General features: G+C 65.3%; 55 protein-coding genes (2 of these 55 running past the window's edge). 21 read left to right on the forward strand and 34 right to left on the reverse strand.

The genetic code is table 11. The features are described from left to right. Both LGT36_RS08225 and LGT36_RS08230 read right to left on the reverse strand, forming a co-directional pair. Positions 1-84, reverse strand: partial view of a hypothetical protein gene (locus tag LGT36_RS08225; protein ID WP_226095913.1) — the beginning only. It extends 405 nt beyond the left edge of the window; only the first 84 of its 489 coding nucleotides appear in the window; it begins with the start codon at positions 82-84; its stop codon lies off the left edge, out of view. A gap of 156 nt (positions 85-240) precedes the next feature. Beyond that, the gene (locus LGT36_RS08230) at positions 241-723 is read right to left on the reverse strand and encodes an NUDIX domain-containing protein (protein WP_226095912.1); all 483 of its coding nucleotides are present in this window, start codon (positions 721-723) and stop codon (positions 241-243) included. Between the two features lie 40 nt (positions 724-763). Between LGT36_RS08230 and LGT36_RS08235 the strand changes: the two genes are divergently transcribed. From LGT36_RS08235 to sigJ, 4 genes are all read left to right on the forward strand, one after another. Next, the gene (locus LGT36_RS08235) at positions 764-1,105 is read left to right on the forward strand and encodes a DUF2200 domain-containing protein (RefSeq protein ID WP_226095911.1); all 342 of its coding nucleotides are present in this window, start codon (positions 764-766) and stop codon (positions 1,103-1,105) included. A gap of 93 nt (positions 1,106-1,198) precedes the next feature. Continuing rightward, positions 1,199-2,698 (forward strand): phosphatase PAP2 family protein, encoded by a 1,500-nt coding sequence (locus tag LGT36_RS08240; RefSeq protein ID WP_226095910.1) that lies wholly within the window; start codon positions 1,199-1,201, stop codon positions 2,696-2,698. Between the two features lie 74 nt (positions 2,699-2,772). Beyond that, a complete protein-coding gene (locus LGT36_RS08245; RefSeq protein WP_226095909.1) occupies positions 2,773-3,582 on the forward strand; it encodes an SDR family oxidoreductase in 810 nt (269 codons plus the stop codon). Beyond that, positions 3,579-4,499 carry an RNA polymerase sigma factor SigJ gene (sigJ, locus tag LGT36_RS08250; protein ID WP_226095908.1) on the forward strand — a complete coding sequence of 307 codons (921 nt, stop codon included), beginning with the start codon at positions 3,579-3,581 and terminating at the stop codon, positions 4,497-4,499. The genes LGT36_RS08245 and sigJ overlap by 4 nt, the downstream gene beginning before the upstream one ends. Positions 4,500-4,908: 409 nt before the next feature. Here sigJ and LGT36_RS08255 read toward each other — a convergent pair whose 3' ends face one another. The 11 genes from LGT36_RS08255 to LGT36_RS08305 form a co-directional block, all read right to left on the reverse strand. Further along, entirely contained in the window at positions 4,909-5,709 is an 801-nt protein-coding gene (locus LGT36_RS08255) for a hypothetical protein (RefSeq protein WP_226095907.1), read from the reverse strand. A gap of 938 nt (positions 5,710-6,647) precedes the next feature. Then, entirely contained in the window at positions 6,648-7,100 is a 453-nt protein-coding gene (locus LGT36_RS08260) for a hypothetical protein (RefSeq protein ID WP_226095905.1), read from the reverse strand. A gap of 101 nt (positions 7,101-7,201) precedes the next feature. Next, entirely contained in the window at positions 7,202-13,945 is a 6,744-nt protein-coding gene (locus tag LGT36_RS08265) for an RHS repeat-associated core domain-containing protein (RefSeq protein ID WP_248642046.1), read from the reverse strand. A gap of 118 nt (positions 13,946-14,063) precedes the next feature. Further along, on the reverse strand, positions 14,064-15,065 hold the full coding sequence (locus LGT36_RS08270; RefSeq protein ID WP_226095815.1) for a hypothetical protein: 1,002 nt from the start codon (positions 15,063-15,065) through the stop codon (positions 14,064-14,066). Beyond that, positions 15,066-16,376 (reverse strand): thymidine phosphorylase, encoded by a 1,311-nt coding sequence (locus LGT36_RS08275; protein ID WP_226095814.1) that lies wholly within the window; start codon positions 16,374-16,376, stop codon positions 15,066-15,068. It abuts the gene before it with no gap. After that, positions 16,373-16,774 (reverse strand): cytidine deaminase, encoded by a 402-nt coding sequence (locus LGT36_RS08280; RefSeq protein WP_226095812.1) that lies wholly within the window; start codon positions 16,772-16,774, stop codon positions 16,373-16,375. The genes LGT36_RS08275 and LGT36_RS08280 overlap by 4 nt, the downstream gene beginning before the upstream one ends. A 3-nt stretch (positions 16,775-16,777) precedes the next feature. After that, positions 16,778-18,094 carry an ABC transporter permease gene (locus LGT36_RS08285; RefSeq protein WP_226095811.1) on the reverse strand — a complete coding sequence of 439 codons (1,317 nt, stop codon included), beginning with the start codon at positions 18,092-18,094 and terminating at the stop codon, positions 16,778-16,780. Then, on the reverse strand, positions 18,091-19,311 hold the full coding sequence (locus tag LGT36_RS08290; RefSeq protein ID WP_226095810.1) for an ABC transporter permease: 1,221 nt from the start codon (positions 19,309-19,311) through the stop codon (positions 18,091-18,093). Before LGT36_RS08290 ends, LGT36_RS08285 begins: the two co-directional genes overlap by 4 nt. After that, a complete protein-coding gene (locus LGT36_RS08295; protein WP_226095819.1) occupies positions 19,308-20,819 on the reverse strand; it encodes an ABC transporter ATP-binding protein in 1,512 nt (503 codons plus the stop codon). The genes LGT36_RS08290 and LGT36_RS08295 overlap by 4 nt, the downstream gene beginning before the upstream one ends. A gap of 132 nt (positions 20,820-20,951) precedes the next feature. Continuing rightward, entirely contained in the window at positions 20,952-22,043 is a 1,092-nt protein-coding gene (locus LGT36_RS08300) for a BMP family protein (RefSeq protein ID WP_226095809.1), read from the reverse strand. 115 nt (positions 22,044-22,158) lie between these two features. Continuing rightward, positions 22,159-23,256, reverse strand: a complete 1,098-nt coding sequence (locus LGT36_RS08305) for a mannose-1-phosphate guanylyltransferase (protein WP_226095808.1) — start codon at positions 23,254-23,256, stop codon at positions 22,159-22,161. A 14-nt stretch (positions 23,257-23,270) separates the two neighbouring features. Here LGT36_RS08305 and sdhC point away from each other — a divergent pair, with 14 nt between their 5' ends. Genes sdhC through LGT36_RS08325 form a run of 4 tightly spaced genes read left to right on the forward strand, consistent with a single transcriptional unit; the run spans position 23,271 to position 26,671 of the window. Next, on the forward strand, positions 23,271-23,687 hold the full coding sequence (gene sdhC / locus LGT36_RS08310) for a succinate dehydrogenase, cytochrome b556 subunit (RefSeq protein ID WP_226095807.1): 417 nt from the start codon (positions 23,271-23,273) through the stop codon (positions 23,685-23,687). Continuing rightward, the gene (locus LGT36_RS08315; RefSeq protein ID WP_226095806.1) at positions 23,687-24,136 is read left to right on the forward strand and encodes a succinate dehydrogenase hydrophobic membrane anchor subunit; all 450 of its coding nucleotides are present in this window, start codon (positions 23,687-23,689) and stop codon (positions 24,134-24,136) included. Before sdhC ends, LGT36_RS08315 begins: the two co-directional genes overlap by 1 nt. Beyond that, the gene (gene sdhA, locus LGT36_RS08320) at positions 24,133-25,902 is read left to right on the forward strand and encodes a succinate dehydrogenase flavoprotein subunit (protein WP_226095805.1); all 1,770 of its coding nucleotides are present in this window, start codon (positions 24,133-24,135) and stop codon (positions 25,900-25,902) included. Before LGT36_RS08315 ends, sdhA begins: the two co-directional genes overlap by 4 nt. 1 nt (position 25,903) lies before the next feature. Next, positions 25,904-26,671: a succinate dehydrogenase iron-sulfur subunit gene (locus tag LGT36_RS08325; protein ID WP_226264394.1), complete on the forward strand. Its 768-nt coding sequence runs from the start codon at positions 25,904-25,906 to the stop codon at positions 26,669-26,671. Positions 26,672-26,704: 33 nt separating this feature from the next. On the opposite strand, the gene LGT36_RS08330 is transcribed toward LGT36_RS08325, so the two are convergent. The 6 genes from LGT36_RS08330 to sigE are packed head-to-tail and all read right to left on the reverse strand — an operon-like array spanning position 26,705 to position 32,001. Beyond that, positions 26,705-27,703 carry a YihY/virulence factor BrkB family protein gene (locus LGT36_RS08330; RefSeq protein ID WP_226264395.1) on the reverse strand — a complete coding sequence of 333 codons (999 nt, stop codon included), beginning with the start codon at positions 27,701-27,703 and terminating at the stop codon, positions 26,705-26,707. A gap of 18 nt (positions 27,704-27,721) precedes the next feature. Further along, a complete protein-coding gene (trpS, locus tag LGT36_RS08335; RefSeq protein WP_226095582.1) occupies positions 27,722-28,732 on the reverse strand; it encodes a tryptophan--tRNA ligase in 1,011 nt (336 codons plus the stop codon). A 49-nt stretch (positions 28,733-28,781) separates the two neighbouring features. Then, entirely contained in the window at positions 28,782-29,189 is a 408-nt protein-coding gene (locus LGT36_RS08340) for a twin-arginine translocase TatA/TatE family subunit (RefSeq protein ID WP_226095581.1), read from the reverse strand. A gap of 5 nt (positions 29,190-29,194) precedes the next feature. Further along, positions 29,195-30,577, reverse strand: coding sequence for a S1C family serine protease (locus LGT36_RS08345; RefSeq protein ID WP_226095580.1), 1,383 nt, complete (start codon positions 30,575-30,577; stop codon positions 29,195-29,197). 9 nt (positions 30,578-30,586) lie between these two features. After that, positions 30,587-31,429 carry an anti-sigma factor gene (locus LGT36_RS08350; protein WP_226095579.1) on the reverse strand — a complete coding sequence of 281 codons (843 nt, stop codon included), beginning with the start codon at positions 31,427-31,429 and terminating at the stop codon, positions 30,587-30,589. After that, positions 31,426-32,001 (reverse strand): RNA polymerase sigma factor SigE, encoded by a 576-nt coding sequence (sigE, locus tag LGT36_RS08355; protein ID WP_226095578.1) that lies wholly within the window; start codon positions 31,999-32,001, stop codon positions 31,426-31,428. Before sigE ends, LGT36_RS08350 begins: the two co-directional genes overlap by 4 nt. 111 nt (positions 32,002-32,112) lie before the next feature. Between sigE and LGT36_RS08360 the strand changes: the two genes are divergently transcribed. Continuing rightward, on the forward strand, positions 32,113-32,745 hold the full coding sequence (locus tag LGT36_RS08360; RefSeq protein WP_226095577.1) for an O-methyltransferase: 633 nt from the start codon (positions 32,113-32,115) through the stop codon (positions 32,743-32,745). Between the two features lie 13 nt (positions 32,746-32,758). Here LGT36_RS08360 and LGT36_RS08365 read toward each other — a convergent pair whose 3' ends face one another. The 4 genes from LGT36_RS08365 to LGT36_RS08380 form a co-directional block, all read right to left on the reverse strand. Further along, on the reverse strand, positions 32,759-32,926 hold the full coding sequence (locus LGT36_RS08365) for a DUF3117 domain-containing protein (RefSeq protein ID WP_226095576.1): 168 nt from the start codon (positions 32,924-32,926) through the stop codon (positions 32,759-32,761). Between the two features lie 119 nt (positions 32,927-33,045). Further along, entirely contained in the window at positions 33,046-33,771 is a 726-nt protein-coding gene (locus LGT36_RS08370) for a TIGR00730 family Rossman fold protein (RefSeq protein WP_226095575.1), read from the reverse strand. Further along, on the reverse strand, positions 33,768-34,937 hold the full coding sequence (dapE, locus tag LGT36_RS08375) for a succinyl-diaminopimelate desuccinylase (protein WP_226095574.1): 1,170 nt from the start codon (positions 34,935-34,937) through the stop codon (positions 33,768-33,770). The genes LGT36_RS08370 and dapE overlap by 4 nt, the downstream gene beginning before the upstream one ends. A gap of 9 nt (positions 34,938-34,946) precedes the next feature. Continuing rightward, on the reverse strand, positions 34,947-35,276 hold the full coding sequence (locus LGT36_RS08380; RefSeq protein WP_226095573.1) for a hypothetical protein: 330 nt from the start codon (positions 35,274-35,276) through the stop codon (positions 34,947-34,949). A 40-nt stretch (positions 35,277-35,316) separates the two neighbouring features. On the opposite strand from LGT36_RS08380, the gene dapD reads away from it, so the two are divergent. The 3 genes from dapD to LGT36_RS08395 all read left to right on the forward strand — a co-directional run bounded on the left by dapD (position 35,317) and on the right by LGT36_RS08395 (position 39,147). Next, on the forward strand, positions 35,317-36,258 hold the full coding sequence (gene dapD, locus LGT36_RS08385) for a 2,3,4,5-tetrahydropyridine-2,6-dicarboxylate N-succinyltransferase (protein WP_226095572.1): 942 nt from the start codon (positions 35,317-35,319) through the stop codon (positions 36,256-36,258). Between the two features lie 2 nt (positions 36,259-36,260). Then, positions 36,261-37,136, forward strand: coding sequence for a hypothetical protein (locus tag LGT36_RS08390; RefSeq protein ID WP_226095571.1), 876 nt, complete (start codon positions 36,261-36,263; stop codon positions 37,134-37,136). 400 nt (positions 37,137-37,536) lie between these two features. After that, the gene (locus LGT36_RS08395; protein WP_248642048.1) at positions 37,537-39,147 is read left to right on the forward strand and encodes an HNH endonuclease signature motif containing protein; all 1,611 of its coding nucleotides are present in this window, start codon (positions 37,537-37,539) and stop codon (positions 39,145-39,147) included. 182 nt (positions 39,148-39,329) lie between these two features. Here the strand turns inward: LGT36_RS08395 and LGT36_RS08400 are convergent, their stop codons facing one another. The 7 genes from LGT36_RS08400 to LGT36_RS08430 all read right to left on the reverse strand — a co-directional run bounded on the left by LGT36_RS08400 (position 39,330) and on the right by LGT36_RS08430 (position 47,574). Continuing rightward, entirely contained in the window at positions 39,330-40,619 is a 1,290-nt protein-coding gene (locus LGT36_RS08400; RefSeq protein WP_226095077.1) for a citrate synthase, read from the reverse strand. A gap of 58 nt (positions 40,620-40,677) precedes the next feature. Then, positions 40,678-41,799 (reverse strand): succinyldiaminopimelate transaminase, encoded by a 1,122-nt coding sequence (dapC, locus tag LGT36_RS08405; protein WP_226095078.1) that lies wholly within the window; start codon positions 41,797-41,799, stop codon positions 40,678-40,680. A gap of 9 nt (positions 41,800-41,808) precedes the next feature. Beyond that, the gene (fdxA, locus tag LGT36_RS08410; RefSeq protein WP_226095079.1) at positions 41,809-42,129 is read right to left on the reverse strand and encodes a ferredoxin; all 321 of its coding nucleotides are present in this window, start codon (positions 42,127-42,129) and stop codon (positions 41,809-41,811) included. A 66-nt stretch (positions 42,130-42,195) separates the two neighbouring features. Beyond that, entirely contained in the window at positions 42,196-44,265 is a 2,070-nt protein-coding gene (locus tag LGT36_RS08415) for a VanW family protein (protein ID WP_248642050.1), read from the reverse strand. Between the two features lie 130 nt (positions 44,266-44,395). Beyond that, complete coding sequence (locus LGT36_RS08420; RefSeq protein WP_226264453.1) at positions 44,396-44,755, reverse strand: hypothetical protein; 360 nt, start codon at positions 44,753-44,755, stop codon at positions 44,396-44,398. A gap of 55 nt (positions 44,756-44,810) precedes the next feature. After that, a complete protein-coding gene (gene typA, locus LGT36_RS08425) occupies positions 44,811-46,712 on the reverse strand; it encodes a translational GTPase TypA (RefSeq protein ID WP_226095643.1) in 1,902 nt (633 codons plus the stop codon). Positions 46,713-46,818: 106 nt separating this feature from the next. Then, entirely contained in the window at positions 46,819-47,574 is a 756-nt protein-coding gene (locus LGT36_RS08430) for a class I SAM-dependent methyltransferase (RefSeq protein ID WP_226095642.1), read from the reverse strand. Between the two features lie 204 nt (positions 47,575-47,778). On the opposite strand from LGT36_RS08430, the gene LGT36_RS08435 reads away from it, so the two are divergent. Genes LGT36_RS08435 through LGT36_RS08445 form a run of 3 tightly spaced genes read left to right on the forward strand, consistent with a single transcriptional unit; the run spans position 47,779 to position 49,872 of the window. Beyond that, on the forward strand, positions 47,779-48,900 hold the full coding sequence (locus tag LGT36_RS08435; RefSeq protein ID WP_226095641.1) for a methyl-accepting chemotaxis protein: 1,122 nt from the start codon (positions 47,779-47,781) through the stop codon (positions 48,898-48,900). Positions 48,901-48,924: 24 nt separating this feature from the next. Beyond that, on the forward strand, positions 48,925-49,272 hold the full coding sequence (locus LGT36_RS08440) for a DUF952 domain-containing protein (RefSeq protein ID WP_226095640.1): 348 nt from the start codon (positions 48,925-48,927) through the stop codon (positions 49,270-49,272). Positions 49,273-49,305: 33 nt separating this feature from the next. After that, positions 49,306-49,872 carry a hypothetical protein gene (locus LGT36_RS08445; protein WP_226095639.1) on the forward strand — a complete coding sequence of 189 codons (567 nt, stop codon included), beginning with the start codon at positions 49,306-49,308 and terminating at the stop codon, positions 49,870-49,872. A gap of 13 nt (positions 49,873-49,885) precedes the next feature. On the opposite strand, the gene LGT36_RS08450 is transcribed toward LGT36_RS08445, so the two are convergent. Beyond that, positions 49,886-50,923 carry a DMT family transporter gene (locus LGT36_RS08450; RefSeq protein ID WP_226095638.1) on the reverse strand — a complete coding sequence of 346 codons (1,038 nt, stop codon included), beginning with the start codon at positions 50,921-50,923 and terminating at the stop codon, positions 49,886-49,888. Positions 50,924-50,961: 38 nt separating this feature from the next. Here LGT36_RS08450 and LGT36_RS08455 point away from each other — a divergent pair, with 38 nt between their 5' ends. From LGT36_RS08455 to LGT36_RS08475, 5 genes are all read left to right on the forward strand, one after another. After that, the gene (locus LGT36_RS08455) at positions 50,962-51,498 is read left to right on the forward strand and encodes a CGNR zinc finger domain-containing protein (protein ID WP_226095637.1); all 537 of its coding nucleotides are present in this window, start codon (positions 50,962-50,964) and stop codon (positions 51,496-51,498) included. A 158-nt stretch (positions 51,499-51,656) separates the two neighbouring features. Beyond that, the gene (locus LGT36_RS08460) at positions 51,657-52,103 is read left to right on the forward strand and encodes an SRPBCC family protein (RefSeq protein WP_226095636.1); all 447 of its coding nucleotides are present in this window, start codon (positions 51,657-51,659) and stop codon (positions 52,101-52,103) included. 12 nt (positions 52,104-52,115) lie between these two features. After that, entirely contained in the window at positions 52,116-53,468 is a 1,353-nt protein-coding gene (locus tag LGT36_RS08465; protein WP_226095635.1) for an FAD-dependent oxidoreductase, read from the forward strand. After that, entirely contained in the window at positions 53,465-54,628 is a 1,164-nt protein-coding gene (locus tag LGT36_RS08470; RefSeq protein ID WP_226095634.1) for a zinc-dependent alcohol dehydrogenase, read from the forward strand. The genes LGT36_RS08465 and LGT36_RS08470 overlap by 4 nt, the downstream gene beginning before the upstream one ends. Positions 54,629-54,761: 133 nt before the next feature. Then, on the forward strand, positions 54,762-55,145 hold the full coding sequence (locus tag LGT36_RS08475; protein WP_226095633.1) for an iron chaperone: 384 nt from the start codon (positions 54,762-54,764) through the stop codon (positions 55,143-55,145). Between the two features lie 18 nt (positions 55,146-55,163). On the opposite strand, the gene LGT36_RS08480 is transcribed toward LGT36_RS08475, so the two are convergent. Beyond that, the gene (locus tag LGT36_RS08480; protein WP_226095632.1) at positions 55,164-55,556 is read right to left on the reverse strand and encodes a RidA family protein; all 393 of its coding nucleotides are present in this window, start codon (positions 55,554-55,556) and stop codon (positions 55,164-55,166) included. Between the two features lie 129 nt (positions 55,557-55,685). Continuing rightward, a complete protein-coding gene (locus LGT36_RS08485) occupies positions 55,686-56,540 on the reverse strand; it encodes an alpha/beta fold hydrolase (protein ID WP_226096518.1) in 855 nt (284 codons plus the stop codon). Between the two features lie 237 nt (positions 56,541-56,777). Between LGT36_RS08485 and LGT36_RS08490 the strand changes: the two genes are divergently transcribed. Further along, positions 56,778-57,602: a pseudouridine synthase gene (locus LGT36_RS08490; RefSeq protein ID WP_226096517.1), complete on the forward strand. Its 825-nt coding sequence runs from the start codon at positions 56,778-56,780 to the stop codon at positions 57,600-57,602. Between the two features lie 54 nt (positions 57,603-57,656). Here LGT36_RS08490 and LGT36_RS08495 read toward each other — a convergent pair whose 3' ends face one another. Further along, positions 57,657-57,671: the end of a TetR/AcrR family transcriptional regulator gene (locus tag LGT36_RS08495; protein WP_226096516.1), read on the reverse strand. The gene runs 549 nt beyond the window's last position; the window shows 15 of its 564 coding nt (coding positions 550-564); the start codon falls outside the window, past its right edge; the stop codon is at positions 57,657-57,659.

The raw sequence follows: 57,671 nt of genomic DNA on the forward strand, positions 1-57,671 counted from the left end.
GGTGAGCACCACGGAGGCCGCGAGCCAGCCACGCGTGCTCTTGAGCCTTGCCTGGACCGTCTCCATCACGTCGGTGGCCGTCATCGCCCCTGCCCCGTCGCGGCGACGCCCGTGGCGGCGAGCCGGTGCGGGGGAATCCCCGTCCTTGGGGGTGTTGATTTGGTCACACCACGAGGTTACTGCTCTGCTGCGTCGTGCCCGTGCAGCGCCCGCCGTCATGCCTGAGGTAGCGCCAAGGTGTCAGGCCTGGAAGTGGCAGTCGTTCCCCGGCTCGAGCGCCGCTTGAACGCGCGCGGTCATGTCGGCCGACATGGGCGGCATCGCGGTCAGCGGGAACCACGCGGCCTCAGAATTCTCTCCGTCGGCCGGGCAAGGCTCACCGCTGACATAGCGAAAGCGAAAGGTGAGGTCCAGGTATTGCGAGCGGTCGCCGTTGGCGTATTGCATCGGCGGCAGGGAGCGCACCGCTTTGAGGGCCTCAGGCGCTGCGACGACGTCGGCCTCCTCCAGTGCCTCCCTTGCCGCGGCGGCGGCTGGCTGCTCGCCGGGATCGACGATGCCGGTGACGGGAGTCCAGGCTCCGTTGTCGGCGCGCTTGACCAGCAGCACCTCACGGTCTCCCGATGGCGTGTCCCGCAGCACCACGGCGGTCACCCCTGTGAGCCACAAGAGGTCGTGGCCGATCTTGGCGCGCAGGTCGAGGACAAAGTCCGGCGTGGGCATGACCCCACCCTAGAACCGCGCGCGGGCTACGCTCGCCGGTATGCACAAAGTCTTCGCCATGCCCGTTGCCAAGGTCTACCCGCTCTACGTCACCAAGGTGGAGCGCAAGGGACGCACTCAGGCGGAGTTGGACCAGGTCATCGAGTGGCTGACCGGCTTCGACGGCGCTGCCCTCGCCGGGCATCTGGAGGCGGGCACGACGTTCGAGGAGTTCTTCGCCGATGCCACGCTCAACCCGCGCGCCGCTGACATCACCGGCGTGATCTGCGGGGTGCGGGTCGAAGAGATTGACGATCCTCTCATGCAGAAGATCCGCTACCTCGACAAGCTGGTGGACGAGCTCGCGCGGGGCAAGGCCATGGAGAAGGTGCTGCGGGGGTAATCCGCCGCCACCTGCGTCGTCCGCCTGGGCCCTCGCCGGGGAAGGTTCCCGCGCCGTGACGCGTTGCCGACCCTTAAAGGGTAGGGAGGCATCGTGCAAAGTCCATCACGCACATCTGCCAAGAGACCGATCGAAGAGCGCGCGGCGGCCGAGGCGGGCGATTCCGTGGCCGAACACGTCGACCCCGCCGACGCCTCGCTCGCGCAGGGGCATCGGTTCACACAACTCGCCGCACTGGGGCTGGCCGGAGTGCTCGGCGGGGCGGTGCCGTTCCTGGTGTTGATGACCCTGGTGCAGGCGGAGTGGGAACCGCTGATCAGGCTCGACCTTGGCGTGGCGGCCAGGCTCAACGACTTCTTTAGCGACATCCCCTTTGCCGTGACGGTGCTCAAGTATGTGACGGAGGTGGGCGGCGGCGCGACCGCGGGCTTCATCCTGGGCATCGCCGTGGTGTTCATGCTGGTACGACGCCAGTTCCGGCTCGCCGCCTACCTTGCCTTCACGGCACTGGGGCTCGCGATCCTCACGCCGATCGCCAAGGAGTACGTGGGGCGCGTGCGTCCTGACGTTGCTCTCCCCCTCGCCGAACTTCCCAGCAATGCGTCCTTTCCTAGCGGCCACGCGATGTCGGCCACGGTGGTGTGGGGCGCTCTGACGCTGGTCGCACTGTCGGTGGTCAGGCCGTCCAGGCGCACCGCGCTCGCGCTCGCCGCCGTCTCGTTCATCATCCTCACCGGCTTCACTCGCCTTGCCCTCGGTGTGCATTTTGTGACCGACGTCATCGCGGGTTGGGCGCTTGGGGCCCTGTGGCTCGCCGCCATGACGGCGGCGTTCAGGCGGTGGTTGCGATACCGCCACGAACCCGTCGAGCCGGCGGGCCTGGGAGAACGGCCGACGCTAGGGCTACGGCTCGCTCCCACGCGGGAGGCAGTCCTGCCCCAAGGACGGCGCTCCGTGTGGCTTCTCGCGGGCACCTTCGTTGCGATTACGGCGGTCGTCACCGCAGCGGGACTCGCTGCCTTTGGTGGCTCCGGAGAGAACTCCGTCGAAGCATGGGACGTGAGCGTGACTCAGTGGGTCCTCGACCTCCAGACCCCTGCACTCGTCGATGCGGCTCACACGATCGGCAGCCTCTCCGGCACGTGGGGCATCGTGGCAGCGGTCATCGCCGGAGTGACGCTGAGCCTCGCCTACCGCGGGAGCTGGCGTCCGGCAGTGTTCGTGTTGGTCGTGGTCACCGGCGAGTTGGCGCTCTACGCGATCACGAGCCAAGTGGTCGGCCGTGCGCGCCCACTCGATACCGACTACACCTCAGGGCTGCCGCAAGGCGGAAGCTTCCCCTCGGGTCACGTCGCCGCTGCGGTCGCGGTGTACGGCGCGCTGTGCGCGCTCGCTATCAGGTACTTGCGGACCGCCTGGCGCTGGGCAACGCTCGTGCCGTTTGGCGCGATCGTGGGAGGGATCATGGTGGGGCGCATCATGCTGGGCGCCCACCACGTGCTCGACACGGTGGGCGGTCTCGTCCTGGGTGCGCTGTGGCTGCTCGCGGCGGCCCGGCTATTGCTTGTGGCTCCCCCGCAGCGCCCCACCTGATACCTGCGCATGTCACAGTGAGTGCCCTTGCTCCGTCTCCTTTGAAAGGCAAGTAAGAAGCACGGAGGAGCACCATGTCGCACATCAGCATTCTTGGAGGCACGGGGATGGCGGGCTCGGCTCTCGCCCGTGAAGCCGCGTTGCGCGGGCACACTGTCACGGTTGCGGCGCGCCATACGGGCGACATCGACGACGCTCGATTTGACGGAGCGACCCGAGTGCGCCTCGACATCACCACGGGACAGGGCGTCGCCGACGCCGTAGCTGGCGCCGACGTGGTGATCTACGCAGTCAATGCCACCAGCGCGCCGCGCCACGCGATGTGTGCAGGGCTCAGGACAACGCTCGATGCCGTCCGCAGTGCCCGGCCCCACACCTCCTCAGGCGGGCCGCTCGTCGTGCTGCCCTCCATCATCGGTTGCGAAGCCCTCCCAGGCGCCTACTACAAGGCGAAGGTGGAACAGGAGCGGATTCTCCGCGAGTGGGACGGCCGTAGCATGACGCTGCGCGTCGCACAGTTTCACCAGTTCGTCGACAAGTTGCTGACGGCTGCACGTCGCGTCGGCATCTCACCGCGCGCTCCGCTGCCACTTCAGCCGGTGGAGGCGGGCGCGGCGTCGCGGGCCATACTCGACGCGATCGAGTCTGGCTCGATGGACGAGATCATTCATATTGCTGGACCGGACTCGCTGATGCTCACCGCTGCGGCCAGGATGCACGCGAGTGCCCTCGGGTATAGCGCATTGCCGCTGCGGCTTCCGCTGCTGGGCATGGGCGCCGCCAAGGGCGGCGCGCTGACGCCCAGGCCTGGCGCCGCCACGCTGACAGGCACATCGTTCGTATCCTGGCTTGATGGGCGAGAGCGCAAGGAGGTTGAGCGGTGAACGAGCACTCCGTGAGCGTCAACCCCTCTGACATCTTCGAGACCGAGCGCCCACGGCTGGGCCGCCTCGCGTATTCAATCCTTGGCAGCGTGGCCGACGCCGACGATGCCGTGCAGGAGACGTGGTTGCGGTGGGCGCGCCAAGACCACGCGCGCATCGCCGACCCCCGTGCATGGCTCACCACCACCGCGTCGCGGGTCGCTCTCGACGAGTTGCGGACGGCACGTCGGCGGCGCGAAGACTACGTGGGTACCTGGCTACCGGAACCACGGGTCGAGCGGTGGGACGGCACCGCGGACGCCGCGATCGAGTCGGATGAGGTGACGACGGCGTTGCTGGTGGTGCTCGAGCAGTTGTCGCCGGTGGAGCGGGTCGCGTTCTTGTTGTGTGACGTGTTTGGGATGCCGTCTCAAGACGTCGCCGGGGTGGTGGGCAAGAACGCCGACGCTGTGCGTCAGGCGGCACGGCGCGGTCGCGGCCATGTGAGTGCGCGCGCACCGCGATACGAGTCCGACCCTGCCGCCCACATGGCTGTCGTATCGCGTTTCGCGGAGGCGTGCGAGGGCCGCAACCTCAAGGCGTTGGTGGAGACTCTTGCACCGGGCGTGACATTCCGTTCCGACGGGGGCGGCCTGGTGACGGCGACCCGCAAGCCGGTGACGGGCAAGGCGCGCGTGGGTGCCATGCTCGCTGGGTTCGGGGCCGCAGCATTGCGTAGGGGCCACGCGCTTGAGGTCACGCTCGCCCGCGTCGATGGGCGGGCGGGCGTCCTGTTCCGAGTAGGTCAAGAGATCAGCGTGTACTCCATCGAGACGCATGGCGGACGCATCACGGAGTTCAACGTGATGCGCAACCCCCAGAAGTTGCGCTCTGTCTATGCCGCGGGCGACGGGTGGTTTAGGGACATGGCCGGGTAAGACTCGTTCTTGCCGCGCCAACGGCGAGCGCCTCGTAGCGGTCATCGGCTTCGGCAAACGCGGCGTCGCGCGCGCTCCTGAGTACCCCGGTCCACTTGCCGTCGTCAAACCGGCGCAGCAAGCGCAACCCACGTTCCTTCTTCACCTGGCCGTGATAGCGCGGGTGGAAGCCCGACCCGCCACGTCATAGGTGTAGTCCGTGCCCACCCGCCCACCTGGACAAATCGCGCCCGTGGCAAACCCCTCGCGTCACGCGCGGTGATCGTGGTGCCGCCGTTCGGGCGAACCGTGTTCGGCATCTTGCCGCTCGCGCGCAGGACACCGAGATCACTGCCCAGTAGTTGGCCGCATTGGCGCGCCGTGGCTCGCAGCCTGGTTTCACGCGGACCATGTGGATTCCCGTGTCCGGTCACTGGACTCCCAAGCTTTCGTTGAACGTACGAATGTACTCCTCGTGAACCCCGCCAGGGGTGACTTCGAAGCACAGCGCCATTCCGCGCGAAGCCAGATTCTCAAGGAGGTCCACGTCAATGCGGAGATCTTGCGAGTTGCTCGGCACGTAGACCAGCAGGGACTTGGCGCCCCGAGAAGATGTCGCACGTTGCTCGCCTTCCAGCAGCGCGCCCACGGTGGCGCTCAACTCCTCGCCGGTTGGGACTTCAACGGGGTCGAAGTCAACATGGGTCGCCACGTAGCCCGGCGTCGATTCCTTTTCGATCAGACCGTGTTCCGTTCCGCTGTCGACCACCGTTACCGCCAACCCGTGCGGCCAACTAGCGGGTACCCCTTGCGGAGATCCCGTCTTCCCACCACCGAGGTGGACGAAGAATCCGATCTCGGCGGTGTAGTCAGGACCGACCCCGTCCGGATCGGGATGGATGCTGATGTTCAGAGCGACCTGAGCCTCTGCCAAGCAGGCAACCGTGCTTGGCCACATCGACAATGGCGGCAACCACGCATTTGCCCCCAACTCCACTTCCAACCAAACACCGCCGCGCCGCGCCCAATCAGGGCGACGCTCGGAACGCAAGGGCTCCACGCGGCTAGCAATCTCACCGTTCACTGCCTCGAATGCGCCGAGGTCTTCGCCAAAGTCCCACAGCCGACGCTCGGGTGTCGGCGCACCCGAAGACGCGCCGAGTCCGCGCAGATCACCGACGCCATCTGACGGCAACGCCAACGGAAACTCGACGAACATCGCATCAACCATTGAAGATCCCCAGCCCTAGTGGACGTAGTGCCCCACACCAACAAAGCGCCATCAACGCCACGGCGGACGCCACGGCGGACGCCACGGAACGTCCGCGCCCAATGAGGGCGTCCCTAGGTGTGAGATTGCGACGAAAGGAACTCCGCGAGGTCCTGGTGCTGGCGCCTCGGGACAAAGAAGGTCTCACCTGCGAGTCGCACGCGACCCGACAGAGTTCCTCGCCTGCCGATGACGAGCTCAGCTAGGTCTCCGTGCCTCCTCACTACACCGGGGTGGCCACTGCCGCGACGGGGCACCTCGGGCAGCCCGACCGAGACCCACTCCGTTTCCGTCATCCCGATCAATGACACCCGGCTGTGTCTCGACAGCCAGTGGTAGGAGCCGGGCAGTGCGAGCAACTCAAGTAGAAGGTGCGCCACCGAGAAGGCATGTGCTGTCACCGCCGCATTCGCGCGCGTGGCCGCGAATGCCGCGAGCACATTTGCGGTCGGCCAGTCACGGCCGCGGACGCGTCGTGCGAGCCTTTCGGAGACTCGGGTAGCCATATCCGTCCCTTCGGTCATGTCACCGATCAAGGCAACGATCCCCATTTGTCTAGCCAGCTAGTGCGGTCATCGATGAAGCCTCCGAAGGGAATGGTCCCGAAGACCAGATGCTTGGTGTTGCCCCGACTGCCGGTGTCCTCGGTGCACTCAGTGCCGATCCCCTCGACCAGTTGACTCGCACCTCGGGCGTCCTTGAGCACTCCAGTTACAGTCTCGTACGCACCTACCACGTCCGTAGGGACACCAATGATTGCACCCACACCCGTGAGCGACACCGACCATCATCGGCCCGTGTCACCTCACTAGACGGTGTGGACTGCACCGGCACACCCGACGACATGGACGAAATCGTCGACAACCGTGCCGCCGCATGTGCGGCTTGGCTCAACTCAGTCAGGAACCTTCGCAGAAGGCGTCGACGGCGGCTTTGGCTTCAGTAGCGGAGACAGCGACGGGTGCCGCATCGTGTTCGATTCGATCTCCGATCACCAACCAGTCACCGGGACCAGCAGGCAGCAGCATCTCAAGGTCCACTCCCGCTGACCGGGTCGTCGTACTTGCCCAGACCGAGTCGACGTCGTCGACGCCCGACGCCGTGCCGACAGGCCAGGTCTCACTCACCGGCCACGGCACATCGAGACGGTCCGAGGCGATGGTTTCGTCGTCCACCACGAAGCTTTCGACGGTCGCACTCGCATTCTGTTCGGGCGCGGGGCCGTAGCGCATCACCACATAGTCACCGCCAGCGTGAGCTCCCACTCCCACGGACTGCACACGTTCGCCGCGACACACCGGAAATGACACCGTGAGTTCGCCGGATGCGTCGCGATGAAGGGACATAGGCATCGGATCATCAATCGGCACCGAGGGCAAGCACGCTGATAGAAGCAGGAGCCCTACGCCCACTACAACGGCGTTTCGCCACGCTGATCGTCCTGGCAATGTTGCTATACGCACTCTTCGTAACCGCCGTCCTGATATCCAGCTGACCACTCGACACCATTGCATTTGAACAGCTTTCCAACGTTCCGCGCTGTACCCATGGGATCCTGTCGAATCACCAGGTCCAGCGCTGTGTTGTTGATACCGCTCGCCAGGACTAGTACTCCCACGCCTGGCGACCCAATGAATGCTTCAATGTCGCCGTGCTTCGCTTCGTGTCTTATCGTGGATCTGTTCTGCTCCCGGTCCTTCTTCTCAAGTTCCGCCTTACTCCAGGGCGTGACGAACACCGCGCCATACATGGTTCCTCCGGAGTCGGGTACGTATCCGGCATCGGCTCCGTAGCAGACCCAGAACTTTTCGGTCGACTCCCACTCGCACTCGGCACCTGATCGGACAGCCACATTCATCGCGGCCTCAGCGGGAATCGCGCTTACTGGATTCTTGATATTCATGAAGTAGCGGACTTCCCTCCATGTCTCGCGCAACTCGTCCTTGGCATGGTTCGCGAATCCAAGCATCAGATTGATGTTGCGCCCGGTGTCGGGCCAGAAGAACCCGCCTGATACCTCGCAGGCAACGGTCCCCAGGAGGTCGCTGACGGACCCCCAACTCGTCAGACTCTTGACGGTGTTCGAGATCGAGTTGATCGCGCTGTCAAATGGGTTGGGCATTGACCACAACCCCAACGGGTCCACCAGTTGCAACGGGTTGCCCGACGCATACGCATACGGGCTACCCGTGGCCGACAGGGCCGGGTCGACACTGAGGAACGATGCCGTCACCGGGTCATAGAACCGTGCCCGCAGATAGTAGAGACCGGTGTCGTCCAGGTACTCGCCCGCGAACAAGAACCGGGTGATCCCGGCACCATCACCGGCGGCTCCCCCGGTGGCCGTGAGCGTCTCACCAAACACCGAGTAGTCCCACGAACCCACCTGAGCGCCCGACACATCAGTCGCCGACCTCGTCGACCCAATCAGATCACCATGCAGGAACACCACCTCACCTGTGGTGGTGTCGACCTGTGCCACAGGGGCCGTGCCAAGCCCGTAGATGTACTCGTGCGTCGAGTCCGACAACAGCAACGGCACACCAGCCAACGTGTCCCACGTGAAAGCTTCGGTCGACGTGTCCCCACCCACCGTCGTCGCGGCACCCACACGCAGACCACCGGAATAGCTGTAGTCCGTGACGGAACCCGTGACCGTGTCCGCGAGACCCGTCATGCGACCCACCTGATCCCAACCAAACGACGTCGAATCCCCCGACGCCGTCGTTGTCGAGGTCCTGCGTCCCAAGCCGTCCGACGCATACGCCGTCACCTCAGCGCCGACCGTGCGTGACGTGAGCGACCCATCCGCACCCCACGCCAACAACGCACCATCATCAGCCCGCATCACCTCGCTAGACGGTGTGTACTGCACCGGCACACCCGAACTCATGGACGAAATCGTCGACAACCGTGCCGCCGCATCCCACGTCACATCCTCCGAGACCGCCACCCCACCGTCACGTGCCGTCGTGCGCGAAGACATCAAACTGCCAGGCGTATACGCATACCCCAACTCCAACACCGCACCCGCGGACCCCGTGACCGAGATATCCGTCGCACGCCCCGCCAAATCGTAGGTGTAGTCCGTGGCCACCCCATTGGGATACGTGACAGCGTCCACCAAACCATCGGCCGTCCACACCACCCCAAACGCACCCACACCATCAGACTCGAACCCGGTCACCCGGCCGGCAGCGTCATACGTGCGCTCCACCACCCGACCACCCGGATACGTCACCGACGCCACATTGCCCGCCGCGTTGTACGCATAGCCCACGTCGCCCGTCGGGCCTTCGATGGCGGTGACCCTGCCCAACACGTCATACGTGTAGTCCGTCTGACCGGCACCATCCGTCGCAGACGTGACCCTGCCCAGAGCGTCATAGACCATCGCACTGGGTGCCAAACCACTCGAATACGTGACACCCGTGGCAAGCCCCCGCACGTCATACGAGGTCGTGGTGGTCTCCCCCGCCGCGTCCGTCGTCACCACCGGGAAGCCATCCACATACGTCGCCGAGGTAGTCCGCCCCGCAAAATCTACCGACGAGACCACGTTGCCATCAGCGTCATACGCATACGTGGTGACCCGCCCGTTCACGTCCGTCGAACTCGTCACCTGACCCGCAGCGTCGTAAACGTAACCCTCCGTCGCCCCATCACTGCGCCGGGTCTGCACCACCCTGCCAGCAGCGTCATACGTGGTCATCGTGGTGCGACCATCGGGATCCGTCACCGACGTCACCCTGCCCAACAGGTCGTACGCCATCGTGGTGATCCCGCCAGCCGGGTCTGTCACCTTCTTGACGTTGCCTCCCGCGTCATACGCATACGTGGTCACCCTGCCCTCAGGCGAGGTTTCCGTGAGGAGCTGACCGGCCGCGTCGTACGTGTAGCTGGTCGCATTACCCAACGCATCGATCGACTGCGTGGGCCTTCCCGCCGCGTCGTAAACAGTGCTCACCGTCGACCCATCGGGCGCGGTGACCGCCGTGACCCTGCCCACGCCGTCGTACGCGAAGCTGGTCGTGGCGCCCGATGCATCCGTGGAGGTCAGGATCTGGCCCGCCGCGTCATACGTGAGGGTGGTCGCATGGCCGAGCGCGTCCGTGGTGGACGTGGTGCGGCCCGCGTTGTCGTACGAGTACGACATCGAGTTACCCAACGGATCAGTGGCCGACGTTCGCAGCCCCAACGCGTTGTAGGCGTACGTCGAGCGGTAGTCGTCACGACTGTCACCCGGTTGCGTGCCGCGCGGGTCCACCGTCGCGGTCACGAGCCCCAGAGCGTCGTACTCGATCTCGGTGCGCACGCCGCCTGGCGAGACTTGGGCGATCGGCCTGCCGTGAGCGTCGTGCTCGACGGTGCTGGTGCGGCCGAGCGCGTCGGTCACCGCGATGACCTGACCCTTCTCATTGAGCGTATTGACCGTGCGGTTGCCCAGGGCGTCGGTCACGGCGACAGGGTTGCCCTTGGCGTCGTTCTCGAACGTGGTGACCTGGTTGAGCGCGTTGGTCACGGTGACCAGGTGGCCGTTCTCGTCATACGCGAACTTGGTCATGGCGCCCAGGGTGTTGATGATCCACACCCTGTTGCCGCGCGCATCGTACGAGTAGTACGCGACCCTTCCGAGGGCGTCGGTCATGCTCGCCACCTGGTTGCTGCTCGTGTAGGTGTAGGACACCGTGGCCTCGGCAGGAGTTCCCGCGGCCGACGTCATGGACGTCAGTTGGCCGTTCGAGTAGCGCTCGATCGTGACGACGCCCAGGTTGTCGGTGACGCGGGTCTCGCCCGCGAGGTACTCGAAGTTGGTTGACCTCCCAATGGGGTCCACCTGCTCGATCACCCTGCCATCTGCGTCGTACGTGTTGGTGGTGACCGCGCCGCCTGGCTTGGTCATCGAGACCACCCGGTGGTTGGCGTCATACGCATAGGTGGACACCGTGCCGCCGAAGCCGTTCACGGAGGTCAGGTCACCCGCGGCGTCGTAGGTGTAGGTGGCCTCGCGGCCCGTGCTGTCCTCGACGCGCGTGACCCTGCCGTTCGCGTAGGTCACGGTGAGCGCGCGGCCGTCGTCTGCGGTAAGGCCCGTCACCTGCCCGCTGGCGTTGACCGTGACGTCCATCCCGTTGCCGTTGTTGTCCTCGATGCGCGTGAGCGCGCCCTGGGGCGTGAAGAGGAATACCTCGTTGCCGCCACGCACGTAGCGGTAGCCGTCGACGGGATCGTAGGTGAGCGTGGCGAAGACCCTGTCGGGGGCTTCGAAGGTGCCGTCTTCCGTGCGGATGAACCTGGTGAGCGACCCGTTCTCTTGCACCACGTTGACGGCTTGCGCCAAGGCGAGCGGATCGGTGTCCGCCGACTCCACTGCCATGCCCACGCTGGCGGTCCACCCGTATCCGAAGGCACCGGGCGTCCCCGCGCGCTGCGCGGAATACGTCCGCGTCCAACTCACGTTGGGGCCGACTCCTGGAAGGCCGATGTCGGTGGTGGTTTCAAAAAACTCACCCGATTGCGTGTTCACTGGATCAGCGCGGCACGTGCTTGCGCACGCCTCGGCAGGGTTGGCTCCGCCGAAGACCTCCCCCGCGATCACTGCGCCACCGCCCGCTTGAGCGGTGATGGCGTTGCTCTTGGCTTGCTGGTCGACCCAGGGATTGCCGATGCCCGCGACGTAGGCGATCACGCGGTGCGGGTTGCCTTCGGGGAAGTTCGTTGAGCCGGTGCACGTAGTCCCCGACGTGCAAATGGCGATGCTTCTACTGGCCGTGACGTCGTAGATGTACGTGCGGTAGTTGCTATTGGTGTAGCCGATGTTCTGGTTGGTCGTCGCCCTGAAGGTCGTCTTGACCATGCCGTTGGAGTCGGGGGTCGCCTCCGAGACAGTATCCAGCGAGACCTGCCACGCTTGGCGCGCGACGTTCACACTGTTGGTTGCGACTTGCCGGTCGACCTCATGGCCGTCGGGTCGGGAGGCGACAAACGCTCGGTACGAGCGCGGATCGCCTGTGTAGAACTTGGTGGTGAGGGAACAGGATGTGCCTGTGGTGCACTCCTTGACCACCTCGCCAGTGCCGATGTCGACGATGTACAGCGAGTAGAAGCCACCGGTATTGGCCACGTTCTGGTCGGCGGTGGCTTTCAGCGTGTATGACTGGCCCGCGGCGAAAACACTCCTGTCGACGGTCAGGGTGGCGCTCCACGGCTTGCGCGCTACGGTCACGGGGTTGGAAGTCGCCTGGACGTCGGTCTCGTAGTTGCCGACGGCCGACACGTAGGCCACGTATTGGTGCGGATCTCCGGTGTAGAAGCGGGTATCCAACGAGCACCGGTACTCGCCGTACGAAACCGACACGTCATCGCAAGTCTTCACCACTGCACCCGACGTCACATCAACGATGTGGACCGCGTACGCGCCACCCGTATTGCCCACATCCTGATTCACCACCGCCTTCAACAGATACGTCTGACCCGCAGAAAACACATCACGCGACGACGTCAGCGACACCGTCCATGGAAGCCTCGACACCGTTACAGGGGCAGACTGGGCCTGAACATCCACTGTCTGGTCAGCAACGTCAGACACATAGGCGACATACTGGTGCGGATCGCCCGTGTAGAAAACCGTGTCCACCGAACACCGGTACTCGCTGTACGAAACCGACACGTCATCGCAAGTCTTCACCACTGCACCCGACGTCACATCAACGATGTGGACCGCGTACGCGCCACCCGTATTGCCCACATCCTGATTCACCACCGCCTTCAACAGATACGTCTGACCCGCAGGAAACAAATCACGCGACGTCGATAACGACACCGTCCAAACCACCCGCGAGACCGATACCGGCGCAGATTCGGCCTGAACATCCGACTCGTAGTCGCCCCCTGCCGACACGTAGGCCACGTATTGGTGCGGATCTCCGGTGTAGAAGCGGGTATCCAACGAGCACCGGTACTCGCCGTACGAAACCGACACGTCATCGCAAGTCTTCACCACTGCACCCGACGTCACATCAACGATGTGGACCGCGTACGCGCCACCCGTGTTGCCCACATCCTGATTCACCACCGCTTCCAACTTGTACGTGCTTCCCGCACTGAAGACATCCTTCGACGATGTCAAAGACACCAACCACGGAAGCCTTGACACCGTTACAGGGGCAGACTGGGCCTGCACATCGACAGCCGGATCAGTCACATCGGACACATAGGCGACGTACTGGTGCGGGTCGCCCGTGTAGAAAACCGTGTCCACCGAACACCGGTACTCGCTGTACGAAACCGACACGTCATCGCAAGTCTTCACCACTGCACCCGACGTCACATCAACGATGTGGACCGCATACGCGCCACCCGTATTGCCCACATCCTGATTCACCACCGCCGACAACGTGAAAGCGGCGCCAGCCAAGAATGTCCCGCCCGACGACTGCACACTCGAAGTCAACTCGACCGACCACGGCTGACGCGCCTCCGTCACTGCAGCCGACTGCGCCTGCACATCGACAGCCGGATCAGTCACATCGGAAACATAGGCGACGTACTGGTGCGGGTCACCCGTGTAGAAAACCGTGTCCACCGAACACCGGTACTCCCCTTGGGTGACGCCCGTACTCGTGCAGGTCTTCACGACCGCGCCGGTGGCTACGTCCACAAGGTGGACCGCGTACGCACCACCAGTGTTTGCGATGTTCTGATTCACCACCGCTTTCAATGTGAACGCCTGCCCCGCAGCAAAAACATCCCTCGACGACGTCAACGACACCTCCCACGGTGCACGCGCAACAGTCACCGGGGCCGACTCAACGTCCTGAACAGCGGCCACGTACTCACGAGGCCCGCCGGTCAAGAAGGACACACTCGCTACACACGTCGTGCCAGCGACACAACTCTTCACAACCGACCCGTCGGCGTTGTCGAGGATGTCGATCGTGGCCCCGATCTGCTCCACCGGGACGGTCGACGTCGCGGTCAGTGTGGCTGAACCACCCGCCGGAAACTCTGGGCTGGAGGTCTCAAGCCCGACTACAAGCGGATCTTCCACCAACGGATTCGCAAGAGGAGGCGTCTCCTCCGCCCGCGCCACGAACGCCTCTTCCGGCGCCGGCGGCAGAATCGTCAGCACGATGGCAAGAATCAGCGCGAATGAAACAGAGACACGGAGTCTGACGGCTCCACCGATCGTGGTCACTTTCCCCCCTACAGACTCGCGAAGCTGACCGTCGCGATGTCAGCGTCAGGCTAGCGGAGGAGTCGCTGGCGCGCCACAGGAAACGCCGCAAGCTTTCGCCGCACCTCGCGCGGCGCCATCACCCCCGCCTCGTCCGCGGCAGCACGGCCCACGCCACGCGGTTCCAGTGGCCGAGCGCCGCGGACTTGCCGCCGCCGACCAAGAACTCATGCCGGTGCACCGCCCCGCTCGAAGGCTCGTAGACCAAGAACCCGTCACCGTCCACGCCCACTAGCAGCACCACGTGCCGCGGCACCACCGAGTCCAGCCCCCTCGCGGAGTCGCCCGAGACATACAACGGCACCGGGATCCCGTCCGCCAAGGCCGCCCGTGCATGCGCGGCCAGCGCGGCCACCTCGTCGGCGCGTGAATCGTCCACCAGGGCGCCGCGAAAGCGCAGCCCGGCGAACCGGGTCTCATTGTTGACGCGCCACGGCGGCGTCCCATAAGTCTGCGGCCACGGGGCAACACCAAGGCCCCGGCGAGTCACAGCATCGTGAATCGCGAGCTGCAAAGCATCCCACCTGTCGGCGACAGTATGAAGAACACGGGTGCGCACCTCGGCAGCCAACACCTCCGGAGGCATGTAGGCACCGCCTCTGCGACCCGTCGCGACCCACAACGCCACCAAGGGGTCGCCCATCACGAGCATCATGGCCATTGATGCCGCGCCGCAGGTGGTCGCGCTCACTTGCGTAGCGGTCACCCTGCTCCACGTCACGGGACCAGCATCGCGGCGCGTCAAAGGGTCACGTACCAGCGCCTTCGCGTCAGCGTCGAGTGTCGACCACGCCGCCGCCAAGATCGCCACGGCATCGAGAGGTGCACCGCTCGCGATGGCTCGCTCCACCACCGGTGCGTCGTTGCCGAGTTCCGACAGCGCAGCCTCGAGCGCCTTGCGGTCCGCAGGCGAAGCGACCTCAAGCCGCCTCGCGCACACCCTGGCAAAGACGTCGGGGTGATCGGGTGCCGCCGCCACTAGAGCGTCGGCGCGGCCCGTGGCCGCTGTGGAGACAAACGCTCGCCGCCCACCCAGCGCACGTCCAGCGCGCGCCGCGAGGGCCACCAGCGTCCACGCCACCTACGTGGCCGTCCCGATCCGATCCAGCACGATGGGCCCGCGACCCTCACCGGACTTCGAGATCGCCACGGCACCCTGTCCGTCGCAAGCCTCCGCAAGAGCCGCCTTGGCCCGGGCGAAGCGCCCCGCGGTCTCCGTGTTCAAGGTCATGATGACGTCGCCCTTGCGGACGCTCTCACCGAGGGTCTTGTGCAGGAACACACCGGCCGACGCTTGGACAGGGTCCTCCTTGCGGGCCCGGCCAGCGCCGAGTCGCCACGCGGCCACGCCAACACCCATGGCATCCATGCGCGTGATGACGCCGTCGGACTCTGCCCGCACCTCTTCGGTGTGAGGAGCCTCCGGCATCGCCGCATCGGGGTCTCCGCCTTGTGCGGAAATCATGCGACGCCACGCGTCCATCGCGCGGCCGTCCTTGAGCGCCTCGGCGGGGTCGACGTCGGTGATGCCAGCGCCTGCGAGCATCTCGCGGGCGAGCACCACAGTGAGCTCGACCACGTCCGCCGGCCCGCCGCCGGCGAGCACCTCCACCGACTCGGTCACCTCGAGGCCGTTGCCGATGCCCCTGCCAAGTGGCGTGGACATGTCGGTGAGCAGCGCCGACGTGGTGACTCCAGCGTCGGCGCCAAGGTCGACCATCGTGGTGGCGAGTTCGCGCGCCATGTCGAGGTCCTTCATGAACGCGCCGGTGCCCACCTTGACGTCGAGCACCAACACGCCGGTGCCCTCCGCGATCTTCTTGGACATGATGGAGCTGGCGATCAACGGGATCGCCTCGACCGTTCCCGTCACGTCGCGCAAGGCGTAGAGCTTCTTGTCGGCAGGAGCCAGACCGGAGCCCGCAGCACAGATCACGGCGCCTACCGATCGCAACTGCTCGTACATCTCCTCGTTGCTCAGAGACGCACGCCACCCGGGGATCGACTCCAACTTGTCCAGAGTGCCGCCCGTGTGGCCGAGGCCTCGCCCGGAGAGCTGTGGCACCGCGACTCCGCATGCCGCCACCAAGGGGGCCAACGGAAGGGTGATCTTGTCGCCCACACCGCCGGTCGAGTGCTTGTCCGCAGTGGGCATGGGCAACCCGGAGAAGTCGAGCCGCTCGCCGCTGGCAATCATCGCCTTGGTCCACCGCGCGATCTCCGCCCGGTTCATCCCGCGCTGCAGAATCGCCATGGCGAGCGAGCTCATCTGCTCATCCGCCACCACGCCGCGCGTGTACGCGTCCACCACCCAGTCGATCTGGTCGGCGCTCAGGCGCCCTCCGTCTCGCTTGGTGACAATCACGTCAACGGCGTCAAAGGGTTCTGTCACTGAGAGTCCTCCAGGTGCTGCGGACCGAAGGCCCACGGCAGGATGTCGTTCATGGTCAAGGTTCCGTCGGGGCCGTCAATCAACAGCGTCTCACCGCCGAATTCGTACAGCAACTGACGGCATCGTCCGCACGGCTGGAGCGGTGCACCCTCGCTGTCAACGCAAGCGAACGCCACGAGCCTGCTGCCGAGGGCGTCGGTGTGGAGCTTCGACACGAGCGCACACTCGGCACACAGGGTCAGGCCGTAGGACGCGTTCTCTACATTGGCACCGGTGACGATGTTGCCAGTGTCGGTCAGCGCCGCTGCGCCCACCGGGTACTTGGAGTACGGAACGTAGGCCCGCGCGTTCGCGGCTCGCGCCGCGGCGCGCAGGGCGTCCCAATCGATGTCAGTCATGAATCACTTCTTGTAGGGGATGTTCTCTGCTGCCGGCGGGCGGGACTTCCCCACCAGTCCAGCCACCGCAAAGATGGTGGCCAGGTACGGCAGCATCGCGAGGAACTCGCTGGGAATCGCGGAGCCGATGACACCCAACTGGATGCGCAGCGAGTCCGCAAAGCCGAACAGCAGGGCCGCCAGCAGCGCACCCTTCGGGTTCCAACGACCAAGGATCATCGCGGCTAGCGCAATATAGCCCTTTCCAGACGTCATCTCCTTGGAGAACGCGAGGCCAGAGGCGACCGTGAAGAACGCGCCGCCGAGACCAGCGATCGCTCCACCGAGGATGGTGTTGCGCACGCGGGTGCGGTTGACCTTGATGCCCACCGTGTCGGCGGCCTTCGGGTGCTCGCCGACGGCGCGGACGCGCAGGCCCCAACGCGACTTGAACAGCATGATCTGGAACACGACCACGATCGCGTACATGACGTACACGAGCGCGTTCTGATCGAAAAGCACCGGACCAAGGATCGGGATTTCCGAAAGCAACGGGATGGGCAGGCTCTGCATCATGACGCCGCCTTGGGCGCCGATCTGCGCACCTGCCTGGTTGAGGTCAGGGTTGTCGCTCAGCACCGTGGAGAACAGGAAGCTCGTGATGCCGATGACCAGCACGTTGAGCACCACGCCCACCACGATCTGGTCCACCCAGTACCGCACGGCGAAGAGCGCCAGCAGAGCTCCCACAAACGCGCCAGCGATGGGCGCGGCCGCCATGCCGATGTAGGCATTGTTGGTCGCAGACGCGACCACCGCGGCAAGGAAGGCCCCGCCGAGCAACTGCCCCTCGATCGCGATGTTCACCACGCCGGAGCGTTCGCACAGCGTGCCAGCCATCGCACCGAACACGAGCGGAACCGCCAGGAAGACTCCGGAGACGAGCATGCCGGTCAGGGCCACGTTGGTGTTGCCGCGCCCCGCCCCAGCCCACGTGAGCAGCGAACCCATAAAGGCCAGCCCGACGGCGATGGGCATCCACACGCCCACAGACTTCTCGCGCAGAAGCGCCCAGGCCTGGTAGCCAGCCAGGGCGAACAGGATCACCGCAAGAGTGAGGGTCACCGGCTGCGACGGCACCGAGAAGTTGGGCACCTGGAGCGCGTCGTCCGACTGGGAAACCGAGAAGCTCGTGTGATCGCCACGGTCAACGCCAAGCCCAAAAGCGAGAAGGCTGACCAGAGCGATGACGGCGTAGCCGATGACGGCCTTCCACTTGCTCAACTGCGACCGCAGTGACGTAGTGGTACCGGTGTGCACTGACGCGCTGACGGCGGTCATGCGGTCACCTCCTTCACGAGGCGGGGCTCAGGCAGGCGGAACAGGAACCTCACCAGCGGCGGTGCGGCGATGAACAGCACGATGACGGATTGGATCACCAACACGATGTCGATAGGCAGTCCCGCTTGCACCTGAAGCGTCGGGCCAGAGGCGCGCAAACCGCCAAACAGGATTCCGGCAGCGACGATGCCTGCCGGACGAGACCTGCCGAGAAGCGCCACAGTGATCGCATCAAAGCCGATCGAACCAGCGATGCCAGTGGTGAGGGCCTTCTCGGTGCCCAACACTTGAGTGCCACCTGCCAGTCCTGCCAGGGTTCCGGCAATGACCATCACGAGCACATACGTGACCTTGACGTTCATGCCCGCGATCGTGGCGGCCGACGGATTCGCGCCCACCGCGCGGAAGGTGAAGCCCCACGTGGAACGCTCCATGAGCCACCACACGCCCCACGCGGCCAACAGCGCCGCGATGAAGCCCCAGTGCAGGCCGAACGAGTCGCCCAGCAGGGATGGCCACTGCGCGTTTTCCTCGATCGGCGGCGACTTGGGGTTGCCGGAACCTGGCAACTGCCACGACTCGAGGCTGAGCAGCCAGGCCAGCAAATACAGGCCGACGTAGTTGAGCATGATCGTGACGATCACCTCGTGTGCGCCCGTCGTCGCCTTGAGCACACCGGGGATGAAGCCCCACAGAGCGCCGCCCAAGACCGCGCCGACGATGGCGAGGGCCAAGTGCAGACCCACCGGCAAGTCAAACGAGAAGCCGATGAAGCCAGCGATGATCGCGCCGAGGATGACCTGACCTTGAGCACCGATGTTGAACAGCCCGGCACGGAAGCCGACGCCCAGGCCAAGGCCTGCGAAAATCAACGGCGCAGAGAACGTGAGCGAGTTGGTCAGCGGCTTGATGGCCGCAGAGAACGACTCGGCCTGCAAGTTGTAGATGGAGCCCTGGAACATAGCCACGTAAGCATCGGCAATGGCCGTCCACGCTGCCGACAGCAAGTCGGATGGACGCGAGAAGAAGTAGCCCGCCGAGTCCTGGACAGCCTCGTCGGCGAACACCACGAGTACCGCGCCCACCACCAACGCCGCCACGAACGCGAAGAAGACGACGAGCCCGTTCGACTCCACGACGGACCGCAGTAGTGACCGCTGGTTGTCGCCGAAGCCCTTGTCCTGCGGTCCTTCCTTTGTCTCCCCTGCGGCGCTCATGCGACTTCCTCCTGGTGGGCTCCGGCCATCATGAGGCCGAGCGTCTTGCGGTCAGTGCTGGGCGGCACCACGCCCACGATCTTTCCGTGATACATCACGGCGACCCTGTCGGCGAGTGCGACGACCTCGTCCAGTTCGGACGACACGATGAGCACCGCGACTCCCTTGTCGCGTTCGGCAACAATCTGCTGGTGGACAAATTCGATCGAGCCAATGTCGAGGCCGCGTGTCGGCTGTGAAGCGATGAGGAGTTTGAGGTCCCGCGACAACTCTCGCGCGAGCACCACCTTCTGCTGGTTTCCGCCCGACAGCGACCCAGCGGTCGCCTTTGACGAGGTGGTACGGACGTCAAACTGCGTGATCTTGTCCTTGGCATTCGACTCAACGGCGTCCACATCGATGCTGCCGCGCGTCGAGAAGCGATCGTCGTTGATGAGGTCGAGTACCAGGTTGTTCTCAATGGTGAAGGTCGACACCACACCATCGGTGGTGCGGTCTTCGGGCACAAAGCCGATGCCTGCAGCGAGCGAGTCCCTAATCGAGCGCCCCAGTACCTGCTTGCCGTCAAGAGTGATGGAGCCAGCGGTGGCGTCGATCGCGCCAAGAATCGCCTCAGCCAGTTCGGTCTGCCCGTTGCCCTGGACACCGGCGACGGCCAGGATCTCTCCCGCGCGGACCTCAAGCGAAACGTCGTCAAGCGTCGTATAGCCGGCCTCGTTCACAGCACTCAGCCCGCGCACGTCGAGCACGACGTCGCCTGGCTTGGCCTCGGTCTTGTCCACGGCCATCGTCACATCGCGTCCGACCATCATGGTCGCGAGTTCCGCCTGACTTGCGGTGGGCTTCGCAGTGCCAACGACCTTGCCGAGCCGAATCACCGTGATGGTGTCGGCCACCGCCTGGACCTCGCGCAGCTTGTGGGTAATGAGGACAACGGCGGTGCCCGAGTCGCGCAGTTGGCTGATGATGTCGAGCAACTCGTCGGTCTCCTGCGGCGTGAGCACTGCGGTGGGTTCGTCGAGAATCAGCACGTCGGCATCGCGCGACAGCGCCTTGATGATCTCGACCCGCTGCTGCGCTCCCACCGACAGGTCCTCAATGAGGGCATCGGGATCCACGTTGAACCCGAAGCGCTCGGAAATCTCGAGCACTCGCTTGCGAGCTGCCTCGATGTCCAGCAGTCGGTTAGGGCCCAACTGCTCGTGGCCCAGCATGACGTTCTCCGCCACGGTGAACGGATGGATCAGCATGAAGTGCTGGTGCACCATGCCGATCCCCGCGCGCATGGCGTCGCCAGGTCCCGCGAAATGGACGACCTTGTCATCCACCAGGATCTCGCCGCCATCGGCGTCATACAAACCGAATAGAACGTTCATGAGCGTCGACTTGCCTGCGCCGTTTTCGCCCAGGAGGGCGTGCACGGTGCCAGGCTCGACCGTGAGGTCGATTCGGTCGTTCGCCACGAAGTCACCGAACTTCTTGGTGATGCCTCGCAACTCGAGTTTCACGTCGAGACCCTTCTGTCTTGGCGCGTCGGCGGCTTCGTTGCTGCCGACATGCACAGTGAAGCACGAGGGGCGTGCCACGGGGTAACCGCGGCACGCCCCTGGTGCGACTTATCGCTGCACTACCGTGCTGAATTAGCCACCAGTGTTGGGCGTGATGTCGCCCGCGATGATGCCGTCGGTGAGCTCCTGGAGCTTCGCCTCGACCTCAGCGGTAACCGCGCCGTCAGCGAACGGTGCAAGGCCAACGCCGCCGTTCTCGAGCGTGCCCGAGTAGGGCTCGAACGAGATGCCGGAGTCAGAGACGCCCTCGCTGATCGTGTCGTACACCGCATTGCTGATGTTCTTCAGGATCGACGTGTAGATGAGGTCCGAGTACTCGGGGAACGTGACGGTCCAGTCGGCGTCAACGCCGACGATCCAGGTGTTGCCAGCCGCCTGTGCTGCGGCTGCTGCGCCGCCGCCCACGGGGCCCGCCACTGGCAGGATGATGTCCGCGCCCTGGTCGATGAAGCCCTGTGCAGTGGTCTGGCCCTTTGCCAGGTCGCTGAAGTCACCGGTGAAGGCGCCGTCGCTACCGTCCCAACCCAGGACGGACACTGCAGTGCCGTTCTCTTCGTTGAACGCGTTGGCACCCGCGAGGAAGCCGTCCATGAAGATGGTCACTGACGGGAACGCCATGCCACCGAAGGTGGCGATGGTGCCGGACTCAGAAGACGACGCTGCGGCGTAGCCAGCGAGGTAAGCGGCCTGGTCCGTCTGGAACGTCAGCGGCTTGATGTTCGGGGCGTCGGTGGTGCCGTCGAAGTCGTTGTCTGCCCAGTCGTCAACAATCGCGAACGAGACGTCGGGGTTGGCAAGAGCGGCCTCAACGGTCGCGGCTGACAGCGCGAAACCGACCGTGATGATCAGGTCGCAATCGGCGGCAACCATGGCCTCGATGTTCGGTCCGTACTGGTCTTCGCCGTTCGACTCTGCCGTGGCGGTGTCGATGCCGAGGTCGGCAGCAGCCTGCTCAAGGCCCTCGAAGCCCGACTGGTTGAAGGAGCCGTCGTCGAAGCCGCCCTCGTCGGAGACCATGCAGGCCTTGTAGTCGACGGTCTCAACCGGTGCGGAATCCGTTGCCGAGGTCGTGGGGTCTGCCTCGTCCTCTGGGGCGCTGGAGCACGCGGCGAGCGCGAGCGCCGACACTGCGGCGATAGCGCCGATGCGCAAGGTGTTCTTCATGAGATGTTTCCTCAATTCTGCGGCCTGTTCCACGCCAGGCCTGTGCGTTCATCCCATGCTACGCGGGAAATGTTGCGCGCTTGCGTGGGAATGTTGCCATTCGGCAACGAATCGGTCACAACCGCTGGTTCGCGACCATATTTGACGCTTCCTTGACCTGCTGAGCAGCTGCTCTTGTGGTCACCAGCAGCGCATCGCCAGAGTCCACGACCACGGCGTCGGGGATGCCGATAATCACGACAGGCCTGCTACCGCCTACCACCACGGCGCGCGGCGCGTCTCGCACGGCCGTGACATCCCCCCTGTCCACCGCGACAACGCCGTCGGCGCGGGGCGTGAGCATGCTCGCGAGCGAGTCGAAGTCGCCGACGTCGTTCCAGTCAAGGTCGGCCGGAACCACCGCGACACCACCCTGCGCCGCAACGGGTTCGGCGATGGCGTGATCGATAGCGATCTTGGTGATGGTCGGCCACCACTGTGCCAAGGCGTCGTCGCGTCCTGGCCCGTCCCAGGCGTCGGCAAGGGCCGTGACTCCTGCCGCAATGGCTGGCTGAAGCCTCTCAAGGTGCCCCAGCAGCACGTCAGTGCGCATGACGAACATGCCCGCGTTCCAGAAGTAGCGCCCCGTCGCGATGAAGGCCGCCGCGGTATGGGCGTCTGGCTTCTCGGTGAAGGCGGCGACATCGCGAGCGGTCACCCCCAGACCCTCCCCCGCCTCGATATAGCCGAACGCTTCCGACGGGCCCGTCGGTTCGATGCCGATGGTCACGATCTTGCCCGTGCGAGCCACCTCGACGGCCTCGCGCACCGCCGCCTCAAATGCCAAGGGCTTGCGAATCACCTGATCGGCCGCAAACGAACCCATCACGATGGGGCCATGCCTGCGCTCAAGGATCGCGGCCGCGAGCGCAATGGCGGCCATGGAGTCGCGGGGGCTCGGCTCGGCCACCAGGTCGGACTCTGTCAGCGTCGGCAACTGCTCGCCGACGGCCGCGACATGGCGCACGCCCGTGACCACCATCGTGAACTCGGCCAGTGGCTCGACGCGATCGACCGTGGCCTGCAGCAATGTCCGTCCCTCACCCAAGAGGTCGAGCAGGAACTTGGGCCGGTCTGGGCTCGACAGGGGCCACAGGCGAGAACCCACGCCTCCTGCGGGGATCACCGCAGCGAAACCCTTGATCGCGGCGGCGTCTGGAGAAGGTGCACTCATGTGGGAAGTCTAGGATGGTAGGCATTCGCCTCGAAGTCCCACCCAAGGAGAACGCCGTGTCGTCGACGCCGACGCTCTACCGCGGCCACGAGGGCATGTGGATGTGGATCGTCCATCGTGCTACCGGCGTGGCCATCTTCTTCTTCCTGCTTGTGCACGTGCTGGACACCGCCTTGGTGCGGGTCTCTCCCGAGGCCTACAACGACGTGATCGGAAGCTACAAGACCCCGCTGTACGGACTGGTCGAGGCCGGACTCGTCGCCGCGATCATCCTGCACGCGTTCAATGGCCTGCGCATCGTCGCTGTCGACAAGTGGACGTGGGCGCTTCGCCACCAGAAGTTCCTGGTGTGGGTGGTGTGGGGCATCTTCGTGGTGCTCATGGCAGGGTTCTTGCCCCGCCACCTCGGCAACGTCTTTGGGGGCGAGTGATGGCCGCGCCACAACTTAGCCAGCCGTTGCCGTCGACGCGCAAGCGGCTCACGCCAGCTCACCGGTGGTGGTGGCTGTTCCAACGCATCTCCGGCGTGGTGCTGGTCGTGCTGATCTTCACGCACCTGTTTGTGAACCTGATCCTCGGCGACGGCGTGAACCAGATCGACTTCGCCTTTGTGGCCGGCAAGTGGGCCGCGTGGTACTGGCAGTGGATCGACTTCACCATGCTCGTGCTGGCCATGTTGCACGGCGCCAACGGAATGTCGTACCTCATCAGCGACTACGCGCGTACCAAGCGCAGTCGCGTCGTGTTGAACTCCCTGCTCGGCACCGCGACCGCCGTGATCATCGTGCTCGGCACCCTTGTGATCTTTACGTTTGACGCTTGTCCCCAAGATGCAGATCCCGATCTGCTCCCCAGCTTCTGTTCCGAGGTAGATAGATGACCGACCACGAATACGACGTCGTCATTGTTGGCGCCGGCGGCGCTGGAATGCGCGCCGCGCTCGAAAGCTCTCAGCGTGCCCGCACTGCTGTACTCACCAAGCTCTACCCCACGCGATCCCACACGGGTGCCGCCCAGGGCGGCATGGCTGCGGCCCTGTCCAACGTGGAGGACGACAACGCCGAGTGGCACGTCTTCGACACCATCAAGGGCGGCGACTACCTCGTCGACCAAGACGCCGCGGAGATCCTCTGCAACGAGGCCGTCGACGCGGTGCTCGACTTGGAGAAGATGGGCCTGCCCTTCAACCGGACGGAAGAGGGCACGATCGACCAGCGCCGCTTCGGTGGCCACACCCGCAACCACGGCGAGGCCGCCGTGCGCCGCGCCTGCTACTCCGCCGACCGCACGGGACACATGATTCTGCAGACGCTGTACCAACAGTGCGTCAAGCAGAAGGTCGAGTTCTTCAACGAGTACTACGTGCTCGACCTGCTGCTGACTGAGAACCCTCAAAGCGCGGCGCCAGGTACCGAAGTGGCCGCGGCAGGCGTGGTCGCCTACGAACTCGCCACCGGTGAGATCCACACCTTCCGTGCCAAGTCCGTCATCTTTGCCACCGGTGGTGCAGGAAAGGTCTTCAAGACCACCTCCAACGCCCACACCCTCACCGGCGACGGCATGGGGATCGCGCTGCGCGCCGGGCTGCCGCTTGAGGACATGGAGTTCTTCCAGTTCCACCCGACCGGCCTTGCCGGGCTTGGCATCCTGCTGTCGGAGGCCGCGCGCGGTGAGGGCGGCATCCTGCGCAACTCCACCGGTGAGCGCTTCATGGAGCGCTATGCCCCCACCATCAAGGACTTGGCGCCGCGCGACATGGTGGCGCGCGCCATGGCCAACGAGGTGCGCGAGGGCCGCGGTTGCGGGCCCCACAAGGACTACGTGCTGCTCGACTTGACCCACCTCGAGCCGGCACACATCGACGCCAAACTGCCCGACATCACCGAGTTCGCGCGCACCTACCTTGGTGTCGAGCCGTACACCGAGCCGGTGCCCGTCTTCCCCACCGCCCACTACGCGATGGGCGGCATCCCTACCAACGTCACCGGCCAGGTGCTGCGCAATAACACCGACGTCGTAGCCGGGCTCTACGCCGCAGGCGAGTGCGCATGCGTGTCGGTTCACGGGGCCAACCGTCTCGGCACCAACTCCCTGCTCGACATCAACGTGTTCGGTCGCCGCGCGGGAATTGCCGCCGCCGAGTACGCGGTGGCCACGGCGTCGGCGCCTGCCTTGCCGGACGACGCGATGGCTGGCGTTGCAGGAATGGTCGAGAAGCTCAGGTCTTCCGTCTCGAGCGGAGGCACCGAGACCGTCGCGGGACTGCGCAAGGAACTGCAAGAGACGATGGACCGCAACGTCCAGGTGTTCCGCACCTCCGAGTCGTTGGCAGAGGCCGCCGCCCTGATTGCGGACCTCAAGGCCCGCTACGAGAACATCGCGATTCATGATCGCGGACAGAAGTACAACACCGACCTTCTCGAGGCCGTCGAACTGAGCTTCCTGATCGAACTCGCCCAGGTGGTCGTCGCCGGAGCCCACGCGCGCGAGGAGAGCCGTGGCGGGCACTACCGCGAGGACTTCCCCACCCGTGATGACGAGAACTTCATGCGTCACACCATGGCCTACGCCTCGAGCGAGGGGGTGCGTTTGGATTACAAACCGGTGGTCATCACCAAGTACCAGCCGATGGAACGGAAGTACTGACATGACGACTGTGGAAGAGACCCCCACGGAGGTGGGAGGGGTGCCGGTCATGCAGGTCACGCTGCGCATCAAGCGCATGAACCCCGAAGGTGTTGGCGACCACGCGCCCGGTGAGGACTATTGGGAAGAGTTCCACATCGAGGCGCACGCCACCGACGGCGTGCTCGACGCTCTGCACAAGATCAAGTGGGAGCAGGACGGCTCGCTCGCCTTCAGGCGCTCCTGCGCCCACGGCGTGTGCGGCTCTGACGCCATGCGCATCAACGCCCGCAACCGCCTGGCCTGCAAGACGCTGCTCAAGGATCTGAACCCCTCCAAGCCCATCCTCGTGGAGCCCATCGCTGGTCTGCCCGTCGAGAAGGACCTGATCGTGGACATGGAGCCGTTCTTCGCCTCCTACCGCGAGATCATGCCGTTCCTCATGACCACTGGGCCAACGCCTGAACGCGAACGCCTGCAGTCCCCTGAGGAGCGCGCGCGCTTTGACGACACCACCAAGTGCATCATGTGCGCCGCGTGCACCACGGCCTGCCCAGTGTTCTGGACCGACGGCCAGTACTTTGGCCCGCAAGCCATCGTGGGCGCCCACCGGTTCATCTTCGACAGCCGTGACGAGGGCCAGTGGGACCGCCTCGAGATCCTCAACGACAAGGCGGGCGTGTGGAAGTGCCGCACCGCATTCAACTGCACCGAAGCATGCCCGCGAGGTATTGAGGTCACCAAGGCGATCTCCGAGGTCAAGCGGGCGCTCAACACCGGCGAGATCTAGGCGCTGCGCGCCCACGGGTGTGGGCAGCAGCCACTAGGCGGGCGTCCTCACGGTCGCTCGGCGTGTGGTCACGCGTGGCTTGCGGCCGCGCCTGCCGACTCGCGTCCTCACCTTCAACGGTGCGGACGCGGCGGGCTCCGTCACGTGGACGCGCTGTGCGCCCAACCATGCGGCGGCCATGAGGATCGCGCGCGTGGTGAAGTCAACGAAGATGAGCAGCGTGATGACCGCGGCAATCGGGCCAAGCACAGGGTTGTCGGCGGCAGAGCCCACCAGCGCGGAGCTCGCGAGCCTCAAGATGCCGATGACCACCGCAGTCGCGAACAGCACCGGCATGACCTTGCGCCTTGACCCTCGCGCGCGCCCCAGCACGACGAGCACCATCGCCACAAAGAGCATGTCAATCACAAGGCCCACCAAGAGCGCCGGTGCGCGGAGCAGCCACTCGCTCACCGTGCCGTCTCCTATCAGGCCAACGATCCATTCGGCCGCCCGCGACGCGATGACCTGTACCACGATGCCCGTCAATGCGATGAGCGCGATGCCCACCAGAGCGATGAAGTCCCGCAGTTTGCCCTGGAAAGGGTTACCGCCTTCGCGGCCCAGCATCGACACGGTTGCGGCGCGCAGGCCCCCGATGAACCGCGCGGCGCGATTGGCACCCAAGAACAGAGCGAGCAAGCCCACCAGCCCCGTCACAGGGGTCGCCAACTTGTCGGACTCCGACACGAGCGCGTCGTCGCCTTGACCCACCACGCCGGGAACGGTGTCCGACAACACGTCAAAGACCGCCTCGCGCACGCCGGGGATGTAGTCGGCAAGCATGGAGACGATGGTGGCGCCGATCACGAGTCCGGCGGCGATCGAAATCAGGGAGTAATAGGCGATGCCGCCCGCCAGCACGTTGCCGTTGCGGTCGCCGTAGCGCACCATCATGCGCCCTGGGTGACTCTCGTCAAAGCGCGACTTGAGTCGCTTTCCCTTTGCGGCCAGGCTCTTGACCCTCGCTTTCACGGACGAGTTGTCCGGCATGGGCCCTCCTCGGATCGGTTAGCGACGCTTGAGCGGCAGCAGGCCAACGCGATCGTAAATGCGTTCCAAGGTGGCCGCAGCAATCACTGAGGCCTTCTCGGCGCCCTTAGCCAATACTGAGTCCAACCGCTCGGGGGACTCGATCCATTCCAAGGCCGCCTCCCGCACAGGGGTGAGCGCCGCAACCACGACGTCGGCCAGGTCGACCTTGAGGTGCCCATACATCTTGCCCTCGTAGTCGGCGACGATGTCGGCGACGGGGCGCTCGGTCAGGGCCGAGTAGATGGTCAGAAGGTTCGAGATGCCCGCCTTGTTCTCCCTGTCAAAGCTGATCACCGTGTCGGTATCGGTCACGGCCGACTTGATGCGCTTCGCGATCACCTTGGGGTCATCGAGGATGTCGATGACGCCGTTGAGGCTCGAGGCCGACTTGGACATCTTCGACGTCGGCTCTTGGAGGTCATAGATCTTCGCGACCTCCTTGACGATGTGCGGCTCAGGGACGTTCACCGTGCCATCGCCTAGCCGCGTGTTGAGACGCTGGGCAAGGTCCCGCGACAACTCGAGGTGCTGGCGCTGATCTTCGCCCACTGGCACCACGTCCGTGTCGTACAACAGGATGTCGGCGGCCATCAGCACGGGGTACGTAAACAGGCCGACGTTGGTGCCAGACTCCCCGACCTTCGCGGACTTGTCCTTGAATTGGGTCATGCGGCCGGCCTCACCCATGCCTGTGAAGGTCGACAGAATCCAGGTCAGCTCCGCGTGCTGAGACACGTGGGACTGCACAAACAGAATGGATTGCTCGGGGTCGACGCCCGCGGCCAGGAACTGCGCGGCGGTGACTCGCGTGCGCTGCTTGAGCACCGCGGGGTCCGGCGCGACCGTGAGCGCGTGCAAGTCGACCACCGAGTAGATCGCCTCGCGGCCTTCCTGCAAAGCCACCCACTGCACCAACGCGCCAAGGTAGTTGCCGAGGTGCAAGGAGCCGGAGGTCGGCTGCATGGCCGAGAAGACGCGCTGAGTCATGGGGACATTGTTCCAAACTCTGGAAGCGCCGCCGACGCTCTGGCTGGGACTACGTCGCTTCGTCGTCAAAAGGCGCCGTCGCGGAGGCGGCGAGGACGTCCTGTTCACCCGACGCCGAGCGCCTATCCCTGCGCGAGCCCACTGCCGCCGTGCCAACCGCTCCGGTAGCGACGGCAGCGACGGACGCCGTTCCCGCCGCAGGGGTGGCGTCGTCGTCTTCGAAGAGCGCCTCACGCACAATGGTGCGCGGGTCGTACTGACGAGGATCGAGACTCTGCCAGTCGACGTCATCGCCGAACTCCGTGCGCAGCGCACTCTGTCCATCACGCAGTGCGCCGCGAGCGCGCTTGACCAGGGAGCGCAGGCCACGCACGTACTCGGGCAGACGATCGGGCCCCACCAGGATCACGGCAATGACCGCGATCACCAGGAACTCGGTCCCGTTGATGTCGAACATGCCTCCTATTGTGACCCGTCTTCGCCCGTCGTGCTGTCTCCGTAGTCGAGGTTGCCCAGAGTGCCGAGCGTCACGGTGACATCGACCTCCTCGCCATCGCGTTCAAGCGTGAAGGTGACTTCGTCCCCTGGGGCGTGGGTACGGATCTTGACGATCGCGGTGTCGGGGTCGGCAACCAACTCGCCTTCGATCGCGACGATGATGTCGCCTTCCTCAATGCCAGCCTCGTCGGCTGGCGATCCAGGGACGACGCCGTGGACGACGTTTGGCTGAGACGAGTCGGCCACGCGCACTCCCCGACCGGTGTAGCTGGTGTCGAGCTGAGCACCGATGGCTGGCACGTCAGCGGAGCCGTCGGCGATGAGTTCTTCAGCGACCCTGCGCGCTTGGTTCGAGGGAATCGCGAAACCAAGGCCGACAGAACCCGCGCCCGTCGCTTGAGTGGCCCCAGGCAACGCCGCAACGGCGGAGTTGATGCCGATCACCTCGCCGCTCATGTTGAGCAGGGGCCCGCCGGAGTTACCAGGATTGATCGCCGCGTCGGTCTGGATGGCCGCCATGAACGAAGACTCGCTTCCCTGGCCGGTTGTCACGGGCCGGTCTTGCGCGGAGACGATGCCGGTGGTGACGGTGGACTCGAGACCAAGCGGTGAGCCGACGGCAACCACCGGGTCGCCGACGACCATGGCGTCGGAGTCTCCAAGGACGAGCGGAGTCAGGTCATCGCGCTCGACCTTGACCACTGCGAGGTCGTACGCCGGCGACGAGCCCACGATCGTGGCTTCCTCGACCTTGCCGTCGCTGAAGAGCACCTGCACGGTGCCCTCGGCGCCGTCAATGACGTGATGGTTCGTGAGAATGTACCCGTCCCCGCGGATCACGAGCCCAGAGCCGGTACCGCCCCCAAGAGCCGTGGTGGTTTCTAGCTGCACGACAGAAGGCAGCACCGCCTCTGCGACGGCCGCGACCGACCCGACGACCGGCTCATCGGTACCGCTCGCCGATGCGGGCAGCGTGACGCCCTTCGTGGTGGAGGCCGAGTCTGCAGGGCCCCATTCCTGCCAGGCCGCTGCGCCGCCGACGCCTCCGACAAGACCCAAGAGGAGTGAGACCACCATCACGACGGCGCCGACGCCCCGACGTGGAGGCACGGGGCGCGTTGCCGTGGCGGGGACTTCGGGAACGACGTACTCGCTACTGGCTTCAGTGCGTGGTGCAGGGGCGTCAAACACCTGCTCCCCTGTCACAGGGGACGCTGCAGCCGCGGGCGCGCCATCCGCAGATCGGACGTCTTGACCGCTCTCAGCGTAAGCATCCGCGCGTTCAGGCTCGTGCCTGGCGCCCTGGTCTGGGCGCGGTTCATCTGGGGAAGCAAATAGTTGGGACACAAGAAACTCCTAGTGACTGACGGCGTCGGCAAAACTCTCAAAACCATCGGCAACGCGTTCCAAGAAGCCGGGATCGGTGCCCTGCGGAAACTCCGCCGCCGCTGACTCCAAGGTGTCGAGGGAACACTCGCAAGACAGTGCGACCACCACATCCCCCGTTTGCCACACGACGGTGGCTGCGTGACCTGTCTCGACCACATAGACCTCGGCGCTGTCGACGCTCGCTCTGGGCATTTGCGCCACCTGTGACGTCAGGTGTCCGTGTTGCTGAACGATCTGCACCACGTCGGTTCCTGATAGCACGGTGGCAAACAGAGCCATCTGGCCGTTGGCACGCTGGACGACGCGACCCTCGATGGGAATCAGGTGCGAACGCGAGAAGTCGGGGTGGATCCACGAGCGCAACAGCTCGCCGGAGCGCATGCCTTGCGGGTCCACGTACGCGACCGCTGCGGTACCGGTCGACTTGCGCGGCTCGGCGAACTCGAGAGACACGTCGTTGGGCGCGCCCTCTTGCCATGCCGCCCCCACGACCAAGACGGCGAGCACGACCATGGCGGCGACGCCCAACACGGGGCCGCGCCGGGGCGGCCGTGTAGCGCGAGCATTCTCGGGCCGCTCAGCGGCCGCGATCTCCGCAATCCGATCGCGATTGAGCAAGCGTTCCGCAAAGCGCATGTCGATACCAGCCTGCGAACTGTTCAGCGCGTCCCTGGCGGCACGCAACTCATGGAAGCGGCTCGCACAGTCTTCGCACTCGCCCAGGTGAGCCATGGCCGTATAGGCGCGGTCTCCCCTCAACCTGCCGTCAAGCAGGTCGTGGATGGCGTCCCCGAGGTGCTTGGACTTCACTGCCCGCCCCGCGATGGCGCGTGATGCGCGAGCGAATCGCGCAAACGGGCACGGGCGCGGGACAAGCGGGAGCGGACGGTGCCGAGTTTGATACCCAGCGTGGCCGCGATCTCTTCGTAGGACAGGCCTTCGATGTCGGAAAGCACCACAGCGGCGCGATACTCGGGGGGAAGGTCGCCGAGGGCTTCGATGATGTCTGCACCAAGGTGCGACATCTCGAATGCATCTTCTGGCTGCCCAGACCGCTCTTCCCTGTCAAAGCTGTCAGACGTCGCCACTGCGGCGTCGTCGTCGGCCATGAAATCGAAGCGGATGCGGCTCTTGCGACGCATCCTGTCGAGGAACAGGTTGGTGGTGATGCGGTGCAGCCAGCCCTCGAAAGTGCCTGGCTTGTACTGCGACAGTGAATTGAAGACTCTGACAAACACATCCTGAGTGAGGTCTTCAGCGTCGTGCTGATTACCCGTCAGGTGGTACGCCAAGCGGTACACGCGAGAGGCGTGCTGCTCAACGATGCCTTGCCAGGTCAGATCCTGAGCGTCGACGGCGATAGCCGCTTCGGCTGAACTCATGCGTCGACCTCCTTCACGCTTCCCCAACGATCCTTACGTGTCCTATGTTCCCACGCGCGAGCCGCGAGTGCCATCGGCCACCCGACGGATACGATCAGGTCAGGAGGTGCCATGACCGTCGACCCTGCTCTCGCGGCGTTTGCTGACGATTTCGTCAGCGAGGACGACGTCCTGCTCGCCGCACGTGACGCGGCCGACGAGTGGGGCGTCGATTCGCTCTCGCCGGGGACCGGCTCGACTCTCAGGGTCATCGCCAGCGCATCGCAGGCACGCGCCGTCGTCGAAATCGGGACAGGGGTGGGCGTGTCTGGCGTCTACCTCGTGCGCGGAATGGCGCCGGGCGGCATCCTGACGAGTATCGACGTTGAGCCGGATCACCACCGCAGCGCTCGTGCGACGTTCGCCGCTGCGGGTTTCGCTCCTGAACGGACGCGTCTCATCACGGGTCGCGCCCTTGACGTGCTTCCGCGACTGACCGACGGCGGCTACGACCTGGTGCTCATCGACGGCCGACGCACGGAGTTCCCCGAATACATGGAGCAAGCGGTCCGGCTGGCGCGCCCTGGCGGGGTCATCATCATGGCCCACGCACTGGGGCACGGGCGGGTGGCTGATCCCGCTCAGCGTGACCCAGAGACGACCGCCATTCGCGAAGCACTTCGCGCCGTCCGCGGTGCGGACGGGCTCACCGCTAGCTTGGTGCCCATCGGAGACGGACTACTCATCGCCACGGTGAATGCTTGAGAGGTAGAACTCTCTACTTCAAGGCGCCCAACAGGGCATCGCCAAGCGACTTGACCTCGTCGGCGTTGATTTCGACGACGAGTCGCCCACCGCCTTCGAGTGGCAGGCGCATGACATACCCACGACCTTCCTTCACGACCTCCATGGGGCCGTCACCGGTGCGGGGCTTCATAGCAGCCATGCTGGGTCACTCCTTGCGCTGATGGGACGACACTCACTTGTCGCCGCGACTATTCTACGCGGCGCTCAAGGGGTTCCCCTAATCCCCGGTACCCAGGCGAAGCGACAGGCCTTGCTGGCTTAAGGCGCCTCGACCGTCTGCAACACGATGGCCAGTGCCTCGTCGACGTCGTCCGTCACGGTGATCAGGTCGAGGTCGCTCTCGCTGGCCTTGCCGTCGGCGACCACCGCGTCCCTGAGCCAGTCCATCAGGCCGTCCCAGTAGGCGTGGCCGATCAGCACGATAGGGAAGCGGGTGATGGTGCGGGTCTGCACCAGAGTGAGCGACTCAAACAGTTCGTCGAAGGTACCGAAGCCGCCGGGAAGCACGATGAAGCCCTGGGCGTACTTCACGAACATCATCTTGCGCACAAAGAAGTACCTGAAGTTGAGGCCAAGGTTGACGTACTCGTTGACGCCCTGTTCGAAGGGCAGCTCGATGCCGAGCCCGACGGACACCCCACCTGCCTCCGCCGCACCCTTATTGGCGGCCTCCATGACGCCGGGCCCTCCCCCGGTGATGCATGCGAAGCCTGCCTCGACAAGTTTGGCTCCGATCTGCTCGGCGATGGCGTACTCGGAGTCGCCTGGCTTGGAGCGCGCCGAACCAAACACGGAGATCGCTGGACCGAGCTCGGCGAGAGCGCCGAAGCCCTCCACAAACTCGGACTGGATCCGCAGCACTCGCCACGGGTCGCCGTGGACCCAGTCAGGAGTGTCTTGGTTCTGGAGCAGGTGTCCTGAGGTGGTGGTGCTCGGCACGTTCTTGCCACGCAGCACTACTGGTCCGCGGTGGTAGTCCTTCACAGATCCTCCTGATCGCCGGTGTTGCTACTGGAAGGCGGGGCCGTCAACCACGCCTTAAGCGCTGCATGACACGCGCGCATGTGTTCAATGGGGCAACGCTCGGCGTCGCCTGAAGCGTGCGCGAGTTCAGGGTCTCCAGGGCCGTAGTTCACGGCCGGGATGCCCAACTCTCCGAAGCGAGCCACGTCCGTCCATCCGAGTTTCGCGCGCGGCGGTAGCGCGCCGGTCGCGGCGACCGCCGCGACAAAGTCTTGAGCGATAGCGGCGTCGAGCCCCGGTCTCGCTGCTGCCGACTCGTCCGTCCAAGTGACTGTGCGCACCGCACCTGCCCCAGCGTCGGCGTCTGCCTCCGCGTAGGCGGCGTCGATGAAGTCGATGACTCGCTGCTTGGCCGTCTGAACGTCCGCGCCAGGGGCGAAGCGATAGTTGATCGTCACGGTGCACTCATCCGGGATGACATTGCCGGCGATGCCCCCAGAGATCCGCACGGCGTTCAGGCCCTCGCGGTACGCCAGGCCGTCGACCTCGATGTTCGCGGCCTCGTGGTTGCTCAGTGCCGTCAGTAGCGGCGCCGCCAGGTGCACTGCGTTGACGCCCTTCCATGCCCTGGCCGAGTGAGCGGCCTTGCCTGCGAGCGAGACCTCGCATCGCAAAGTCCCGTTGCAGCCACCCTCGATCACGGCCGACGTTGGCTCACCCAAGATGGCGAAGTCGCCCTCAACCAGGTCGGGGCGTTCCCTCACGACACGGCCTAGGCCCGACCTGGACGCCTCGACCTCTTCGTTGTCGTAGAAGATCCAGGTGACGTCCCTGGTGGGGGCAGCGAGTTCTACGGCCAGCGCGAGTTGGACGGCGACGCCCGCCTTCATGTCGACGGCGCCGCGCCCGATCACCTCAGTGCCGTCGTCTGAAAGGCACGACGGCACGTTGTCCTTGATCGGAACGGTGTCCAGGTGACCCGCGATGATGATGCGCTCTGCCAACCCCAGCGTCGTGCGCGCGACGATGGAGTCGCCAAGCCTCGTGACCTCAAAGTGGCCGCAAGAACGTAGGGCCTCCTCGACGGCGTCGGCGATGGCTTGCTCGTCGCCCGAGACGGATGGGATATCGATCAAGGCCCTGGCGAGGTCCTCCACCGGAGTGCCGGGAGCGACGGGAAGGGACATGGCTCGATCCTATCGATGGCGGATGAGGTGGATCACTGTCCACCAACCAGCGATCTCGATCACCGCCAAGTAGAAGGCGCCGAGAGCGAGGGGCGCGAGAGCCTCGGGCGGCGAGTCCACGTACGCGCTGCTCAAGCCGACCGCTTGGACCACGAGAAAGACGCTGAGACCGCCAATAATCAGAGCCCGCGACCGAGACATTGTGCGGGCGTGCACGGGTCGACCGATCCACGGCGACGCGGGCTCGTAGTCGGGTCCGACCCATGGCGGCGGGATTGGCTGGTCGCGGCGCGGCACTTGCGGAACGTCCGCGTCGTCGTAGGGCTCCTTGCCACTCATGGCACCACCGTAGCGTCGGCGTGCCCGTAGGCTTACCGCCATGAAAGCGCACGGTTATGGACTCGCAACACTCGACGGCAGCGGCAACACTCTTGACGCCTGGTACCCGGCACCGGCACTGGGTCCCGCACCCGAGCGGCCCAATCCGCCCCAGCAGCTTGAGGCCGCCGTGCGTTCCGACCCGCTGCGCCAGATCTCGACGGAACTTCTCCTGATCGAAATCGACACCGACGATGCTCCCGAAACCGTGACTGACGCGTATTTGCGGCTGCACTTGCTCAGTCACAGACTCGTCAGGCCCCATGCCGTCAACCTCGAAGGCATCTTCGCGATCCTGCCTAACGTGGTGTGGACGTCCGCTGGGCCTTGCGCGGTGGAGGGCTTCGAGGCGACCCGCGGACGCTTCCGCGCATTTGGCCAGCACCTCACCGTGTACGGCGTCGACAAGTTCCCACGGATGGTCGACTACGTGATGCCGTCTGGCGTGCGCATCGCCGACGCCGATCGCGTTCGCCTTGGCGCTCACTTGGCAGAGGGCACCACCGTGATGCACGAGGGCTTCGTCAACTACAACGCTGGCACTCTTGGCACCTCGATGGTCGAGGGGCGGATCTCTGCAGGCGTGACCGTCGGCAATGGCTCCGACATCGGTGGTGGGGCGTCGATCATGGGCACGTTGTCCGGCGGCGGGACTGTTGTCGTCAGCATCGGCGAGCGTTCCCTGCTGGGGGCGAATGCTGGGCTCGGCATCCCCTTGGGCGACGACTGCATCGTCGAATCGGGCCTCTACGTGACGGCAGGATCCAAAGTCCGCATCGTCGGCACCACGGACGACGACGGCGAGCCGGTCGTCGTCAAGGCACGCGAACTGGCTGGCAAGAACAACCTGCTGTTCCGCCGCAACTCCCTCACAGGCGGCCTCGAGGTGGTCGCGCGCGAGGGCACAGGGATCGAACTCAACGCCGCGCTCCACGCGAACTGACGATGACGCGAACCGGCACGGCCGTCGCGACCGTCGCCTTCGTCGGCGTCGGTGCCGCAGCCGTCTACTGGGGGCCTGAGCTCATTGCGGGGTCCCGCGAGCAGACTCCCACCGAGCGCTGCACCGTGACTCAGGGGGATTCTGCGCACACGTTGACCGCTGAACAGGCGAACAACGCGGCGCTCATCGCGGCAGTCGGCGTGCGGCTCGGCTTCGATGCTGCCGGCGTGACGGTGGCTATCGCGACCGCCATCCAGGAATCGAGCCTTCGCAACCTCGACTACGGCGATCGCGACTCGCTCGGGCTATTCCAGCAACGTCCGTCTCAAGGCTGGGGCACGATCGAGCAGGTCACCGACCCGTACTACTCGACCGAGACCTTCTATATGGCTCTGCTCCGCGTGGACGGCTGGGAGTCTCTGGCAGTGACGGACGCGGCTCAGGCCGTCCAGCGTTCGGGCTTCCCGCTCGCCTATGCGGATCACGAGATGGAGGCACGGGCGTGGGCGGAGGCGTTCACCGGGGCGGGAGGCCTCGTGACGTGCTCCGTGAGCGGTCCTGAGACACCCGCTCCTCAGTTGCTCGCCGATAGAGTTGCCGCCGACTTCGGGACCGGCGCCCATGCCGTCGACGTGCTCGACCGCGAGGGCGACGAAACCATTCTGGGTATCCGTCCTGCCGTCGACACCCCTGAGGCCAGGGCTGCGCTGGCAGCTTGGGCTGTGGCGACCGCCTCCGTGACCGGCCTCGTGTGGGTCGAAGGCGACGACGTGGTGGTAAGCCTCGACGGCTCGCATGAGACTGTTGTTGACTCAGACTCGGACTCGGGTTCGGCTGACGGTTACGCGGGCATCAAGGTGGCCGTCGCGGGCGCGTAGCCTTCTGCCGCTCCCCTAGGCGCACCCAGCCCGCTACGGGCCCTAGCCGCCAAATGGCTTGATTCGTACCGTTTTTGCGGGGGTCGGGGCCGCCGGTGGCTCAATTCGTACCGGCTTTCGCAACTTCCCGGCTGGCAATGGCTTGATTCCTACCGTGTCGGCCCCCTGGCCCGCCACCTGGTGGCTTGATTTGTACCGGGTTTCGCTGTGCCGGGCCGACGCCGGGGTGGGGTTTGGTGCCTGCCGGGCCGACGCCGGGGTGGGGTTTGCGTGCCCGCGCGGGCGACGTTCGAGCCTGAAGTGGTGGGCGCCGTCGTACCCAGGAGGGGTCTTGCTCGCTTGTCCACAGGATATCGTGCCTGGTAGGTGGTTGTCAGGGGGTGGTGGTTGACTGTTTGTCATGACCAACCAGACGGTGCTGGAGCGGGCACGAGTGCAGCAAGTGGGTGCACTGTTGCGTGACCTGGTGCACTGTGACGTGTCCGCACTGGGTGAGGACGAGTTTCTTGCCGTGCTGGACGAGGTGGTGGCGGTCGCCCGTCTATCTGACACGTTGCGGGCCCGGGTGGCAGGTGACCTGTCCAGGCGCTCCACCCCGGATCAGGTCGGTGGTGGTTTGGCACGTCGGCAGGGGTTTGGTAACGCAGGGTTGATGGTCGCTTCCGTCACCGGTAGCACCACGGCGGGAGCGATGCGGACCATCGAAGCCGGAAGGGCGTTACTGCCAGAACCGGTACTCGCCGACGCGGATGCGCTGCTAGAAGGACCTGACCGCACCGCCTCCCTAGAGTCCGCGCGCGACGGCGACGACGGTCCTGCCACCATGACGGGCTCCACCACACCCGTGCTTGCCCCACCGGCACCTCGGTTTCCTGCTGTTGCTCAAGCAGCACTGGATGGGGTGTTGTCCACCGATGCGGTCGCGGTGATCACCACCGGTATGGAACGCCTCAGCGACCGTGTCACTAGTGGTGAGCTTCACGACCTGGAGCGCCGTCTGGTGACCAAAGCCGTCGGGTTGACACTGAAAGATGTGCGCCGACTGGTTGACCATGCTGTCGCCAGGGCCGACCTGCCAGGACACCAGGCCCGTGAGAGACGCCAATTTGAGGACCGGTACCTCACCTGGTCTGAGGACCACACCGGGATGGTCACCCTCAACGCCCGTTTGGATGCGGTAACAGCCGCTCCCATTCGCACCGTCATTGAACAGATGGTCACCCACCAGTTCCGTCAGCGCCGCGACCAAGACCCGTCCGAACAGGACCGGCGCACTCCAGGTCAAATGCGGGCAGACGCCCTCCATGACCTCGCCCGCCACGCATTGGGTTGTGACAACACCACCTCGTCGGGAGTGCGCACCACCATCGTGGTCCGCATGAAACTGTCCGACCTGAACTCGGGAACCGGACTTGGCAGCATCGACGGCACCACCCAACCCGTCAGCGTGAGCGAACTACGGCGCCTGGCCGGCGACGCAGAGGTCATCCCCCAAATCCTTGGCGGTCACAGCGACGTGCTAGACCAAGGCCGACGGGTCCGCATGTTCACACCCGCCCAACGCCTCGCCCTCCTCGAACGCGACGGGGGCTGCGCAAAATGTCACGCACCACCCGAACACTGCGAAGCCCACCACATCATGTGGTGGCGCCACGGCGGGCGAACAGACCTTTCAAACGGGATCATGCTGTGCACCAGATGCCACCACGACATCCACCGCCAACACTGGGGCATCCGCATCGACAACGGCCAACCCTTCTTCATCCCACCACCCACCATCGACCCCACCCAACAACCCCGTCCAGGCGGACTCGCCGCCATCACCCTCGCCGAAACAGCGCCGGCAGGCGACGCGCCGTTGAGCCATGTCTCGAAGGAGCACCCTGCCTCCGAGGCGAACTCTGCTTCAGAGGAGCGCTCTGATTCACGGGAGAGCTCTGACTCACGGGAGAGTTCTGCCTCGAGGGAGAACTCCGCCTTGCTGCAAGACTCCGCTCGCAGCGCCGCGTAGCACAAGCGCCGCGAAGAGCCCCCGTCCGCAACGCCCCATATGGCCCCACCACGCGGGCGAGACCTCGCCGTTAGGACACCATCTGGTCCTGAGGGAATCAGTGATCTCGGTGCGCCGCCCTGCACCCGTGGCCGACGCGCCTCTTCCGGATACGGCGTGTTTGGCTCCCGCAGGCAACCGGCCTAGCGCTGAGCCATCGGAACGTAGTCCCGCTCGACGACGCCCGTGTAGATCTGGCGCGGGCGGCCGATCTTGGTCTGCGGGTCGTTCATCATCTCGCGGTAATGGGCAATCCATCCCGGCATCCGGCCCAACGCGAAGAGCGGCGTGAACATCGGCACGGGGAACTTCATGGCGGAGTACACCAGACCCGTGTAGAAGTCGACGTTCGGGTACAACTTGCGCTCGATGAAGTAGTCGTCGCTCAGCGCGATCTCTTCGAGCCGCTTGGCCATGTCGAACGTCTCGTTGTTACCGCCAAGCTGATCAAGGACCTGGTCGGCGATCCGCTTGACCACCGTGCCGCGCGGGTCGTGCGACTTGTAGACGCGGTGCCCAAAGCCCATCAGGCGAGCACCCTCGGCCTTGTCCTTGACCTTCGTCACAAACTGCTCGATCGAGTCGCCAGACTCCTTGATCTGGTCGAACATCTTGAGAGCAGCCTCGTTGGCGCCGCCATGGAGCGGGCCCGAGAGGGCGCCGATGCCTGCCGACACAGATGCGTAGATGTTTGCTTGGGACGAGCCGACGATGCGCACGGTCGATGTCGAACAGTTCTGCTCGTGGTCGGCGTGAAGAATGAGCAACAGGTCAAGAGCACGGCGCACCGTTGGATCGATGTCCAACTCGCCATCGGGACCAGAAAAGGCCACCCTCATGAACTCGTCGACGTAGAGGCCACCCGGGCGGGGCTCAATCAACTCGCCACCCGTCACGCGCCGCTGAAGGTATGAGATCACCACAGCCGTCTTTGCCAGCAACTGCACCGTCGCCAACTCGATCTCGTACTCGCCGCGCCCCACCGACTCCGGGTAGAACGTGCTGAGCGCACTCACGGCGCCCGACAAGACAGCCATGGGGTGCGCATTGCGCGGGAAGGCGCCGAGGAACGTCTTGATGCCCTCATGCACATGCATGTGACGCGCCACGCGATTGTTGAAGGCCGTCAACTCCGCTTCGGTCGGAAGCTGACCATGAATCAACAGGTACGCAACCTCGAGGAACGTCGAGTGCTCGGCCAACTGCTCAATCGGGTAGCCGCGGTAACGCAACACGCCGTTCTCGCCGTCGATATAGGTGATCGCACTCTCACATGAAGCGGTATTCGTGAAACCAGGATCCACCGTCACCATTCCGGTGTCGCGCAACAGGTTGCTCACCGAGATGCCGTCGTTGCCGATCGATGCGCGCTCGATGTCCAACTCGAAGGTGGAACCATCCACAGTGAGCCGGGCGTCGTTGACCTGAGTCATGTCTCCTCCTTTGAAGCGCACCGCCCACTGTGACACGGGCTCCCGCTTGGTAACAAGTTTACTTGTTGTTGACGAGCCTACGGGCTGCGGCGGCAATGCGTTCGTCGCTCGCGGTGAGCGCAACCCGCACGTGACGAGAGCCCGCCTTCCCATAGAAAACACCAGGCGCCGCGACGATGCCACGGTCCGCTAGCCACGAAATGGTGTCCCAGCAATCCTCGCCTCGCGACGACCACAGGTACAACCCCGCGGCGGAGTCATCGATGGCGAAACCCGCCTCGCGCAGCGCAGGCAGCAGGACCTCCCTGCGCGCCCGGTACACCTCTCGCTGAGCCGCCACGTGCGCGTCGTCAGCCAATGCCGCCGCCATGGCCGCCTGGACCGGCGTCGGCATCATCATGCCCGAGTGCCTGCGGGTCTCCAGCAGACCGCTGATCAGCGCCGGGTCACCCGCAGCGAAGGCGGCACGGTAGCCCGCAAGATTCGACTGCTTGGACAGCGAATACAGGGCCAACAGGCCGGTGTGATCACTCCCCGAAACCGTGGGGTCCAAGATCGAGGGCACACCTTCGCTGATCCACGGCTCAAGCCACGGAAGCTCGGCATAGCATTCGTCCGATGCCACGACGGCGCCGATCGCTCTCGCCGCCTCGACCACCTCTCGCAGCGCAGCGGCGTCCGCGACGGCGCCAGTGGGATTCGACGGCGAGTTGACCCATACGAGCTTGACCGCCCTGTTCCCCTCCCACTCCGCCACATCGTCGGCCGGGAAGGGCGTCGCCCCCGCCAGCCGGGCGCCCACGTCGTACGTGGGATAGGCGACCGTGGGGTGAACCACCACGTCCCCGTCCTTGAGGCCGAGGAGCGCAGGCAACAGCGCCACGAGCTCTTTGGAACCGATCGTCGGCAGCACGCCGTCGGGGTTCACGCCCGGCACGCGCCGCCGGCGCGCGAACCATTGTGCGACCGCCTCGCGCAGCGCGGGTGTGCCGTGCGCCGTCGGATACCCCGGCGCGTCCGCCGCCCGCGCGAGCGCGTCCCTCACCACAAGCGGCGTCGGGTCGACCGGCGTGCCCACAGAAAGGTTGACGATGCCGTCGGGGTGCGCGGACGCGCACTCGACAAACGGGGTCAGCGAGTCCCATGGAAAGTCGGGAAGCGCCGACGCCTCAAGGCCCATGCCTTGCCTCTATACGTTCTGCGGAGGAAGGGCCTTGATGAGGTCGTGGTCGTGCGCAATCTGGCCCATCTTGGCGGCGCCGCCTGGCGAACCAATCTCGGAGAAGAACTCCACGTTGGCGCCGTAGTAGTCGGACCACTTGTCAGGCACGTCGTCTTCGTAGTAGATCGCCTCGACAGGACACACCGGCTCGCACGCACCACAGTCGACGCACTCGTCGGGGTGGATGTAGAGCATTCGCTCGCCCTCATAGATGCAGTCGACCGGACACTCGTCGATGCAGGCCTTGTCCTTGAGGTCTACACACGGCAAGGCGATGACGTACGTCACGAGGGGTTCCTTCCTGGAGGTGACAGGTGAAGGCCATCATATCTCCGAGCGTGACCCGCTTTGCGACTAGTCCACGCAGACGACGGCGTGGTCTGGGCGGTAGGTCCAGGTGAAGGGATCGGCTGGCTTGGCCACTTCCCCGTCGAGGAAGTAGACGGTGCGAGTGTTCGTGATCGTGAAGCCGTTATTGCCCCGCGCAGACTCCACGCACTCGGGGCTACTGACCTCGCGAGAGCCTGCAGCGACGACGTTGTACTTGCCGCTGCTTGAGGTTTCGACCTTGTAGTGAGGAGTCGACCAGATGTCCACGTAGATGCGGTTGTCCTGGACGTATGAGTTCAGGATCGCGGCGTACGGGGTGTCGTTGCGGAAGCGCACGTTGGTGGAGTTCTCGTAGATGGTCGACTCCCGGCCAGCGGGATAGCGGTCAAACCACACGGAGTGCGGACGGAACTGAAGAATCTCGTAACCTGCAAAGTAGGCGGCGTTGTAGGACGTCGTCGCCATCTGCGACAGGCCGCCGCCCACTCCCTCGGTGTGGATTCCGTTGACCAGGATTCCGGAACTGTAGTAGCCGTTCGCGAGAGTGATCGGGCTCAGCGTGTTCCAGAGGTTGAACTCTTCACCTGGCATGAGCACCGTGCCCGACACGAGTTCCGCGCCGCGCGCGAGATTGCGTGTGCGGATACTGTCCCACGTCAAGGGCGTATCGAACGACGCTACGATCTGCTTGAAATCGTCGACAGGCAGTTCTTCGCCTTCAGGGGCAGCGGACGTCACCTCGTAGGGAATTGCCGACGTGTGGGCAGCCTGTGCGGCAGCGTGGACGACGCGCTCCCCCAGCATGTCCACGTTGATCGCTCTGCCGGGCTGGCCTTGCTCGGTGACGATCTGATGCGCCGCGTCAAAGCTCGCGCGAGCTCCGCGTGCCTCGCTGTTGAGCGTCGGCTGTTCCGCGAGTATTTGGGCCGCGAGGGCCTCCCCGTCCACGACGAGACTCAGTTCTCCGTCGGCGGTGTCGACGCTGGCGAACTCAGCCCAACGCTCCGGCTCCAATTCAATGTGGCCGTTTGGGCCCACGAGCGTCACCGGCGCAGCGAAGAGCTGATTGTTGACCTCGGCTTGAAACTCAAGCGCTTCGACTCGAGGGATCTCGGGATAGGTGACCTCGGCGGCTGCTTCGAGAGTCGCGGTGGCTGGCCAAGATTCGGCGATGATGTCCACCGTCGCTTCGCGGTCCACATCGATCGAAGGCGTGCCTCCCTCGACGACCACTCGCGCGCCGTCGAGAGCAACCTCTGCGTCTTGCGCACGGCGATCCAGGAAGTCGGCCGCCTCGGCCACGGCGCCCGCCAGTTCAGTTCTGTCGGTCACCACCACGGGGTCGATGGAACCCCCGCCATTCAGGTGAGCCAGCAAGCGCCTTGGGTCGAGCGTGAAGCCAACGAGTGCCTCGTGGGTTGCGGACGCATCCATCCGGAGCCCGGCCTCGCTTGGCAGCAACTCGGCGGCGACACCCGCGGCGTCGAGCCGGATTGCTGACGCGTTGACCTCCTGGGCCTTCGCTTCGAGCGCATCCCGTGCCTCGCTGGCAGAGAGGCCGCCGAGCTCGAGGTCGAGCACTGTCACGCCCGACGCGACCGACTGGGTCGCCCACGCTTGGGCACCGATGTACGCGGCAATCAGCAGTGCCGCAAGGACTCCGAGAGCGGCCAACGCACGGTGCCGTTTGGGGGCGTGGGCGGGTTCGGGTTCGGGCTCCGGTGCTGGCTCAGGCTCGGGTTCCGGTGCTGGCTCAGGCTCCGGCTCAGGCTCGGGTTCCGGTGCTGGCTCAGGCTCAGGTTCCGGTTCCCGTTCCGGCTCAGGCTCAGGCTCCGGCTCAGGCTCAGGCTCAGGCTCGGGCTCCGGCTCAGGCTCCGGCTCAGGCTCCGGCTCCGGCTCCGGCTCGGGCTCCGCCTCGACCTCATCCCGGCCCGCGGCCAGAAGCTCCGCGGGAACCGGCACAGCCTCGAGAGGGGCGCTCTGGCGCGCAGGCCCAGGGTCCTCCAACGGTCGGATGACATCCTCGACGCGCACCTCGCCAAAGAAGGAGGCGTTGGGCGCAACCACCGTCGGGGGCATCGGCGGCATCGGCATGCTGCGCCGCTCCGGCACCACTCGCGTCGCCCTCGGCGGCTGCGGTACGGCGCGCGCGACCAGGTGACGGTGACCGTGCCGGCGACGTCGCCTGTTCAGTGCCGCGACATCGCGGGCAAGAATAAGCCGCCTACGGCGTGACATCGCGGCCCACGAAGACGCTCCTAGGCACGGCTGCCACGATCGCTACCGCGATCGTTCCACCGTAGAGCCAGAGTCTCCCGCGCAGATCGTCGGCCACCAAGTTTGACCCCCCAGGTCCAGTTGACGCGTACACCGCAGCCATGACCCCCCATGCCGCGGCGTACGCAATGAAGCCTGCCCATGCCTGCCATGCCTTCGCGAAGACCCCCACGAGGACCACCACGAGCAGACCGATCGCCACCCCGCCGTAGCCGAGGGAGCGATGCGCTCCCACCCCCACGGTGGCCACCACGACCCCGAGCAGGGCAAGCGCGGTCACCGACAGCACCCTCACGAACATGGTCATCAGGATAGGCGACGACGACGCGGTTGGCCTTCGTTTGCGCCGCAAGGCGCCATAGTCACGCGTTCTGGCGCTTGGCCCGAGAGGCGGCACGCCCGCGCTCGGTCTGGTCCAGGATCACCTTGCGGATGCGCACCTTCTCAGGAGTGACCTCGACGCACTCGTCGTCGCCAGCAAACTCAAGCGACTCTTCGAGCGTGAGACGGCGGGGAGGGCTCAGGGTCTCCAACTTCTCGCTGGTCGACGAGCGAATGTTGTCGAGCTTCTTTTCCTTGCAGATGTTGACGTCCATGTCCTCTGAACGCGCGTTCTCACCCACGACCATGCCCTCGTACACGTCCTCGGTGGGCCCCACAAAGAAGGTGCCGCGAGAGTCGAGGTACGTGAGCGCGTTGGTGGTGACGACGCCTGCGCGGTCGGCCACGAGCGATCCGGAGGACCGATACTCGATGGGCCCGGCCCATGGCTCGTAGCCGTGGGAGATCGACGACGCGATGCCTGTTCCGCGCGTATCAGTGAGGAACGTGGACCGGAAGCCGATCAGGCCGCGCGCCGGGACGATGAACTCCATACGAACCCAGCCGGTGCCGTGGTTCGCCATGGACTCCATGCGGCCCTTGCGCGATGCCAGCAACTGGGTGATCGCGCCAAGGTGCTCCTCGGGAACGTCGATCGTCATGTGTTCCATGGGCTCGTGAACCTTGCCGCCCACTTCACGCGTGACCACCTGGGGCTTACCGACGGTGAGCTCGAAGCCCTCGCGACGCATCTGCTCGACCAGGATGGCGAGCGCGAGTTCTCCCCTGCCCTGCACTTCCCACGAGTCGGGGCGTTCGGTAGGCAGCACCCTGATGGACACGTTTCCGACGAGTTCCTTGTCGAGACGGTCCTTGACCTGGCGCGCGGTGACCTTATGTCCCTTGACCCGACCGGCCAAGGGAGAGGTGTTGATGCCGATTGTCATCGAGATGGCGGGGTCGTCCACCGTGATGAGCGGGAGCGGCCTGGGGTCGTTGACATCCGTCAGGGTCTCGCCGATGGTGATGTCTTCGATCCCTGCGACGGCGACGATCGAACCAGGTCCCGCCGATTCGGCCGGCATCCGCTCGAGTCCCTTGGTCTCCAAGAGTTCGGTGATTTTGACGGTCTTCATGGTGCCGTCTGCCCTTGCCCAGGCAACCATCTGACCCTTGCGGATCTCGCCGTTGTAGACGCGCAGCAAGGCGAGTCGGCCAAGGAAGGGCGAGGCGTCGAGGTTCGTGACGTGCGCCTGGAGCGGCGCGCCCTCCTCATACGTCGGCGCGGGGACGCGCTCCATGATCGTCTCGAAGAGCGGCAGGAGGTTTTCGCCCTCAGGGAGGGAGCCGTCGGCCGGTTGCGTCAGCGAAGCAATGCCGGCCTTGGCCGAGGCGTACACGACCGGCACTTCGAGCAGCGCGTCAATGTCGAGGTCAGGGACGTCGTCGTGAAGGTCAGAAGCGAGAGACAGCAGCAAGTCGTGAGTCTCGTTGACCACCTCGACGATGCGGGAGTCGGGGCGGTCGACCTTGTTGACGACGATGATGACGGGCAGGTGCGCCGCGAGCGCCTTGCGCAGCACAAAGCGGGTCTGCGGAAGCGGACCCTCTGAGGCATCCACCAGCAGGACGACGCCGTCGACCATGGAGAGCCCTCGCTCGACCTCGCCGCCAAAGTCGGCGTGGCCGGGGGTGTCGATCACGTTGATCGTGACGCCGTCCGGGCCCGCGGAGGCTCCCGTGTAGCGAATCGCCGTGTTCTTGGCGAGAATCGTGATGCCCTTTTCGCGCTCGAGGTCGCCAGAGTCCATGGCGCGGTCTTCCACGTGAGCGTGGTCGCCGTACGCGCCACCCTGTCGCAACATGGCGTCGACGAGAGTGGTCTTGCCATGATCAACGTGGGCGACGATGGCGACGTTGCGCAAGTCGGAGCGCACGGACATAGGGACTTCTTTCATCGATGAGGGGAGGGGCCCAGAAGCGAGCCGCCTCATTCTACCCGTCTGGACGCACTTCAACCCATTCGGGCTCGTGATGCGCGCTCTGCGGCTACCTGAGGGGACCGCTCGGAGTGCTCTCAGGCAAGCGACTCTGGTACGCATGCGTGACGTAGGGAAGGTCCATCACGCCTGTCTGTGCGAGACCCGGCGCACGCGCGAGCACCGCATCGACCTTGGCATCGATCGACGCCCGCTCGTCTTCGTTCGCCGCGATGTAGTAACTGCGCGAGTGCACCATCGCAACGAGTGAGTCTCGCGTGTGCGAGGCCGCCCACTCGAAGCGACGCGACTCGAGCGTCGTGAAGGGTGGGCCGACAGTCGGGCCTCCAGCGACGATGAGTTGTTCGGCCGCCGACGAGTGCATCGCCTCGGTGAGCTCGGCAACCCACGGAACCGACTCGTCGCGAATGTTCCACACCAAGGCCAAGATTCCGCCTGGACGGAGCACGCGCGCCACCTCGCGCGAAGCCTGCTCGACGTCGACCCAGTGCCACGCCTGCCCCAGCACCACCGCGTCGACGCTGGCATCGGGAAGGGGAATCTCTTCCGCAGTGCCGACTCGAGCGTCGATGTCGGGTAACGCCTCATTGAGCACCGCCAACATGGCCGCATCGGGATCGACCGCGACGGGCCGGTGTCCTTGAGCCGCGACCTGGACGGTTAGCTTCCCTGTGCCTGCCCCGAGGTCGAGCACGGTGAGCGGCGCGGTGCCGAGCATCCACGCGACGGCTTCTGCAGGGTAACTGGGACGGCCCTCGCTGTAGGACTGTGCCGCCTCACCAAAACTGGTGCCGTGACCGCCCATTTAGAACGCCACTCGCGCACGGCGTCGGCGCACCGCACGCCTCGCGCTCTCGGGCACAGCCGCGGTCACCAGCGCCGCTGGCATCTGCTCCATGAATCCCATCCTAGGCAGGGCGATCCCCTCCCAGACAAGGCGGTCCAAATGCTTAACGGCCCCGGAGTCTGGCCGATGGGTCGGACGACCACCACCGTAGAAAGGTTCGCCATGGCACTCCTCGCGCCCATTCGCCGCTCCTCAGAGACAGGCAAGAACGCGCTGCTTGAGCGTGCTTCACACCTTCGTGCGAGCATCGACGCTCTCCCTGTGCAGGTTTTCCTGGCGGACCCCCAAGGTGACATCGTCTACGCCAACAAGAATGCGCTCGACACCCTGCGAGAGATCGACGGACCGATTAAGCGTGAGTTTGGCGTCGACGCCAATACGGTGATCGGCAGCAACCTGAAGGCGTTCCACCGCCCGGGGGCCTTCACATCGGACCCCAACGTGTTCCCGCGCACGAGCACCCTCACTTTTGACGACACCACCCTGACGACGATCACCGACCGCGTCGTCGACGAGTCAGGCAAGATGATCGGCCTGGCCGTCGTATGGAACAACGACTCGACCGCGATCCGAGTGCGCGAAGCGTCCGTGGAAACGTCGAGCAGGTTGCTGTCGCTCGGCGACAACCTTGAGGCGCTGACCACCCAATTGACTCTGCAGGCCGCCAACACCGCCGAAGGCGCCCAGACGGCGGCAGCCGCAGTGGAAGAGATGAGCGCCTCTGTTCAAGAGATCGCCAACTCCGCCACGCAGGCGGTGACTGTGGCACGCGAGGCCGTCACGGCCGCAGGCACCGCCTCCGACAGGGTCGCCCAACTCGACACGTCAAGCCAAGAAATCGGCGTCGTCGTCAAGCTCATCACGTCGATTGCCGAGCAGACCAACCTGCTCGCCCTCAACGCCACGATCGAGGCGGCCAGGGCTGGCGAGGCTGGCAAGGGGTTTGCCGTGGTCGCTTCCGAGGTCAAGGAGCTCGCACGGGAGACCGCAGAGGCCACGCAGCGCATCACCGAGATGATCGGCACCCTCCAAGAGGACAGCGCCCACGTCACCACCGCCCTGACGGCGATCACAGACCTCATTCACCAGATCTCGGACGCCCAGACCTCCATCGCGGGCGCAGTGGAGCAGCAAAGCGCCACCACCAACGAGATCTCTCGTTCGGTGAATGACGTCGCACAAACGGCCGAGGCAACGACTCACGACATCTCGGCGATCGTTGACCAGCTCGACATGGTTCACGACGCGTCGAAGGCATTGCGAGAGCTCTCGACCGCGGAGTAGCCGCGGCTGGGGCACCATGGGGCCATGGAGATGTGGCACCTTGCCTTGACGCGCGATTGGGAATCGGCGCTGAGCGCTGGTGAGTATCGGGTGTCAACCCTCGGGGCGACGCTCGACGACGTGGGCTTCATTCACTGCTCGCGACCTCACCAGGCGCCTGGCGTGGCGGAGCGCTTCTACACGCGCGTGTTCGAGCCGCTCAGCATCCTGGTCTTGGATGACGACGCTATGCGTGCCGCAGGCGTTGAGGTGCGCGACGAAGATGCCGGCGGTGGAGAGTTCTTTCCCCACATCTACGGCCCCATTGACCCCTCATTGGTACGCAAGGTGTTGCCCGCGCGCATTGCCGATGGCCAGCTCGTTGTCGAGTGATGGAGAGGCTCTCCCGTGTGGAACGATGACGCCATGGACGTCCTACGCGCGCGCAGTTCTGTGTTCTGGGGTTGGCTGTGTGTCGCACTTGGCGCGGTCTTCGCCGCCGTCGACGTGGTGGGCTCAGGCATCGCCGACGCGCGTGTGGGTGTGGGCGTCGGCGCGAGCCTCGCACTGGCGGGCGTGGCGGTGTACCTAAGGCCAGCCGTGCTGATCGGCGAGGACGCTGTGGCGCTTCGCAACGTCGTCGTGACGGCGACCGTGCCCTTCGCCAGGATCCAAGAGGTCACGATGCGCTGGTCCCTCGAGATCCTGGGAGACGACGGTCGCAAGGCGGCGGCGTTCGCGGCGCCTGCCTCGCGGGGAGCGAGGACGGGCGTCTTCGGCACCGACTCACAAGGCCACGACATCACGGACGACGCCGAGGGCCGTCCCGACCCCACTGGCAGTCGGCTCTATCAAGCGTGGCAAGAGTGGGCCGAGGCCCATCCAGGTGATGCTGACCAGACGACGCCGTCGATCAGCCGCGGTGTGGATCCGGTGGGCGTGGCCTTGCTCGTGGCGGCAGGGGCCGGGCTCGCTTTCGCTGCCCTGCTCTGATCCTCGCGACCGATCAGCTGGTTTTCGCAGGAACCTTTGCGCGACGCTCCATGGGGAAGACCCTGCGTCGCCGTTGCGGGCGGGCAGGCGCGCCGATGCCGGGAACCGCGGTGTCCATGATGGGCGCGCGCTCGCCGAGCTTGACGACCACGACGCCGGTCAGCACGAGCCCTGCCCCTGCCCACTGAATGGGTAGCGGCGTCTGCGCGAGAAGGAACCATGCGAAGCCCGTAGCAGCAACGACTTCCATGAGCGCTACGAACGACGCGAGCCTGGCGCCAAGCATGCGCGTGCCAGCGATCCCGGTGACGTACGCGAGCGAAGCGGAGACGGCGCCAAGCAGCGCGACGACCACCCACCAGGGGGCGTCGAACGGGACAAGTTGGACCGTCTCGGCAGCGAACCTGACAGGCAGCACGCCCGCGATGGCGGCCAGGCCCAGAGCGGCAGCGGCCACGAGCAGTCCCCCCGTGGCCAGCGCGATCGGGGGCAGACCCGTTGACGTGTCGGAGGACACGACGAAGTACACGGACGCCCCAACCATCGCCGCGAGTGCCCAACCGACCCCCACCAGGCTGACGCTCCCTCCACCGACCACGTTGAGGAGCAGCACCATTCCCAGGGCGGCGATGACGGCTCCCACCGCGGTGAGCGGACCCGGCTTGTGCCCCTTGCGCACCCATAGGAACAGCACGACCGCGATCGGCGCGGTGTACTCGATGAGGAGTGCGATTCCCACGTCAAGATGGCCGACCGCGAGGAAGTAGAACAGTTGCGCTCCTGCCACGGCGAAGAGTCCATATGCCGCGACCGTGCGCCAAGCAGTCCGGAGCGCTCCCCACCGACCCCGCATCGCAAGGATGCCTGGAACGAGGAGTACAGCGCTTGCGATGACGACGCGGGCAAGCGTCGCCGCTCCCGCCGTCCAGCCGGTATCCATCAGGCCGCGGGCAAGGCTGCCCGACAGGCCGAAGGAGGCGGCGGATGCCATCGCCAGGCCGAGGCCTCCCGCGAGGGCTGACGGCGGCGCGTCATTGGTCAAAGCGGTCATGGCTCATGACAGTAGACCGCCGGTGGTAATGTGTCAACATGGTTTTTGCAAGTGACACGGCCGAGGCGCTCGAGGCCGCCGTGAGGCTCGCGAACACGGAGTTGGAGCCGGACACACTCACCACGCTCGAGGAACTCGAGGCCTTCTTTGACGAGTTCGGCTACACGGGCTCGCGCCCGACCGCGGGCGACCTCGAGCCGGTACGCGCGATTCGCCACCCGTTACACCTCATCTTCACGGCGACTCGCGATGAAGCAGTGCCGCTCGTCAACGCCATCCTCGAGCAGCAGCGCGCCATCCCCCAGCTGGTGCGTCACGGGGACGTCGACTGGCACATTCACGCGACCACGGATGACCGCCCTCTTGCCGAGCGCATTCTCGTGGAGACGGCGATGGCCATGGTCGACGTGATCCGCGCGGATGAGATGAGCCGCTTCGACCGCTGCGAGAGCGACGATTGCGAAGGGGTGGTCTTTGACCTTTCCCGCAACAGGTCTCGCAAGTACTGCTCCACTACCTGCACGAACAAGGCGGCAGTGGCTGCCTATCGCGCGCGCCAGGCCGAATCGGCCTAGATACCTGGCATCTCGCTTCGCCTAAAGCGAAGAGGCAAGGGAAATAGCCTGCTAAATGGGCTCTCCCCCGAGTTAGGGGTCTCTGTTGTCGCGACACGGCGAGACAACTGTGCCTACCTTGGATTGCGGGTAACAGACCCCAACCTAGGAGGTACAAAATGCCTGAGGCACAATCAACGATTACCGTCGATGTTCCGCTGAGCACTGCCTACAACCAGTGGACGCAGTTCGAGACCTTCCCTTCATTCATGAACGGCGTCGACTCCGTCAAGCAGTTGAGTGACACCTCACTACACTGGGTCGCAAGCCCAGGTGGTGTCGAGCGAGAGTGGGACGCCGAGATCACCGCGCAGGAGCCTGACAGCCACATCGCGTGGCAGAGCGTCGGCGAAGTCAAGCAGAGCGGCCGGGTTGAGTTTGCCGCCGCGGGCCTCGACTCCACCGAGGTCACCCTGACGCTCGACTGGGAGCCGGAGGGCTTTGTCGAAAAGGCCGGAGCGGCCTTCCAGGTGGACGACGCCTACGTTCGCCGGGACCTGAGCGCCTTCAAGGAGTTCATTGAGTCGCGTGGCGGCGCCACCGGCGCGTGGCGCGGCGAGGTCTAGGACTCAAGCACGGTGAGGAGCACCCCTCCCCACACCATCGTCGTCGGCGCTGGGCTCGCAGGGCTCAGCGCCGGCGTCCGACTGGTGGACGCAGGTCACCGCGTCACGATCCTTGAGCGTGAGCAGCACGTCGGGGGCCGGACAGGCAACTGGACAGAAGACGGGATGCCCGTCGAGACGGGACTGCACCGCTACCTCGGCTTCTACGTTGAGTTGCCCCGGCTGCTACGCCACGTCGGAGCCGCGCTCAATGACGTGGTCACGTGGACGGATGAAGTCGAGATGCGACTTCCAGACGGCGGGCCGAGCGCCGTGTATGCCACGTCGCTCATCCACCGCCCGTTCGCATCAATCGCGCGGGGACTCGGCAACAACCACTACGTGGGACTCGGCCAGAAGCTCGCTCTCGCGCGAATGATTGGGGCTGGCGCCCTTGCGTACCTGCGTCACCCCTCTGAACTGGATCACGTGTCGGTCGCCGACTACGCCAGGCGACATGGCGTGGCCGATGCGACGATCAAGCGCATCCTCTACCCCCTGACCGAGGGGCTCTTCTTTGTGCCGCCCGATGAATACTCTGCGCACAACTTCATGGGGATCCTGGTCCCCTACTGGAACTCCGTGATCAAGACGCGTGTCGGCTCGTTCGCGGGTGGCATGACGGACGTCATGTGTGCGCCGATGGCGCGCTACGTCACCGACCACGGCGGGGAGGTCCGCACCGGCGTGACAGTCGAGCGTCTCGCGGGCGGGCAGGTACGCATCACCGGCGTCGTCACCGCGGACGGCACCATCGATGCCGACGACGTTGTCCTCGCCGCATCGCTCGGGCCAGCCAAGAACATCGTGAAAGAGACGCTCGGCGATCATCCCTGGTTCTCCGATATGCAGCGCCTGAGTTCCACTCCTGCCGTGTGCTTTCAGGCCGAACTCGATCGACCCTGCCTGCCGAAGGACCGCGCCACGTTTGGTCCCGGTACGGACTTGGGCTCTTTTGCGGAACAGTCCCGCACCACCTTCAAGGAACTCGACGGGCGGCTGAGTGTCATCATGGCGCAACCCCACAAGTACGTTGACGCGACCGCCGAGCAGCTCACTCCCGTGGTGATCGATGAGGCCAAGCGCCTCGGTATCGGCCTTGAGGGTCGCATCGTCCGCGCCAGCGTCATTGTCATCCCAGACGACTTCTACTCACTCCGGGTGGGCAACGAGCATTTGCGTCCTGCCCAAGAGACGCCCGTACCGGGGCTGGCTCTTGCTGGCGACTACACGAGACAGAAATACCTCGCAACGATGGAGGGCGCCGTCGTCTCCGGCAAGCGCGCGGCCGACGCGGTGATCACTCGCAGGAAGGAAGAACGATGAAAGCAGTGGTGTATCACGGCAAGCACGACTTCCGCGTCGACGACGTCCCGCGTCCGCAGCTGGAGAGCTCGACAGACGCCATCATCCGCGTCACCTCCACCGCCATCTGCGGATCGGACCTTCACCTGTACGACGGCGCCATTCCCGGCATGCTCGACGGCGACATTGTGGGGCATGAGTTCATGGGCGTCGTCGAGGAACTCGGCGATGACGTGACGCACGTTTCTGTCGGCGATCGGGTGGTGGTGCCCTTCGTCATCGCTTGCGGTCAGTGCCAGTTCTGCCAGCGCGAAGAGTTCTCCCTCTGTGACAGGACAAACCCTGCCGCAGAACTGGTCGAAAAGGTCTACGGCCATGCTCCGGCCGGCCTGTTCGGCTACACCCACCTGTTCGGCGGTTACCCTGGCGGCCAAGCCGAGTTCGCGCGCGTCCCGCACGCCGACGTCGGCCTCTTCGCCATCCCCGACGAGATGACCGATGACGACGCCCTGTTCCTCACCGACATCCTGCCCACGGGGTGGATGGCCGCCAAGAACTGCGATATCCACGAAGGCGACGTCATCGCGATCGCCGGTGCCGGGCCCGTCGGCCAGTTCGCCGCCGAGAGCGCGATGGTGATGGGAGCGTCGGCCGTTGCCGTGATCGACCGCGTGCAGGACCGGCTGGACGAGGCCGCCCGGATTCCCGGTGTTGTGCCGATCAACCCGCGCCGCCAGAACGTCCAGCAAGAGTTGCGCATGCTGACGAGCGGCCGGGGTCCCGACGCCGTCATCGACGCCGTTGGCATGGAGGCAGGCGGAGGTGGCGCCATCGGATTGCTTGATCGGGTCAAGCAGCGCCTTCGCCTCCAGACGGGACGTCCTACCGCGTTGAGACCCCTCATCAAGGCCGTGCGCAAGGGCGGACGAGTGTCCATCCCTGGTGTCTACGGTGGCATCGTCGACAGCTTCCCGCTTGGGATCGTGTTCGGCAAGGGTCTCACCCTCACCGGCGGTCAGACGCACGTGCAGGCGTACATACCCGAGTTGATCGACCACATTCGTGCCGGGCGCATCTACCCTTCGCGCATCGTCTCGACTCATCTGCCCCTTGAGGATGCACCGGAGGCGTACGAGCGCTTCAAGGCCAAGGAGTACCTCAAGGTGGTGCTCCACCCCTGACGCCAGGAGGAGTCGGCCGTTACCCTGATGAGTGAATGCGGGCCGCATGCGAGGCAGGCCCGCACCTGGACTCAAGGGAGCACCCATAACCGCAACCCCTGGCGGCGAGTGGACAGCGGCGGAGAGGGCCGCCATGAAGGAGCGCGCCGAGGAGTTGCGCGCGGAGAAGGGCGGCAAGAAGAAGGCCGAGGCTCTCGAAGACTTGATGACCAAGATTGAAGCGATGCCAGAGACCGAAAGGCTCCTAGCCCAGCATGTGCATAGTCTGGTGACGGAGGCGGGCCCCGAGTTGGAGCCCCGCACCTGGTACGGGATGCCCGCCTACGCCAAAGACGGCAAGGTCCTGTGCTTCTTCCAGGCTGCGAGCAAGTTCGACTCTCGCTACTGCACCTTCGGCTTCCAAGACGTCGCGTCGCTCGACGATGGCGCCATGTGGCCCACCGCCTTCGCCCTGACCAGCATCGGCCCTGCGGAACAGAAGGCCATCACCGAACTGGTGAAGCGCGCCTGCAGGTAGTGCCAGTTCGACCGCGGCCTACCGCTCCGGGCGGTAGGCCGTCACCTCGATCTCGATGCTCATCGCCTCGTCGAGGAGGCCAACAACCTCCATAGTGGCGGCGGGCCTGATGCCCTTGAACCATCGTCCGAACACGGGGAAGCATGCGGCCGCGTCTTCGCGTCGCGTGAGCAAGTACCGCACGCGCACCACATCCTCGAGGCCCATCCCCACGGAGCCGAGCGCGGTGGAGATGTTCTGCAATGCCTGTTCGGCTTGTTCGGCGGGGTCGGCAGAGATTGTCATCGTCTCGTAGTCATAACCCGTGGTCCCGCTCACCCAAGCCCAAGGTCCAACGACCACCGCCCTGGAATACCCGATCTCCTGCTCGAACGGCGAACCGGAGCTGATCAGGCGGCGTTCAGTGTCCACGGGGACCTCCTTTTCTGGGACGCCAATGACGGCGAGCGAACACCTAGGCTACCCACGCTGGCGGCCCCTCAAAACCACGTCCCTGCATTCCCGGCGGCGATCGTGCACACCCCTGCCGACCCGCGCCCGCTACGGGTTGTCAGCGCGCTCCGCAACCTGCTCGGCCCACCGCGCCAATAGCCCCGCGACGGCCTCAGGTTGGTCGATGCTGATGTTGTGGCCGGCCCGGTCAAGAACGGCGAAGGTCGCATGAGGAAAGCGCTGTGACAGCACCCACTGATCGTGGAAGCCCACCACCGCGTCCTGCCTTCCGGCCACGATCAGTACGGGCTTGTCGAAGCCTTCGAGTTGCGCATCCGGCAGGGTCGGCAGAGCGTAACGCTGCGCGAGCCGATCCATCGCGCGCTCGTCTGCGGCCCGGACGCCAGGTAGCACGGCGTCCCTGAACCGCTGCCAATTCTCAGGCGACTGAATGACCGCGAGTTCCGCGTAGTCAACCGCGTCGGCCGGATCGAGGGACCGCAATAGTGCGGCGTCTTCGACCAGGACCGCGGGCTCGGGCAGCGTCCGGTGATCGCGTACCGAGTCGACGACGGGGGCAAGCAACGCGAAGCCAAGGCACTGTTCCTTCAGCCTGGCGGCCAGTTCGCGAGTCAGGAGCGCACCCAGCGACGCGCCTACTACTGCGAAGTGTCGTTCACCTAGCAGGTCGCGCGCGGTTGCCTCGAGCCACTCGGCGATCTCGGGCAAGCCGCCGGGGGCGGGCAGAGCGGGAGTACGACCGAAGCCGGGAAGGTCGAAGTGAATCCGCTCCCAACCGCCGATCTGCTCAAAGACGGTATCGAGTTCGAGCAGCATGCGGTGATCCACCCCATTGCCGTGGACAAACAGCACCGGCACGCCAGAGCCTCGCCTCACGAAGTGCGTGCCAGCACCCTGGCTGCCCGGGGCTTGAATCCCTTGCAACGCCGATCGCTCGCTCATTCCGATGCCCCCTTCCTTGTCACGCTCCACATTGAAGCAGACACTGCGCACGCTACGGGCGGGATGGAGCCCGGCCTCGCCCGCTCCATTCCGTACGATGCTCAACGTGAAGTCCTCCCAGCGTCGGCCGGTCGCGTGATGCCACCCCGCTCTCCCCTGCCACAGCGACACGGGCTTGACGCCGCTTGGTTGCGCACGCCCGGTACCTCGCCGGCGGGGGCACCGCCTTGGGCGACGATGGGTGACTTCCTGCTGGACCGGCTGCCCGCCAGAGCGGGCGTCACTGACATGCTGGCGGCTGGGGATTTTGTTGACGAGACGGGGTGCGCGCTCACGGGAGGCGAGGCCTACCGGCCTCATGCCTTCGTGTGGTTCCACCGCCAGCTTGCTCCTGAAGTTCCGGCGCCGCAGCCCATCGAGGTACTGGAGACCCACGAGCGCTTCGTGGTGATCGACAAGCCGCACTTCCTTGCCACGACCCCGCGCGGAGCTCACGTGGTGCAGACCGCCCTGGTTCAGGCGCGCCTCACGCTCGACCTCCCCGAACTCGCACCAGCGCATCGCCTCGACCGGCTCACTGCAGGCGTGTTGGTCTTCACCACTCGCCGGGAGTTTCGAGGCGCCTACGCGGGCGTGTTCCAGTCGGGAGCCGCACACAAGACGTACGACGCCTTGGCTCCGTTTGACCCCGACCTTGAGTTCCCGCAGCACATCTCCAATCGCATCGAAAAGCGACGAGACAGCCTGCAGGCCGAAATCGTGGACGGCGCGCCCAACGCCTCCACCCGCGTGGAGGTGGTCGAGGTGAAGGGCGGGTACGCGCGCTACCGACTGACGCCCGCCACGGGCAAGACGCACCAGTTGCGCGTGCACATGGCGGCCCTCGGCCTGCCGATTCTTGGCGACTCGCTCTACCCGAGCGTCGTCAACGTCGCTACCGACGATTTTCGCGACCCTCTGCAATTGATTGCCAGGTCGCTGAGCTTTGTCGACCCCGTCGATGGAACACCGCGAGAGTTCACGAGCCTGCGTGAGTTGAGGTGGCCGGAGGAACGAGCGTAGACCGCCCCTCGAACGCTCGAGCAAGAACTGCGCCGACGCGCGTGCTCGGGTGGGCTACGGACGGCCGAG

The sequence above is a fragment of the Demequina sp. TMPB413 genome, assembly GCF_020447105.2.
GTDB lineage: Bacteria > Actinomycetota > Actinomycetes > Actinomycetales > Demequinaceae > Demequina.

Coding starts and splice junctions, on each gene's coding strand:
- LGT36_RS08420 (WP_226264453.1), bottom strand. CDS start 44,755: ATGACCATGTTCGTGAGGGTGCTGTCGGTGACCGCGCTTGCCCTGCTC.
- trpS (WP_226095582.1), bottom strand. CDS start 28,732: ATGACTCAGCGCGTCTTCTCGGCCATGCAGCCGACCTCCGGCTCCTTG.
- LGT36_RS08490 (WP_226096517.1), top strand. CDS start 56,778: ATGGGTGACTTCCTGCTGGACCGGCTGCCCGCCAGAGCGGGCGTCACT.
- LGT36_RS08460 (WP_226095636.1), top strand. CDS start 51,657: ATGCCTGAGGCACAATCAACGATTACCGTCGATGTTCCGCTGAGCACT.
- LGT36_RS08325 (WP_226264394.1), top strand. CDS start 25,904: ATGACGACTGTGGAAGAGACCCCCACGGAGGTGGGAGGGGTGCCGGTC.
- LGT36_RS08305 (WP_226095808.1), bottom strand. CDS start 23,256: ATGAGTGCACCTTCTCCAGACGCCGCCGCGATCAAGGGTTTCGCTGCG.
- LGT36_RS08455 (WP_226095637.1), top strand. CDS start 50,962: ATGGTTTTTGCAAGTGACACGGCCGAGGCGCTCGAGGCCGCCGTGAGG.
- LGT36_RS08365 (WP_226095576.1), bottom strand. CDS start 32,926: ATGGCTGCTATGAAGCCCCGCACCGGTGACGGCCCCATGGAGGTCGTG.
- LGT36_RS08280 (WP_226095812.1), bottom strand. CDS start 16,774: ATGACTGACATCGATTGGGACGCCCTGCGCGCCGCGGCGCGAGCCGCG.
- LGT36_RS08475 (WP_226095633.1), top strand. CDS start 54,762: ATGAAGGAGCGCGCCGAGGAGTTGCGCGCGGAGAAGGGCGGCAAGAAG.
- typA (WP_226095643.1), bottom strand. CDS start 46,712: ATGTCCGTGCGCTCCGACTTGCGCAACGTCGCCATCGTCGCCCACGTT.
- LGT36_RS08435 (WP_226095641.1), top strand. CDS start 47,779: ATGGCACTCCTCGCGCCCATTCGCCGCTCCTCAGAGACAGGCAAGAAC.
- LGT36_RS08390 (WP_226095571.1), top strand. CDS start 36,261: ATGACGCGAACCGGCACGGCCGTCGCGACCGTCGCCTTCGTCGGCGTC.
- sdhA (WP_226095805.1), top strand. CDS start 24,133: ATGACCGACCACGAATACGACGTCGTCATTGTTGGCGCCGGCGGCGCT.
- LGT36_RS08445 (WP_226095639.1), top strand. CDS start 49,306: ATGGACGTCCTACGCGCGCGCAGTTCTGTGTTCTGGGGTTGGCTGTGT.
- LGT36_RS08430 (WP_226095642.1), bottom strand. CDS start 47,574: ATGGGCGGTCACGGCACCAGTTTTGGTGAGGCGGCACAGTCCTACAGC.
- LGT36_RS08440 (WP_226095640.1), top strand. CDS start 48,925: ATGGAGATGTGGCACCTTGCCTTGACGCGCGATTGGGAATCGGCGCTG.
- LGT36_RS08245 (WP_226095909.1), top strand. CDS start 2,773: ATGTCGCACATCAGCATTCTTGGAGGCACGGGGATGGCGGGCTCGGCT.
- LGT36_RS08450 (WP_226095638.1), bottom strand. CDS start 50,923: ATGACCGCTTTGACCAATGACGCGCCGCCGTCAGCCCTCGCGGGAGGC.
- LGT36_RS08415 (WP_248642050.1), bottom strand. CDS start 44,265: ATGCCGATGCCGCCGATGCCCCCGACGGTGGTTGCGCCCAACGCCTCC.
- LGT36_RS08330 (WP_226264395.1), bottom strand. CDS start 27,703: ATGCCGGACAACTCGTCCGTGAAAGCGAGGGTCAAGAGCCTGGCCGCA.
- LGT36_RS08400 (WP_226095077.1), bottom strand. CDS start 40,619: ATGACTCAGGTCAACGACGCCCGGCTCACTGTGGATGGTTCCACCTTC.
- LGT36_RS08235 (WP_226095911.1), top strand. CDS start 764: ATGCACAAAGTCTTCGCCATGCCCGTTGCCAAGGTCTACCCGCTCTAC.
- LGT36_RS08315 (WP_226095806.1), top strand. CDS start 23,687: ATGGCCGCGCCACAACTTAGCCAGCCGTTGCCGTCGACGCGCAAGCGG.
- LGT36_RS08380 (WP_226095573.1), bottom strand. CDS start 35,276: ATGAGTGGCAAGGAGCCCTACGACGACGCGGACGTTCCGCAAGTGCCG.
- LGT36_RS08290 (WP_226095810.1), bottom strand. CDS start 19,311: ATGAGCGCCGCAGGGGAGACAAAGGAAGGACCGCAGGACAAGGGCTTC.
- LGT36_RS08285 (WP_226095811.1), bottom strand. CDS start 18,094: ATGACCGCCGTCAGCGCGTCAGTGCACACCGGTACCACTACGTCACTG.
- LGT36_RS08485 (WP_226096518.1), bottom strand. CDS start 56,540: ATGAGCGAGCGATCGGCGTTGCAAGGGATTCAAGCCCCGGGCAGCCAG.
- sdhC (WP_226095807.1), top strand. CDS start 23,271: ATGGTAGGCATTCGCCTCGAAGTCCCACCCAAGGAGAACGCCGTGTCG.
- LGT36_RS08260 (WP_226095905.1), bottom strand. CDS start 7,100: ATGCCTATGTCCCTTCATCGCGACGCATCCGGCGAACTCACGGTGTCA.
- LGT36_RS08230 (WP_226095912.1), bottom strand. CDS start 723: ATGCCCACGCCGGACTTTGTCCTCGACCTGCGCGCCAAGATCGGCCAC.
- LGT36_RS08360 (WP_226095577.1), top strand. CDS start 32,113: ATGACCGTCGACCCTGCTCTCGCGGCGTTTGCTGACGATTTCGTCAGC.
- LGT36_RS08470 (WP_226095634.1), top strand. CDS start 53,465: ATGAAAGCAGTGGTGTATCACGGCAAGCACGACTTCCGCGTCGACGAC.
- LGT36_RS08395 (WP_248642048.1), top strand. CDS start 37,537: ATGACCAACCAGACGGTGCTGGAGCGGGCACGAGTGCAGCAAGTGGGT.
- dapE (WP_226095574.1), bottom strand. CDS start 34,937: ATGTCCCTTCCCGTCGCTCCCGGCACTCCGGTGGAGGACCTCGCCAGG.
- sigE (WP_226095578.1), bottom strand. CDS start 32,001: ATGAGTTCAGCCGAAGCGGCTATCGCCGTCGACGCTCAGGATCTGACC.
- dapD (WP_226095572.1), top strand. CDS start 35,317: ATGAAAGCGCACGGTTATGGACTCGCAACACTCGACGGCAGCGGCAAC.
- LGT36_RS08255 (WP_226095907.1), bottom strand. CDS start 5,709: ATGGTTGATGCGATGTTCGTCGAGTTTCCGTTGGCGTTGCCGTCAGAT.
- dapC (WP_226095078.1), bottom strand. CDS start 41,799: ATGGGCCTTGAGGCGTCGGCGCTTCCCGACTTTCCATGGGACTCGCTG.
- LGT36_RS08300 (WP_226095809.1), bottom strand. CDS start 22,043: ATGAAGAACACCTTGCGCATCGGCGCTATCGCCGCAGTGTCGGCGCTC.
- LGT36_RS08340 (WP_226095581.1), bottom strand. CDS start 29,189: ATGTTCGACATCAACGGGACCGAGTTCCTGGTGATCGCGGTCATTGCC.